The 53653-nt window shown below is 71.2% G+C and carries 57 protein-coding genes, 2 tRNA genes and 1 pseudogene (2 of these 60 only partly in view); 33 read left to right on the top strand and 27 right to left on the bottom strand.

Translation table 11 applies throughout. From position 1 onward, the window contains the following. Together nreA and B4V06_RS11035 are read left to right on the top strand one after the other, a co-directional pair. Positions 1-801, top strand: partial view of a DNA repair protein NreA gene (gene nreA / locus B4V06_RS11030; protein WP_123113942.1) — the 3' portion only. It extends 528 nt beyond the left edge of the window; 801 of the gene's 1329 nt are visible here — the last part of the coding sequence; the start codon falls outside the window, past its left edge; its stop codon occupies positions 799-801. Positions 802-865: 64 nt separating this feature from the next. After that, positions 866-1126: a preprotein translocase subunit TatA gene (locus tag B4V06_RS11035; RefSeq protein ID WP_123113943.1), complete on the top strand. Its 261-nt coding sequence runs from the start codon at positions 866-868 to the stop codon at positions 1124-1126. Positions 1127-1416: 290 nt separating this feature from the next. On the opposite strand, the gene B4V06_RS11040 is transcribed toward B4V06_RS11035, so the two are convergent. Both B4V06_RS11040 and B4V06_RS11045 read right to left on the bottom strand, forming a co-directional pair. Further along, positions 1417-1713, bottom strand: coding sequence for a DUF7130 family rubredoxin-like protein (locus tag B4V06_RS11040; protein ID WP_498169851.1), 297 nt, complete (start codon positions 1711-1713; stop codon positions 1417-1419). Between the two features lie 106 nt (positions 1714-1819). After that, on the bottom strand, positions 1820-2818 hold the full coding sequence (locus tag B4V06_RS11045) for a radical SAM protein (protein WP_498169854.1): 999 nt from the start codon (positions 2816-2818) through the stop codon (positions 1820-1822). A gap of 183 nt (positions 2819-3001) precedes the next feature. On the opposite strand from B4V06_RS11045, the gene B4V06_RS11050 reads away from it, so the two are divergent. Next, entirely contained in the window at positions 3002-3724 is a 723-nt protein-coding gene (locus B4V06_RS11050) for a DUF6517 family protein (RefSeq protein ID WP_123113946.1), read from the top strand. A 101-nt stretch (positions 3725-3825) separates the two neighbouring features. After that, positions 3826-4953, top strand: coding sequence for a DUF373 family protein (locus tag B4V06_RS11055; RefSeq protein WP_123113947.1), 1128 nt, complete (start codon positions 3826-3828; stop codon positions 4951-4953). 34 nt (positions 4954-4987) lie between these two features. Here B4V06_RS11055 and B4V06_RS11060 read toward each other — a convergent pair whose 3' ends face one another. From B4V06_RS11060 to B4V06_RS11080, 5 genes are all read right to left on the bottom strand, one after another. Further along, positions 4988-6100 (bottom strand): cell division protein CdpA domain-containing protein, encoded by a 1113-nt coding sequence (locus B4V06_RS11060; RefSeq protein WP_498169858.1) that lies wholly within the window; start codon positions 6098-6100, stop codon positions 4988-4990. Between the two features lie 123 nt (positions 6101-6223). Beyond that, positions 6224-7285: a phosphotransacetylase family protein gene (locus B4V06_RS11065; protein ID WP_123113949.1), complete on the bottom strand. Its 1062-nt coding sequence runs from the start codon at positions 7283-7285 to the stop codon at positions 6224-6226. Next, positions 7282-9396: an acetate--CoA ligase family protein gene (locus B4V06_RS11070; RefSeq protein ID WP_498169861.1), complete on the bottom strand. Its 2115-nt coding sequence runs from the start codon at positions 9394-9396 to the stop codon at positions 7282-7284. The genes B4V06_RS11065 and B4V06_RS11070 overlap by 4 nt, the downstream gene beginning before the upstream one ends. A gap of 187 nt (positions 9397-9583) precedes the next feature. Beyond that, positions 9584-11326: a PAS domain-containing sensor histidine kinase gene (locus B4V06_RS11075; RefSeq protein WP_498169864.1), complete on the bottom strand. Its 1743-nt coding sequence runs from the start codon at positions 11324-11326 to the stop codon at positions 9584-9586. A gap of 72 nt (positions 11327-11398) precedes the next feature. Further along, positions 11399-11788 carry a winged helix-turn-helix domain-containing protein gene (locus tag B4V06_RS11080; RefSeq protein WP_123113952.1) on the bottom strand — a complete coding sequence of 130 codons (390 nt, stop codon included), beginning with the start codon at positions 11786-11788 and terminating at the stop codon, positions 11399-11401. Between the two features lie 338 nt (positions 11789-12126). Between B4V06_RS11080 and B4V06_RS11085 the strand changes: the two genes are divergently transcribed. The 3 genes from B4V06_RS11085 (at position 12127) to B4V06_RS11095 (ending at position 13553) form a co-directional block, all read left to right on the top strand. Further along, entirely contained in the window at positions 12127-12762 is a 636-nt protein-coding gene (locus tag B4V06_RS11085; protein ID WP_123113953.1) for a helix-turn-helix domain-containing protein, read from the top strand. Positions 12763-12853: 91 nt separating this feature from the next. Next, positions 12854-13009 (top strand): DUF7560 family zinc ribbon protein, encoded by a 156-nt coding sequence (locus B4V06_RS11090; protein ID WP_176329361.1) that lies wholly within the window; start codon positions 12854-12856, stop codon positions 13007-13009. An 88-nt stretch (positions 13010-13097) separates the two neighbouring features. Further along, positions 13098-13553, top strand: a complete 456-nt coding sequence (locus B4V06_RS11095; RefSeq protein ID WP_123113954.1) for a pyridoxamine 5'-phosphate oxidase family protein — start codon at positions 13098-13100, stop codon at positions 13551-13553. Positions 13554-13705: 152 nt separating this feature from the next. Here B4V06_RS11095 and B4V06_RS11100 read toward each other — a convergent pair whose 3' ends face one another. From B4V06_RS11100 to B4V06_RS11110, 3 genes are all read right to left on the bottom strand, one after another. Beyond that, a complete protein-coding gene (locus B4V06_RS11100) occupies positions 13706-13855 on the bottom strand; it encodes a DUF7560 family zinc ribbon protein (RefSeq protein ID WP_123113955.1) in 150 nt (49 codons plus the stop codon). Between the two features lie 113 nt (positions 13856-13968). Beyond that, positions 13969-14724 (bottom strand): ABC transporter permease, encoded by a 756-nt coding sequence (locus B4V06_RS11105; protein ID WP_123113956.1) that lies wholly within the window; start codon positions 14722-14724, stop codon positions 13969-13971. Then, on the bottom strand, positions 14721-15755 hold the full coding sequence (locus tag B4V06_RS11110; protein ID WP_123113957.1) for an ABC transporter ATP-binding protein: 1035 nt from the start codon (positions 15753-15755) through the stop codon (positions 14721-14723). Before B4V06_RS11110 ends, B4V06_RS11105 begins: the two co-directional genes overlap by 4 nt. A gap of 110 nt (positions 15756-15865) precedes the next feature. Between B4V06_RS11110 and folP the strand changes: the two genes are divergently transcribed. From folP to B4V06_RS11130, 4 genes are all read left to right on the top strand, one after another. After that, a complete protein-coding gene (gene folP, locus B4V06_RS11115; protein WP_498169871.1) occupies positions 15866-18583 on the top strand; it encodes a dihydropteroate synthase in 2718 nt (905 codons plus the stop codon). A 36-nt stretch (positions 18584-18619) separates the two neighbouring features. Beyond that, positions 18620-20056, top strand: a complete 1437-nt coding sequence (locus B4V06_RS11120; protein ID WP_498169874.1) for a DHH family phosphoesterase — start codon at positions 18620-18622, stop codon at positions 20054-20056. Positions 20057-20156: 100 nt separating this feature from the next. Next, a complete protein-coding gene (locus tag B4V06_RS11125; protein ID WP_123113960.1) occupies positions 20157-21227 on the top strand; it encodes an NAD(P)/FAD-dependent oxidoreductase in 1071 nt (356 codons plus the stop codon). Between the two features lie 139 nt (positions 21228-21366). Beyond that, entirely contained in the window at positions 21367-21924 is a 558-nt protein-coding gene (locus B4V06_RS11130) for a hypothetical protein (RefSeq protein WP_498169877.1), read from the top strand. A 561-nt stretch (positions 21925-22485) separates the two neighbouring features. Here B4V06_RS11130 and ilvA read toward each other — a convergent pair. Then, positions 22486-23697 carry a threonine ammonia-lyase gene (gene ilvA / locus B4V06_RS11135; protein ID WP_498169880.1) on the bottom strand — a complete coding sequence of 404 codons (1212 nt, stop codon included), beginning with the start codon at positions 23695-23697 and terminating at the stop codon, positions 22486-22488. 316 nt (positions 23698-24013) lie between these two features. After that, positions 24014-24436, bottom strand: coding sequence for a gamma-glutamylcyclotransferase family protein (locus B4V06_RS11140; protein WP_498169883.1), 423 nt, complete (start codon positions 24434-24436; stop codon positions 24014-24016). Positions 24437-24569: 133 nt separating this feature from the next. Here B4V06_RS11140 and B4V06_RS11145 point away from each other — a divergent pair, with 133 nt between their 5' ends. The 5 genes from B4V06_RS11145 (at position 24570) to B4V06_RS11165 (ending at position 29768) form a co-directional block, all read left to right on the top strand. After that, a complete protein-coding gene (locus B4V06_RS11145) occupies positions 24570-25994 on the top strand; it encodes an MATE family efflux transporter (RefSeq protein ID WP_498169886.1) in 1425 nt (474 codons plus the stop codon). Positions 25995-26077: 83 nt separating this feature from the next. Continuing rightward, positions 26078-27586, top strand: a complete 1509-nt coding sequence (locus B4V06_RS11150; RefSeq protein WP_498169889.1) for a stage II sporulation protein M — start codon at positions 26078-26080, stop codon at positions 27584-27586. 102 nt (positions 27587-27688) lie between these two features. Then, on the top strand, positions 27689-28162 hold the full coding sequence (locus B4V06_RS11155) for an Hsp20/alpha crystallin family protein (RefSeq protein WP_123113966.1): 474 nt from the start codon (positions 27689-27691) through the stop codon (positions 28160-28162). Between the two features lie 42 nt (positions 28163-28204). Then, the gene (locus tag B4V06_RS11160; RefSeq protein ID WP_498169893.1) at positions 28205-28915 is read left to right on the top strand and encodes a protein-L-isoaspartate(D-aspartate) O-methyltransferase; all 711 of its coding nucleotides are present in this window, start codon (positions 28205-28207) and stop codon (positions 28913-28915) included. Between the two features lie 79 nt (positions 28916-28994). Further along, on the top strand, positions 28995-29768 hold the full coding sequence (locus B4V06_RS11165; protein ID WP_498169896.1) for a protein-L-isoaspartate O-methyltransferase family protein: 774 nt from the start codon (positions 28995-28997) through the stop codon (positions 29766-29768). A 64-nt stretch (positions 29769-29832) separates the two neighbouring features. Here B4V06_RS11165 and B4V06_RS11170 read toward each other — a convergent pair whose 3' ends face one another. After that, the gene (locus B4V06_RS11170) at positions 29833-30309 is read right to left on the bottom strand and encodes a DUF7382 domain-containing protein (RefSeq protein ID WP_123113969.1); all 477 of its coding nucleotides are present in this window, start codon (positions 30307-30309) and stop codon (positions 29833-29835) included. Positions 30310-30426: 117 nt separating this feature from the next. Between B4V06_RS11170 and B4V06_RS11175 the strand changes: the two genes are divergently transcribed. The 4 genes from B4V06_RS11175 to B4V06_RS11190 all read left to right on the top strand — a co-directional run bounded on the left by B4V06_RS11175 (position 30427) and on the right by B4V06_RS11190 (position 32666). Then, a complete protein-coding gene (locus B4V06_RS11175) occupies positions 30427-31509 on the top strand; it encodes an ATP-binding protein (RefSeq protein ID WP_255212560.1) in 1083 nt (360 codons plus the stop codon). A gap of 19 nt (positions 31510-31528) precedes the next feature. Then, positions 31529-31876, top strand: coding sequence for a fluoride efflux transporter FluC (locus B4V06_RS11180; protein WP_123113971.1), 348 nt, complete (start codon positions 31529-31531; stop codon positions 31874-31876). Next, positions 31873-32229: a CrcB family protein gene (locus tag B4V06_RS11185; protein ID WP_123113972.1), complete on the top strand. Its 357-nt coding sequence runs from the start codon at positions 31873-31875 to the stop codon at positions 32227-32229. Before B4V06_RS11180 ends, B4V06_RS11185 begins: the two co-directional genes overlap by 4 nt. Positions 32230-32306: 77 nt before the next feature. Continuing rightward, on the top strand, positions 32307-32666 hold the full coding sequence (locus tag B4V06_RS11190; protein ID WP_176329359.1) for a hypothetical protein: 360 nt from the start codon (positions 32307-32309) through the stop codon (positions 32664-32666). A 37-nt stretch (positions 32667-32703) separates the two neighbouring features. On the opposite strand, the gene cca is transcribed toward B4V06_RS11190, so the two are convergent. After that, complete coding sequence (cca, locus tag B4V06_RS11195) at positions 32704-34122, bottom strand: CCA tRNA nucleotidyltransferase (RefSeq protein ID WP_498169903.1); 1419 nt, start codon at positions 34120-34122, stop codon at positions 32704-32706. Between the two features lie 164 nt (positions 34123-34286). Here cca and B4V06_RS11200 point away from each other — a divergent pair. From B4V06_RS11200 to B4V06_RS11215, 4 genes and pseudogenes are all read left to right on the top strand, one after another. Further along, positions 34287-34394 (top strand) — tRNA-Asn (locus B4V06_RS11200). 61 nt (positions 34395-34455) lie between these two features. Next, a complete protein-coding gene (locus B4V06_RS11205) occupies positions 34456-34590 on the top strand; it encodes a hypothetical protein (protein WP_498169906.1) in 135 nt (44 codons plus the stop codon). A 12-nt stretch (positions 34591-34602) separates the two neighbouring features. Then, positions 34603-34920, top strand: a pseudogene (locus tag B4V06_RS11210) (group I intron-associated PD-(D/E)XK endonuclease); the annotation flags it as partial. A 44-nt stretch (positions 34921-34964) separates the two neighbouring features. After that, positions 34965-35040, top strand: a tRNA-Ile gene (locus B4V06_RS11215). Positions 35041-35087: 47 nt separating this feature from the next. Here B4V06_RS11215 and B4V06_RS11220 read toward each other — a convergent pair. Beyond that, positions 35088-35951, bottom strand: a complete 864-nt coding sequence (locus tag B4V06_RS11220; RefSeq protein ID WP_498169909.1) for a TIGR01548 family HAD-type hydrolase — start codon at positions 35949-35951, stop codon at positions 35088-35090. Between the two features lie 64 nt (positions 35952-36015). Next, entirely contained in the window at positions 36016-36510 is a 495-nt protein-coding gene (locus B4V06_RS11225; protein ID WP_123113976.1) for a UPF0146 family protein, read from the bottom strand. A gap of 39 nt (positions 36511-36549) precedes the next feature. On the opposite strand from B4V06_RS11225, the gene B4V06_RS11230 reads away from it, so the two are divergent. From B4V06_RS11230 to ygfZ, 3 genes are all read left to right on the top strand, one after another. Then, positions 36550-37071 carry an archaemetzincin family Zn-dependent metalloprotease gene (locus B4V06_RS11230; protein WP_123113977.1) on the top strand — a complete coding sequence of 174 codons (522 nt, stop codon included), beginning with the start codon at positions 36550-36552 and terminating at the stop codon, positions 37069-37071. Positions 37072-37116: 45 nt separating this feature from the next. After that, positions 37117-37416: a DUF6432 family protein gene (locus tag B4V06_RS11235; RefSeq protein ID WP_123113978.1), complete on the top strand. Its 300-nt coding sequence runs from the start codon at positions 37117-37119 to the stop codon at positions 37414-37416. Positions 37417-37515: 99 nt separating this feature from the next. Continuing rightward, on the top strand, positions 37516-38673 hold the full coding sequence (ygfZ, locus tag B4V06_RS11240; RefSeq protein WP_498169912.1) for a CAF17-like 4Fe-4S cluster assembly/insertion protein YgfZ: 1158 nt from the start codon (positions 37516-37518) through the stop codon (positions 38671-38673). 17 nt (positions 38674-38690) lie between these two features. On the opposite strand, the gene B4V06_RS11245 is transcribed toward ygfZ, so the two are convergent. The 8 genes from B4V06_RS11245 to B4V06_RS11280 all read right to left on the bottom strand — a co-directional run bounded on the left by B4V06_RS11245 (position 38691) and on the right by B4V06_RS11280 (position 46657). Next, positions 38691-39869, bottom strand: a complete 1179-nt coding sequence (locus B4V06_RS11245) for an inorganic phosphate transporter (protein WP_123113980.1) — start codon at positions 39867-39869, stop codon at positions 38691-38693. Further along, positions 39869-39997 (bottom strand): DUF7859 family protein, encoded by a 129-nt coding sequence (locus B4V06_RS11250; RefSeq protein ID WP_255212559.1) that lies wholly within the window; start codon positions 39995-39997, stop codon positions 39869-39871. Before B4V06_RS11250 ends, B4V06_RS11245 begins: the two co-directional genes overlap by 1 nt. Before the next feature lie 304 nt (positions 39998-40301). After that, positions 40302-40847 (bottom strand): metallophosphoesterase, encoded by a 546-nt coding sequence (locus B4V06_RS11255; RefSeq protein WP_123113981.1) that lies wholly within the window; start codon positions 40845-40847, stop codon positions 40302-40304. Between the two features lie 457 nt (positions 40848-41304). Then, positions 41305-42288 (bottom strand): replication factor C small subunit, encoded by a 984-nt coding sequence (locus tag B4V06_RS11260; protein ID WP_123113982.1) that lies wholly within the window; start codon positions 42286-42288, stop codon positions 41305-41307. Positions 42289-42366: 78 nt separating this feature from the next. Beyond that, complete coding sequence (locus B4V06_RS11265) at positions 42367-43320, bottom strand: DUF5995 family protein (protein ID WP_123113983.1); 954 nt, start codon at positions 43318-43320, stop codon at positions 42367-42369. Positions 43321-43444: 124 nt separating this feature from the next. After that, positions 43445-44392: an electron transfer flavoprotein subunit alpha/FixB family protein gene (locus B4V06_RS11270; protein WP_498169919.1), complete on the bottom strand. Its 948-nt coding sequence runs from the start codon at positions 44390-44392 to the stop codon at positions 43445-43447. Next, entirely contained in the window at positions 44392-45180 is a 789-nt protein-coding gene (locus B4V06_RS11275) for an electron transfer flavoprotein subunit beta/FixA family protein (RefSeq protein WP_498169921.1), read from the bottom strand. The genes B4V06_RS11270 and B4V06_RS11275 overlap by 1 nt, the downstream gene beginning before the upstream one ends. 106 nt (positions 45181-45286) lie before the next feature. After that, on the bottom strand, positions 45287-46657 hold the full coding sequence (locus B4V06_RS11280) for a helix-turn-helix transcriptional regulator (RefSeq protein WP_498169924.1): 1371 nt from the start codon (positions 46655-46657) through the stop codon (positions 45287-45289). Between the two features lie 141 nt (positions 46658-46798). On the opposite strand from B4V06_RS11280, the gene B4V06_RS11285 reads away from it, so the two are divergent. Continuing rightward, positions 46799-48133: a DUF7094 domain-containing protein gene (locus B4V06_RS11285; RefSeq protein WP_123113987.1), complete on the top strand. Its 1335-nt coding sequence runs from the start codon at positions 46799-46801 to the stop codon at positions 48131-48133. Between the two features lie 150 nt (positions 48134-48283). Next, positions 48284-48736, top strand: a complete 453-nt coding sequence (locus B4V06_RS11290) for a type IV pilin N-terminal domain-containing protein (protein ID WP_123114917.1) — start codon at positions 48284-48286, stop codon at positions 48734-48736. 29 nt (positions 48737-48765) lie between these two features. Here the strand turns inward: B4V06_RS11290 and B4V06_RS11295 are convergent, their stop codons facing one another. Continuing rightward, complete coding sequence (locus B4V06_RS11295) at positions 48766-49389, bottom strand: methyltransferase domain-containing protein (RefSeq protein WP_123113988.1); 624 nt, start codon at positions 49387-49389, stop codon at positions 48766-48768. Positions 49390-49595: 206 nt separating this feature from the next. On the opposite strand from B4V06_RS11295, the gene B4V06_RS11300 reads away from it, so the two are divergent. Beyond that, a complete protein-coding gene (locus B4V06_RS11300; RefSeq protein ID WP_498169928.1) occupies positions 49596-50450 on the top strand; it encodes a DUF6663 family protein in 855 nt (284 codons plus the stop codon). Positions 50451-50475: 25 nt separating this feature from the next. Here the strand turns inward: B4V06_RS11300 and B4V06_RS11305 are convergent, their stop codons facing one another. Beyond that, positions 50476-51450: a C-terminal binding protein gene (locus B4V06_RS11305; RefSeq protein WP_498169931.1), complete on the bottom strand. Its 975-nt coding sequence runs from the start codon at positions 51448-51450 to the stop codon at positions 50476-50478. 181 nt (positions 51451-51631) lie between these two features. On the opposite strand from B4V06_RS11305, the gene B4V06_RS11310 reads away from it, so the two are divergent. Then, entirely contained in the window at positions 51632-51910 is a 279-nt protein-coding gene (locus B4V06_RS11310) for a DUF7536 family protein (protein WP_123114918.1), read from the top strand. Between the two features lie 168 nt (positions 51911-52078). On the opposite strand, the gene B4V06_RS11315 is transcribed toward B4V06_RS11310, so the two are convergent. Next, positions 52079-52360 carry a MarR family transcriptional regulator gene (locus B4V06_RS11315; protein ID WP_123113991.1) on the bottom strand — a complete coding sequence of 94 codons (282 nt, stop codon included), beginning with the start codon at positions 52358-52360 and terminating at the stop codon, positions 52079-52081. A 291-nt stretch (positions 52361-52651) separates the two neighbouring features. Between B4V06_RS11315 and B4V06_RS11320 the strand changes: the two genes are divergently transcribed. Both B4V06_RS11320 and B4V06_RS11325 read left to right on the top strand, forming a co-directional pair. Further along, positions 52652-52960, top strand: coding sequence for an EMC6-like membrane protein (locus tag B4V06_RS11320; RefSeq protein WP_123113992.1), 309 nt, complete (start codon positions 52652-52654; stop codon positions 52958-52960). Position 52961: 1 nt separating this feature from the next. Beyond that, positions 52962-53653, top strand: partial view of a ribosome biogenesis/translation initiation ATPase RLI gene (locus tag B4V06_RS11325; protein WP_123113993.1) — the beginning only. It continues 1129 nt past the right edge of the window; 692 of the gene's 1821 nt are visible here — the first part of the coding sequence; its start codon is at positions 52962-52964; its stop codon lies beyond the right edge, outside the window.

The following is a 53653-nucleotide window of genomic DNA, read 5'->3' on the forward strand; positions in this document are numbered from 1 at the left end:
CAGGACATCAAGACGCCGACCGGACCGCGCGCGGCCGCCCGCACGGCCGAACTCGGGGAGAACCCGCACGTCCCGCGACCCGTACAGAAGACCCTCGAAGACGACGACTGGCGCGCGGAGGGGGCGATGACGTACCTCTACCGCCGCGGCTTCGACGTGTACGAGATCAACACGATCCTCTCGGCGGGCGCGCTCGGCCGCGGCGAGAACCGGCGACTCGTCCCGACGCGCTGGTCGATCACGGCGGTCGACGACACGGTCGGCCAGTTCCTCCGCGGGTCGATCCGCGACAGTCCGACGGTCGACCGGGTCGAGGTCCACCGGAACGAGTACCTCGGCAACGCCTTCTGGGTCGTTCTGGTGCCGGGGCGGTGGGAGTACGAGCTCGTCGAGATGAAGTCGCCCGGCTCCATCTGGAACCCGGACCCCGAGGCGGGCGTCTCCCTCTCGGCCGCCAGCGAGGGCCGCGAGGGGCGGACCGGCTACGTCGAGGAGACCGCCGGCGCCTACTACGCGGCCCGGCTGGGCGTCCTCGAACACCTCGACGATCGCGGGCGACAGGCGAAGGCGCTCGTCTTGCGCCACGTCTCCGACGACTACTGGGGTCCCGTCGGCGTCTGGCAGGTGCGCGAGGCCGTCCGAAACGCCTTCGAGGGGGAGCGCGGCACCGCCGAAACGTTCGGCGAGGCTGTCCGCGGCGTCGCCGAGCACCTCCCGGTCTCGCTCGGTCGCCTCCGCAGAAAATCGACGATGGCCGCCGGGCTCCAAGCGAACCTCGGCGACTTCGTCGACGCCGGGTGAGACGGCAAACACCGCGGAACGACCCCGCCCGAGCGCTTTAGTCGCGGCGCCGAGTGGGTGGCGCATGGTTCCAACGGTCCCCGCGTTCGGCGGCGTCCCCGCCGGCCCAGAGCTCGTGATCATCATGCTAATCGCCGTCCTCCTCTTCGGCGTTCCCCTCGTCGTCATCGCTGGAGCGGTGCTGTTCCTCAAACTGCGCTCGGACGGCGAGGAGGCTGACGCCGACCGCATCGCGGAGCTGGAGGCGGAGGTCGAACGACTCCGCGAGAAGGTGGAGGACGAACCGAGGCAGAAAGACGAGCGCGACGGCGACGATCGCTTATAAATAAGGAGGCGGTGGCGCGCGCCTCCGAGCGGCCGCCCTCGGCGGCCGCGAGGAGCGCCGCGCGAGGGACGCGGTGAGCGCTCGGAGAGCGCGAACCGCGAGGCTGGGGCTTTGGAGGTGGTCCCCACCGATCTGTAGTCAGCTATTATAAGCGAGCGGCTGGGGCTTTTGGCAGTGCTCACCGCAGAGTTGTCGACAGCTTATAAACACCACCCGCTAACGGCTCACCCCCCGGCATAAATCCCGCACCGCCTCTCTGAGCCGCTCGCTCCCCCCTTCGATGTTCCCGGTCAGTCCTCCGCCCAGTAGTACAGCTCCTCGCGCGGCGCGTCGCAGTTCGGGCAGTTTTCGGGGAGCTGCTTGCCGATCTCGCCCATCTCGCCGCACTCCCAGCAGCGCCACATCACGTAGGCGGTGCCGAACACGTCGCGGGCGTCGGTGAGCGTCAGCGGCTCCGACCCGGACGGCGACGAGACGTAGAAGCCGTCGTCGTCGACTCCGCGAACCGTCCCGAGCTGGTCCCCGTCCTCGTCGTAGACGGTCTGTCCGATGCTCACGTCGGCGAATACGGGTTCTTCGGAGGCCATGTGCGGGCGGTACGAGCCGCTCCCTCATAAGTGTGGTACGTGAACCCGACACACGACAGCCGTGAATCGCCCTGTGTCGACGCAACACCGACGAGAACGGCCCGACTCAGGCCACGGGCGTCCGCTCGACGACGGTGCCGTCGGCGGTCGGGTACTGCTCGACGATCTCGCCGCGGTCGAGGTCGCCGTCCTCGACCATCTCCTCGAGGAGCCACCACGCGACCTCGACGTGGTCCGACTTGACGGTGTAGAACTGCTCGGGGACGCCGAGCGCCTCGAAGCGGTCGGGGTCGGCGAACGCCTTCCCGTAGACGAGGGTGCCGTCGTCGGTCACCTCGTCGAACTCGCGCCGGATGTTCTCCGCCATCCGCTTGAGCCGGTTCCGGTGTTGGGCGGCGTCCTTGAAGACGGACGTACAGAAGTACACCTTCTCGTGGCTCGCCATCTCGGAGACGATGGCGTCGTCTTTCGACCCCTCGACGGCGGACATGTGCCCCTCCTGGAGTTCGAACCCCTCCTCCTGCATCCGGCGGTAGTTGCCGTCGGACATCTCGAACTCGTTAATGTTACAGAACTCCGCGGCGCCCTCGTCCAAAAAGTCGAGGAACTCCGGCTCCGCGCGGATGCCTGGGATCTCGAAGGCCGGCGTGAGCCCCTCCTCGCGGGCGATGTGGAGGATCTCCTCCCACTCGGTCCCGTGCATGTCGCCCCACAGCTCCAGCGGCGGGTGGAAGCGGATCTCGTCGAGCCCCGCCTCCGAGAGGCGGCGCATGTTCTCGCGGCCGCCGGTGATACCCGTGTACAGGTGGGTGTGGTGGTCCTCGCCGAACTCGTCTTTCAGCAGCTCGAGGTAGCGCGTCGTCTTCGCCATCGCCTCCTGCGGTTCGCCGCCGGTGATCGAGGTGCCGAGCGCGCTCATGCGCTTGGCCTCCGCGATCACGTCCTCGTCGGACTCGACCTTCCGCTCGTTGGCGTACACGTCGGTGACGTTCTTCCGGTTCTCTCCGAGGGGGCAGTAGAAGCAGTCCCGTTGGTCGCAGTAGCCGTAGACGAACAGCACCATCTTGCCGCCTTTGGCGCACTGTTCGCAGCCCTTGGAGATCATCTACCCGTCCATACCGGCCGCGGCCTGAAAAAGCGTCCGAACCATGCGCTCCCGCGAGAGGCGTTCTCACGGTGGTGTTCTCACGATGGTGTTCTCACAGTGGCGTTCCGCGGGGCCGCCCCCGTCGTTTCCGCTCCCCGAAACGAACACAAAGTATGTACCGCCGCCCGCGCGAGGACGGGTATGACCAGAGAGCCGACCGCAGACGAGAGAGCCGAGTCAGCCGACGCGGAGTCGTTCACTCGCCGTCGCGCCCTCGCCGCCGGCGGCGCGGTCGCGCTCGCCGGCCTCGCCGGCTGCACCGCGTACGACGTGGTCAGCGGCGACGAGCCCGCGGAGTTCGCCGCCGGGACCGCGACGGTCGCCGACGCGACGCTCTCGGAGAGCGGCTACGAGCTCAACGAGGTGACCGACGAGACGCTCGCCCGAGAGGTCGAGGTCGCCGGCCAGACGCGCGAGGTCCGCGTGACGAACACCGTCGCGGAGTACGACAAGGCGGTCGAGCTGTTCGGCCAGCGCTACCAGGCCGCCGTCTTTGCCGCGGTGACGACGCCGCAGATACAGGTCCTCGGACGGGCGCTCAATCCGATCGCCGAGATGGGGACCCGCGAGCGCGCCGAGATCATCCTGAGCCGCTACGAGAACGTCGGCGATCTGGAACGCGGCTCGGAGTACTCGACGACGGTCCTCGACGCCGAGGCCGATGTCGTCGTGTACACGGCCGACGCCGAGATCGAGGGCACGGGCGCGAGCACGGAACTGGAGCTCCACATCGGCGAGCCGGTCGCGGCCGGCGACGACTTCGTCCTCCCGCTCGCGGCGTACCCGACCACCTTCAGCGACGGCGAGAACGTCCGCCAGATGATGAACGGGATCGAACACGAGCCGGCGTCGGACGGCGACTGAGGGGACGCGCCCGGGCGCACCAGCGGTGCACGGGCCCCGCGCCCCGCGAGCTGCCGCCCCGAGCCGAAAACATATGACGGCCCCTCGCCTAGCGTCGCGTAATGCTGTTGGTCCTCTGTGTCGACCTCGACGACGACCTCGGCCGGAAGACGGGGATCCCCACCCCGGTGATCGGCGCCGACGACGTCACCGAGGCCGCCGTCGCGCTCGCGACGGCCGACCCGGAGGACTCGGACGTGAACGTCCTCTTCCAGGGAGTGAACGTCCACGACGAGCTGGCGGCCGGCGGCGAGGCGGTCGAGGTCGCCGCCGTCACCGGCGTCGACGGCTCCGACGTGAAGGCGAACCGCGCGGTCGGCAAGGAGGTCGACCGCGTCCTCGCCGAGCTGTCGACCGGCGAGGAGGTCTCCGCGGTCGTGATCACCGACGGCGCGCAAGACGAGTCCGTCCTCCCGGTGATCCGCTCGCGGATGCCGATCGACGGGATGCGTCGCGTCGTCGTCCGACAGGCGCAGGACCTCGAATCGCTCTACTACACGATCAAGCAGGTGCTCGCGGACCCCGAGACCCGCGGGACGATCCTGGTGCCGCTCGGCGTCCTCCTCCTCATCTACCCGCTGGTCGTCGTCGCGAACCTCTTCGACGTCGCCGGCGCGGCCGTCCTCGGGATCCTCTCCGGCATCGTCGGCCTCTACTCGCTGTTCCGCGGGCTCGGACTGGAGGAGACCGTCGACGGGGCGGCCTCGACGGTGCGGAACGTCCTCTACACGGGGCGGGTGACCCTCGTTACCTACGTCGTCGCGCTCGCGCTGATCGTGGTCGGCGGCGTCCAGGGAATGGAGACGATCGAGGCCGTCACCGCGGTCCGCGGCGGGTCGATCACGGCCGGCGTGACCCTCGCCGCGTTCGTCCACGGCTTCGTCCAGTGGCTCGCGGTCGCCGGCGTCACCTCCAGCCTCGGGCAGATCACCGACGAGTACCTCGGCGGGCGGTTCCGGTGGCGGTACCTCAACGCCCCCTTCTACGTGCTCTCCATCGCGGTCGTGCTGTACGCCGTCTCCGGCTTCTTCCTGCCCGAGGCGCAGGGCGTCACGTCGCTCGGGCTCTCCGACCTCGCGATGGCGCTCGCGGCCGGGACGCTCACCGCCGTGTTGAGCACGCTCGCGTTCGCCGTCGCCGAGTCGCAGCTCCCATCGACGGCCGGCGTCGGCGAGCGGAAGAGCGGCTAGTCGGCGCGGCGATATTTAAAAGGCGTCCGGGGCGCTACCGCGGCGTCCACTCCTCGCAGGCGTCCATGTCGTCCATCAGCTCGTCGTAGTGGCCGCAGTACGGCTGCATTCCCTGATCGGTCCGGACGTAGTCGAAGTGGGCGCAGTTCCCGCAGTAGGTGTCGCCGGGGCCGTCGCGGGCGGCGGCGTCGACGCCGGGCGAGATGTCGGGGCCCTCGCCGCCGGCCTGCCCCTCCGATCCCGTCCCCGCGGGTCCGGACGGTCCGGCCGCTTTTCCCGCGTCGTTGATGGGCGAACGGATATCGGTCCCGGCCTCGCCGCCGTCGCTCACGCCGGCGGCACCGCTCCCTCGCGCGCTCCGGCCGCCGCGGTCGCCCGAGACGTTCGCGGACGAGCCCGTGCCGACGCCGGTCCCCGATCCGGTCGTCGGCCCCGCGCCGGTCCCCGTTCCCGAGCCAGCCGGCGATCCGTTCCCGGGTGTCGACCCGTTGCCGGCGGAGCGGCCGCTCCCGGTCGGCGCGGCGGTCCGATCGTCGCGGTCCGGTCGGTTCGTCTGCGTCTCGACGTCTCCGTCGGGCGTGCCGCCGAGGAGGCCGACGCCGCCCATCCCCTCGACTTGGTCGCGGCCGACCTCGATGATCTTCGTCTCGCCCTTGTGGGTCACCTCCATCGTGACGGTGCCGCCGGGGTCGTTTCGCGTCTTGAAGTTGGCGACGCCGATGAACACGCTCCACAGCGTCGTCGCGGCGCCGACGAAGTACAGCCCCGCGGTCGGCAGCGTGAGGTCGGTCAGCTCCGGCCGCGGCCCGCTGACCCAGTGGTATGGGTAGGCGTACGCGAACAGCGCGACGCCGAGGCACATCACGCTCGCCCCGACGACGGCCGCGACGCGCGTGTTGCGGTCCGCGGGGAGCACGGTCATCACGCCGAGTAACACCAACGGGACGCCCACGCCGCCGAGCACGCCGCCGAGCCGCCGCGCTTCGCCGGAGCTGTAGCCGCTCGGGAGAGTGACCTCCGCGGCGACGAGGAGCCCGACGACGAGCAGGAGGGTTCCGGCGACGAACGAGCCCACGCCGAGGTACAGCCGACGCGGGTCGACCTCGGAGCGCCCCCGTCCGCCGTACGCCTCCGAGAGACTGGTCATACGCGGCCTACGTCGTCCTCCCTGAAAACAGTATGTCAGACGTTCGCCCGCGGCGGGGGACGGAGCGGGGGTGACGAGGCGGGTCGGGAGCGTCGTCGCCGCGACCGACACCGGGACCCCCGCCTAGACCAGCGCGCCGATGTCGACGTTCGCGTTGAGCAGCTCCGCCATCCGGTCGACCGTGCGCGCGTCCCGGGTCCGCCCGCTGCGGACGATCCCCTCGGCGCGGTCGATCGCGGTGACGGTGTCGGTGTTCACCGCGAGCACGGGCTTGCCCGCGTCGGCCGCCTTCCCGAGCACCGCGCCGGAGGGGCGGTGGCCGCCGGTCAGGACGAGACACGCGACGCCCGAGGCCTCGAGCGCCGCGGTCTGGACGTCGGCCCGGTCGCCGCCGGTGATGACGGCGGCGTCGCGGGCGCGCCGGAAGTACCGCAGCGCCTCGTCGCCGCCCATCGCGCCGACGAGGAAGCGCTCGACGAAGCCGTCGGTCGGCGCGTCGGTGAGCAGCTCGGCGCCGAGCTCGTCGGCGAGTTCGCCGACGGTGACGCCGGCGAGCTCCTTCTCGTGGGGGATCGCGCCGAAGACGGTGATTCCCCGCGACTCGAGGAACGGGATCCCGTCCTGGTCCAGCGAGTCGAACGCGTCGTCGGAGACCTTGTTGAAGACGACGCCGGCGAGCCGGTCGCCGAAGGCGTCGGCGGCCGCGAGCACGTCGTCGAGGTCGTTCGGCGAGCCGTACCCCGCGACGAGCACCACTCGCGCGTCGAGCAGCTCCGCGATGTCGACGTCAGTCAGGTCGACGACGCCGCCGGTGGTCCAGCTGGTGGCGCCCTCGACGAACATGTGGTCACGGTCGGCCGCGAGCTCCTCGTACTCCTCGCGGATCCGGTCGCTGAGGGCGTCGGGGTCCTCGGTGCCGCGGATCGCGCCCTCGACGAACGTCGGCGAGTAGACGACGGGCTCCATCTGGTGCATCTCGGAGTCGAGGCCGAGCACGTCGCGGGCGAGCATGGGGTCCTGGTCGAGCGTCTTGCCGACGTTCGACTGCAGCCGGGTCCCCTTCGGCTTCATGTAGCCGACGCTGCGGTCGCGGTCGGCGGCGAGCCGCGCGAGCGCGACGGTTATCGCTGTCTTTCCGGCGCCTTCTCCGGTCGCGGTGACGAGTGTCGTGGTGGTGTCTGTCATGAGTCGAGTTCCTCCGGGTCAACGGTGAGTCTCACGTCGACGGCGGCGGCGTTCGTGCCGCCGTCGGCGTCGGGCAGTGCGACGAGCGGGTTGATGTCGAGCTCCAAGATGGCCGGGAAGTCGGTGACCAGCTGGGAGAGCCGACCGATCGTCTCGACGACGGCGTCGACGTCGACCGGGTCGCGGCCGCGGGCGCCCCGCAGCAGCGGCGCCGACTGGATCTCCTCGGTCATCTCGCGGGCCTCCGGCTCCGAGACGGGCGCGACGCGGAAGGTGGTGTCCTCCATCACCTCCACGAAGATGCCGCCGAGCCCGAACATCAGCAGCGGGCCGAACTGCGGGTCGCGGTTCATGCCGACGATCGTCTCGACCCCGTCGTCGAGGTCGACCATCTCCTGCACCTGCACGCCGAGCAGGGTCGCGTCCGGCTGGTAGTTGCGCGCGCGGGTGATCAGGTCCTCGTAGGTGTCCGCCACCTCGGCGTCCTCGACGCCGACGGCGACGCCGCCGATGTCGGACTTGTGCAGGATGTCCGGCGAGACGATCTTCATCACGACGTCGCCGTCGATCCCGGCCGCGACCTCGGCGGCGCGCTCGGGCGAGTCGACGATCTCGCCGGCGGGCGTGGGAATCCCGTACGCGTCGAGCAGCTCCATCGCCTCGACGCCGAGGCGGTTGTCGTCGCGGTCGCGCACCGTCCCGAGGATCTCCGCGGCGCGCTCGCGGTCGACGTCGAACGACATCGGCGCCGCGTACTCGCGCTCCTTGATGTCGCGGTACCGCGCGAGCGTCGCGAGGCTCTCGATCCCGCGGGCGGGGTCGAAGTAGCAGGGGATCCCCCGCGCCTGCAGCTGCTGTTTCGGCTCGCGCGTCCGGTCGCCGCCCATCAGGCAGGCGGCGACGGGCGCGTCCATCTCCTCGCTGACCGCCTCGATGGCGTCCGCGAGGTCCGCGAAGTCGATCGTCGCCGTCGGCGCGGCCAGCACGAGGGCGGCCCCGACGTTGTCGTCGGCGACGGTGATCTCCAAGGCCTCGCGGAAGCGCTCCACGTCGGCGTCGCCGATCACGTCGACGGGGTTGTGGATGTTCGCCTCGCCGGGCATCGACTCGGCGAGGGCGTCGGTCGTCTCGCCGGTGAACGACGCCATGTCGAGGTCGGCGTCGCCGACGGCGTCGGTCGCCATCACGCCGGGGCCACCGGCGTTGGTGACGATGGCGACGCTGTCGGTGTCGGGGAGCGGCTGGCTCCCGAGGATGCCGGCCGAGTCGAACAGCTCGTCGACCGACTCCGCGCGGATGACCCCCGCCTGGTCGAGGCCGGCCTCGTACGCCTTATCGGAGCCGGCGAGGGTGCCGGTGTGCGAGGAGGCGGCCTGCGCGCCGGCGCTCGTTCGCCCCGACTTCACGGCGACGATCGGGGTGTCCTGCGTCGTCTCGCGGGCCGCCTCGATGAACTCGCGGCCGTCCTCGATCCCCTCGAGGTAGCCGATGATCACGTCGGTCTCCTCGTCCGATCCCCAGTGGTCGACGAAGTCGGTCTCGTCGAGGACGGCCTTGTTCCCGAGCGAGACGACGTCCTTGAAGCCGATCCCGTTGTCGTTGGCCCAGTCGAGGACCGCGGTGACGAACGCGCCCGACTGGCTCATAAAGGAGAGCCCGCCGGGAAGGGCGTTCTCCGGTCCGAACGTCGCGTTCATGCCCGAGGGAGTCGACATGATCCCCAGGCTGTTGGGGCCGACGAGGTTGAGGTCGTACTCGTCGGCTATCTCCGCGAGGCGCCGCTCCCTCGCCGCCCCGTCCTCTCCCGTCTCGCCGAACCCGGCGGTGATCACGACGACGTTCCGGACGCCCGCCTCGCCGCACGCCTCGATCGCGTCAAGCACGATCGAGGGCGGCACGACGACGACGGCCACGTCCGCGTCGGCGTCGGCCACCTCGTCGACGCAGGGCGTCCCGAGCACCTCGTCGTAGTTCGGGTTGACGGGAACGGTGTCGCCGTCGAAGTCGTCGAGCAGATTCGACGTGACGGCGCGACCGACGGCTCCCTCGCGGGCGGTCGCACCGACGACGGCGACCCGATCCGGGTCGAACAGCTCGTTGAGCGTACCCATCACTATTGTCCTACGTAAACCGGTGGCTTAAGATCCGTGGGAGCGTTTTCGGTAGCCGAGTCAATAACGAACGATCGGTCGGGAGTCGGCCGGTTCGATCGGTGGATCTCCTCTCGCCGGCTCGCGACCGCTCGGATCGACAGATCCGCGCCCTCCGTCTCCCCCTTATCAGTCCGTCTCTCCCTTATCAGTCCGTCTCCGTCCCGGCCCCCACTTCCGGGTCCGCTCCGCCACGTTCACCCGCGTCGATCCCGCCGTTCGCGCGTCCCACCGCCGTTCGCGGTCGGGCCGGCGGCGCCGAGAGACCCTCGGCCGCCTCCCGGCTGGCGGTCGGGACGCTGAGCGTGACGACGTTCCCGTTCGGATGGGTGTCGAAGGAGAGGTTGCCGCCCGACCGGTTCGCGACCCAGTACACGAGCCACAGACCCATTCCCCCCGTGTGGCGCAGGTCGTCCATTTCCCACCGGTCGGTGATGACGTACCGCTCCTCCGCCGGGATGGGCGGGCAGTTGTCGCGGATCGAGATCTCGACGGTTCCGTCGGTCTCGGTCGCGTCGACCCGGACGCGCGGCGTCGACTCCGCGTGCTCGATGGCGTTCTCGACGAGCTCGGCGATCGCGTAGTCCAGCTCCGGATGCGTGAACGCCTCCACGTTCCGCGGGTACGAGACGGAGACGCTCGCTGTGGGGTTGCCGTCGTCGCGCGATTCGTCGTCTCCCGATTTGTCGTCTCGCCACTCGTCGTCGGTCGGATCGTCGCCGGGCGCTTCGTCGGCGGTCGGGTCGGCGGCGGATCCGTCGTCGGCCGGTCCGCGGTAGCTGATGTCGATCTCCCCGCGGCCGTCGCAGTCGTCGACGACCATGTCGAGCGCCTCCTCGACGACGGGCGCGACCTCCACCGACTGCGGCGAGCCGCGCTGGCGCAGCAGGTCGATGACCTCCCGCTGCTTCTCGGCGCTCGTCAACAGATCGGAGGCGACCCGCCGGATCGTCTCGGCGTCCTCCGCGAGCTCCGCGCCGAGCTCCGCCAGCTCGGCCGGACCGTCGAGCGCTGCCTCCGCCCCGTCGATCTCCCACGCCTCCGGGTCGAACGCTTCGGCGGCGACCGCGCGGTCGGCGATCCGCTCCGCGGTCCCGTCGACGATGTTCATGTCGTTGCGGATCGTGTGCCGGAGCAGGTTGTCCATCACGGCGAGCTGCCGCTCCCGGCGGTACTCGTCGGTGACGTCCCGAGCGAACCCGGTGACTGCGACCACCTCGCCGCCCTCCACGACCGGGTCGCCGGGGACCCGAACCCACCGAGTGGCCCCGTCTTCCGTTCCGAGCCGGTAGTCGATCACCGTCGACTCGCCGGCGGAGAGCCGCTCCATCGCCCGCTCGACGTACGGCCGGTCGTCGGGGTGGACCGCGTCGAGGAAGCTCTCCGGGTTCCGTTCCAGGTACTCCTCGGAGACGCCGAACACCCGCTCGACGGCGTCGTTGACGAACAGCAGCTCCGACCAGTCCGCGGAGAACATCCAGAACACGTCCGGCGACACCGAGGCGATCGTCTCCAGCCGCCGCCGCGACTCCACCTCGTCGGTCACGTCGCGGGAGGTCAACACGTAGCCGTCGACCCCCGTCGAGGCGGGCGCGTGAACTCGCGTTCGGAGCCACGTCCACCCGCCGTCGGCGGTGCCGTAGCGGTATTCGAGCGGCTCGTCGGGCGCTGTCCCGCCGGCGACGATCGCGGCGAACGCCTCTCGGAGCCGTTCCTCGTCGTCGGGGTGGACGAGATCGAACGCGTTCCTTCCGACGAGTTCGTCCGGGTCGAACCCGATGACGTCGGCCGTGGCCGCGTTCAGGTGACGGTAGACCCCGTCCTCGTCGAGGACCACGACCTTGTCCTGAGCCAGGTCCAAGAGGGTTTCAGGGTCCGGTCCGTCGCGCATACGGAACGGGTTCGCCAGCCGGTATATAAGGCTGATCGCCCGATTATCACGAGGGAAAAACCGTTCGTCCGGTTAGTCGGCCGAGATTCCGGTCGTTTCTGCGGCCGGAGTGAGCGAGTCGACCGCCGCGTCCTCGACCGTCAGCGTGACGCCGTCGTCGCCGAGCTCGATCGCCGCGTCGGTGGCGCCGCGGCTGTACTCCGCGGCGTGGTCTCCCTCGGGATCGAAGCGGACGCCCTCGACCAGAAGCGGCGTCTCGCTCAGGCGCTCGACTTTCCGGTAGGCCGTCGACAGCGCGATGTCGCACGCGTCGGCCAGCTCTCTCGTCGTCATCGGCGTGTCGGCGGCGCCGAGGATCGCCCGGCAGTCGGAGTCAGAGAGGACGTCGAAGGTCGCGTCGAGCGTCTCGTCTCCCTCGGTCGCCGTCGTCGGTCCGGTCGCGTACGAGGCCTGTCGCTTCATGGATGTAGGTACCGGCTCCAGTCACCCCAACATCGCCCCTGCATATGAGGGGTGTTTTATAAGGGGTGCCGGATTCGCCGGTCTCGGGCCCTCATGCGTCGCTATCTCTTACCACACGTGCCGCAATATCTTGCCACACGAGACGTGAATGCTTACCGCACGCGGCGTGGGCTCTCATTACACGACGCGTGGCCTCACATTACACGAAGCGTAATCTCTTCCCGCACCACGCGGCGGGACGCCCGCCGGTGCGCCGCGGGCTCCGAGGCCGGCGGCCGGGACTCCCGACGGGCCCACGGCGTCAACGTTTTGCCCGGGGACGGCCACGAACGGATCAGATGGGATCCGGCATCAGGGCGGAGGTCTCGCTCCCGGCGGGGGCGCCGTCGCCGTTCGAGGGAGTCGCCGAGGGGTCGACGCCGATCTACAGCGTCGCGCGAAGCTCGCCGGACGAGAGCGCGGGCACGGTCGTCTTCGAGTTCATCGCCGACGCCGACCTGTCCGTCCCCGAGGGTGTCGACGTCGTCTTCGACTACGGCGCCAAGGCGGCCTACCGGTTCGAGACCGACTGCGAGGAGGACTCGCCGTTCGCGGTGCTCGACCGCTACGGGCTCCCGGTGTCGGAGACGACCATCCGCGACGGACGCCTCCTCCTCACCTTCCACGCGACCGACCTCCCGACGCTCCGGTCGGTGCTCGACGCGTTCCGAGAGTGCTCTCCGGGGATGGAGGTGCTGCGGCTCCTGCAGTCGTCGTCGACGCCGGAGGAGTCGGACCTGGTCACCGTCGACCGGAGCGACCTCACCGAGCGCCAGCGGGAGGTGCTCGCGGCCGCCTACGACGCCGGCTACTTCGATCACCCGAAGGGGGCCAACGCCGGCGAGGTCGCCGCGTCGCTCGGCATCGACCGCTCGACGTTCAGCGAGCACATCGCGGCCGCACAGCGGAAGCTGCTCTCGACGCTGCTCGACTGAGCGGGGGCGGCCCGGCGCTCCCGTTGACCGGATTTTAAAACTTCAAGAATCCGAACCATCCTTCATGAGTGTTTGTGTCGTACCTGAGGCCATGACGAGTCCTGGGACCCACACGTTCGTCTGCCCGAAGTGCCGTCGGTCGATCGAGGTGGACGACGCCATGCGGGCGACGCTGCTCGACGTCGGCTGCGTCGTCTGCGGGGAGCCCGTCTCCGAGAGCGACATCGCCGACCCGCAGACCGCGTAGGGATCCCCGTCGTCGATCGCTCCCGCGGCCCCCCGAGCGACCGATCCGTCTCGTGTCCTTTATCCCGGCGTACGCCAACTCCCTGGGTATGGCGACGAACAGCGAGGTCGAGATGACCGACGCGGAGGTCGACGCGTTCCTCTCGCGCCACGAGACCGGCGTGCTCTCGCTCGCACGCGACGAGACCCCGTACGCGATCCCCGTCTCCTACGGCTTCGACGAGGAGTCGCGCGACGCCTTCCTCCGGTTGGTGTCGACGCCCGACAGCGAGAAGCGCGAGTTCCTCGCCTCGGACCCGCAGGCGCGGATCGTGGTGTACGAAGAGGACGGCGACGAGTACGGCAGCGTCGTCGGCGTCGGGACGCTCCGCCGCGTCGACCTCGACGAGCTCACGCCCGAGACGATCGCGCAGTACGGGGAGACCCGCCGTCCCCTCTTCGAGATCTGGGCCGACGGGAAGTCCGACCTCGACATCGACCTCTACCGGTTCGTCCCCGACCGACTCACCGGGCGGACCATTATCATCGAACGCGACGACGAGTGAGCCGTCCGCGGACGAGCGGGTCCCCGCGTTCGTGCCCGCGAAATACGCTCGAACCGCGTAGCGTCTCGCCCGGAAAACAGTGGTTCAGCGGCTCGTGCTGAAAATACGGGACCGACTCCGGAACCGGCCGCGGGGCGACGGCCTCCGGTGCGCTACTCGTCCCCTGCGCCGTCCGAGAAGTCGTCCTCGTCGGCGTCGGTCGTACAGACCGGACAGCCCGCCGCGAGGATCGTCTCCCGCATCTCCTCGTTGACCTCGATGGTCTGCGCGCAGTCCGAACAGGTGAATTGAACGGTCAACACTGGCCCTCTCTCGTCTCACCGAGACGGTGCCGGACGATATAAATGACCGGCTTCGGCGACGCCGACCCTCCCGGCCGGTACCCCCTCGCCTCGACCGGCGCCCCTCTCCGGCCTCAGTCCGTCCGCGGGACCGCGTACGCGCCGACCGCGAGGAACGCGACGGCGAGGACCGAGAGGACGGCCAGGTCGCCGACCCACGCGCCGGGCTCGTGGACGATCGCCCGCGTCCCGCGCGCGAAGTACGTCAGCGGTGAGGCGGCGACGGCCGGGCGGAACCACGCCGGCAACAGGTCTGGCGAGACGAACGTCTCGGAGAGGAAGAGGAGGGGGAGCGCGACCGTGTTGCTCGCGGCGATCACGCCGTCCTGCGAGTCCGTGAGCGCGCCCAGCACCGCCCCGACCCCGCAGAACAGCGCGACGCCGACGGCGACGAAGACGGGGAGGACGGCGAGCGCGGGCGAAACGACCGGCTCGGCGTCGGTCACCGCGAGGACGAGTCCGAAGATCAGGAGGCTCGCCGCGCCGATGATCGCGACGTTGACGAGGGTGTGCGCGAGGAGCCACTCCGCCCGCGAGAGCGGCGTCGTCGCCAGCTTCTCGAACCGGCCGCCGTCGCGGTGGCGGGCGATCTCGGAGCCGACCCGCGAGAGGGGCGTGAAGAGCACGACGACCGCGAGGTAGCCGGGGATGTAGTAGCCGGCGGGCTCCGCGAACAGCCCCCCGCCGGTGGGCTGCGTGCGGACTAAGGCGCCGAAGATCACCACGAGGATCACGGGGAAGAAGAACGTGAAGAACACCGCCGTCCGCCGGCGGAGGAACGACCGCGCCGCCGCGGTCGCCTCGGTGCCGATCCGGCCGACGCGCGTCATCGGTCGCCCCCGTCCGCCGCCGCCGACTCGCGGACCTCGTTCGGCGGGCCGCCGGCGCGGGGCGAGTACTCTTCGCCGGTGAGCCGCAGGTAGACGTCCTCCAGCGAGGGCTCGGTCCACGCGAGCGACTCGAAGGCGACCCCGGCCGCGTCGAGGGCGTCGACCGCGTCGCCGATCGCTTCGGGTCGAACGCCGCGGATCCGCAGCCCGTCGCGGGTCGACTCGACGGCGGCGTCGCCAGCGAGCCCCGCCTCGACGCCGCCGACCGCCGCGTCGCTCGCGGCGTCGTCGAGGGTCACGTCCAGCCGGGGTGCCCCGCCGTGTTCCGCGATCAGCTCGCCGGGCGGGCCGACGGCGACGACCGCGCCGTCCCGGAGGAGCGCGACGCGGTCGGCGAGCCGCTCGACCTCGTCCATCGCGTGGCTCGTGAGGAAGACGGTCGTGCCGCCGTCGGCGAGCCGCTCGATCAGGCGGTGGATCGACCGCCGGCCGGCCGGGTCGATCCCCGTGGTCGGCTCGTCGAGGAAGAGGAGGTCGGGGTCGTTGACGATGGCGGTCGCGACGCACGTCCGGCGCTGTTGCCCGCCCGAGAGCGTCTCGTACCACGCGTCCGCGTCGTCGGCCATCCCAACGTCCCGGAGGACCGACTCGACGTCGCGGGCGTCGTCGTAGAGGCCGCCGTAGTATTCGACCAGCTCGCTCGCGGTGAGTCGTTCCGGCGGGTCGAACGACTGCGGGAGCAGCCCGACCCGCTGCGGGTCGACCTCGCGGGGCGGGACGCCGAACACGCTGACGTCGCCCTCGGCGTCTGTCGTCCCCGTCAGCGCGCGGACGAGCGTGGTCTTCCCGGCGCCGTTGGGACCGATGAGCCCGAACACCTCGCCGGCCTCGACGCGGAGGTCGACCCCGTCGAGCGCGACGACGTCGCCGTACGTCCGCCGGACGCCCTCGCCGGCGATCACCGGGTCGGCGGCGCCGTCGACCGCCGCCGCGTCGACCGCGGACGCCGACGCGGCCGCTGTCTCGTTCATAGGACAGAGTCGGGGTGCCGCGCGCCTAAGGGTTGCTCTTCGCGGCCGGGAGACCGACCCGGTCCGCACCGGTCCGTTACTCCTAAGCGACGCGGCGCCGACCCACGGACATGGACTACCACGAGGCGGCGGCGTTCCTCTTCGACCTCCGCCGCTTCTCGGTCAAGCCGGGGACCAAGCGCGTCGCCGCGCTGCTCGACCGGCTCGGTAACCCCGAGGACGACGTGCCGTTCGTGCAGGTGGCCGGCTCGAACGGGAAGGGGAGCACGGCGCGCATGACGGAGTCGATCCTGCGCGAGGCCGGGCTCTCGGTCGGCCTCTACACCTCGCCGCACCTCTCCGCGCTCGCCGAGCGGGCCCGCGTCGACGGGCTGCCGATGACCGAGGACGCGATCGCCGCCTTCGTCGCGGAGGCGAAGCCGTGGCTCGTCGAGCGCGCGGCCGCCGGCGAGCCCCTCACCTTCTTCGAGGTCGTCACGGCGATGGCGGTCCGCGACTTCGCGCGCCGCGACGTCGACGTCGCGGTGCTGGAGGTCGGCCTCGGCGGCGAGTACGACGCGACCAGCGCGGTCGACCCAGTCGCGACCGCCGTGACGAACGTCTCGCTCGAACACACCGCCGTCCTCGGCGACACGATAGCCGAGATCGCCCGCACCAAGGCCCGGATCGCCGAGCCGGGCGCGCCCCTCGTGACGGCCTGCGAGGGCGAGGCGCTCGACGTCGTCCGCGAGGTCGCCGGCGAGGCCGGCGCGCCGGTCGCGACGGTGGCGGGGGCGGATTCGCCCCGCGTCGCCGGCGACGCCACCACCGGCGACGCCGGTTCTCCCCCGGTCCTCTCCGTCGCCTACGACGGGCGCGTGAGCCCGACCGACGCCGAGGTGACGCTCGCGGGCGAGTCGGCGGGAACCTACCGGATCCCGGTCGTCGGCGACCACCAGGCGACGAACGCGGGCGTCGCCGTCGCGCTGGCTCGGCGGACCGCGGCGGTGGTGGCCGAGGGGGAGGAAAGCGGGGGGGACGACCCCCTCCCGGAGGCCGCGGTCCGCGCCGGGCTCGCGCGGGCGACGTGGCCCGGCCGGTTCGAGGTGGTCGACACGGCCCCGCTCACGGTGCTCGACGGCGCGCACAACCCGGCCGCCTGCCGGACGCTCGCGGGGACGCTCGCCGAGTACGACTACGACGACCTCCACCTCGTGTACGCGGCGATGCACGACAAGGACCACGCGGGCGCCGCGAGCGCGCTCCCCGACGCGGCCTCCGCGGTCACCTGCCGTCCGGCGCTCGACCGCGCGGAGGATCCGGAGGTGCTCGCGGCTGCACTCCGGACGGCCGGTGTCGGCGAGGTGACCGTCGGCGACGACGTGGCCGCCGCCCTCGACGCGGCGGTCGGCCGCGCCGACCCGGGCGACTGCGTGCTGCTCGTCGGCTCGCTGTTCGCGGTCGCCGAGGCGCGCGCGGCCCGGCTCCGGACCGTGACGCCGCGGTCGGTCGACGGGGCGGGTCGGCGCGGCGGGGCGGGCGGACGCGACGGGGCCGACCGAAGCGCCGCCGTCCGCGCGCTCGACGCGGCCGGCGTCCCGCCCGAGGCGGCCGCGGCCCGCGCCGAGGGGATCGACCACCGCGTCCTCACGCTCCGGCTGCGCGGCGACCGCGCCGAGCGCCTCGCGGCGGCGATCCGGGCGGTCGGCGGCGACGCCGCGATCGGGGGGCTCGGGGCGGGCGAGGGACGGGTCCCCGGCGGCGAGCACGTGCCGATCACGCTCGGCGCGACGGTCGCGGAGTATCGCGTACTACTCGACCGCCTGCGCGACCGTGAGAGCGGGGGGTTCGCGGGCGTCGCAGACGATATCGCCGACCGGCTCGGACTCGACGAAAGGGAGTCGAATACCAACGCCGACGCGACCGCCCCCGACTACCCCTGGACCGACGGCACCGCCGTGATGGGTGTGCTCAACGTCACGCCCGACTCCTTCCACGACGGCGGGCGCCACGAGGCGCTGGCGGACGCGGTCGCGGGCGTCGAGCGCATGGTCGAGGCCGGGGTCGACGTCGTCGACGTCGGCGGCGAGTCCACCCGCCCGGGCGCGGATCCGGTCCCCGTCGACGAGGAGATCGACCGCGTCGTCCCGACGATCGAGGCGGCGCAGTCGGTACCGGCGGTCGCCGACGGCGACGTGCTGGTCTCGGTCGACACGCGGAAGGCGCCGGTCGCCGAGGCCGCGCTGGAGGCGGGCGCCGACGTCATCAACGACGTGACCGGGCTGGAGGACCCCGCGATGCGCGAGGTCGTCGCCGATGCGGACTGCCCGGTCGTCGTGATGCACAGCCTCGACGCGCCGGTCGACCCGACGAACGACCCCGAGTACGACGACGCCGTGAGCGACGTGATCGCGTCGCTCCGCGAGCGGCTGGCGCTCGCCGACACGGCTGGGATCGACCGCGACAGGGTGATCGTCGACCCCGGGCTCGGGTTCGGGAAGTCGGCGGCCGAGGCGTTCGAGCTGCTCGACCGCGTCGGGGAGTTCGCCGCGCTCGACTGCCCCGTGCTCATCGGCCACTCGCACAAGTCGATGTTCGGGGCGGTCGACCGCGATCCGGACGACCGGGAACACGCCACCGTCGCCGCGACCGCGCTCGCCGCCGACCGGGGTGCGGACCTCGTGCGCGTCCACGACGTGGCGGAGAACCGCGCCGCGGTCGACGTCGCCGCCGCGGTGAACGGTGCCCTCCGCGAGGGCGGCGACGCGGAGCGCGGAGACGGCGAACACGGAGACGACGAGGGCGGCGACCCGGGCGACGCCGCCCGGGCGGACGCCGCGGACGAATGACGGCAGCGTTTTCCTCTCCGATCCCCTCGCACCGGTATGGCCCGGCGTCTGCTGCTCGGCTGTAGCGCGGTCGGGAACACGCTCGTCGAGCGCACCCGCGAGGAGCGCGGCGAGCTCGTCGCGATCACCGACGACACCGGGTGGGCGTCGACGCTCCGCGACCGCAACGTCGCCACCGTCGAGGCCGACCCGACAGACCCGTCTTCGTACCCCGACCGCGCCGCGGTCGTACTGGTCGCGAGCGACGACCCCGCGCGCAACGTCGCCGCCGCGGAGGCCGCCCGGGGCCGCTACCCGGACGCGATGATCGTCGCCCACGTCGGGGCGAACCCGACCGCGGACCAGCAGTCGGCGCTGGAGGCGGTCGCCGACCGCGTCGTCGACCCGGTCGAGGCGCTGGTCGCGCGCGTCAGCGAGGCGACCGGCGCCGACGGCGACGAGCTGCCGGTCCGCCTGCTCGCGACGCTCCGCGAGCTCTCCGGTCCCCTCCTCGTCGTCGCCCACGACAACCCCGACCCGGACGCCATCGCGAGCGCGATCGGACTGGCGCGGGTCGCCGATGTCGTCGGCGTCCCGGCCGACCCCTGTTACGGCGGCGAGATCGCCCACCAGGAGAACCGCGCGCTGGTGAACCTGCTCGACCTCTCGCTGTCGACGTTCGGGGAGATCGACCTCGACGACTACGACGGGATCGCCCTCGTCGATCACTCGCGGGCGGGGATCAACGACAGCCTCCCCGAGGAGCACCCCGTCGATATCGTCGTCGACCACCACCCGCCCCGCGGCCCGGTCGCCGGGGAGTTCGTCGACATCCGGCCTGACGCCGGCGCGACGAGCACGCTCATCGAGGAGTACCTCTCGCGGTTCGGCGTCGAGCCGGGGCGGGAGCTCGCCACGGCGCTGCTGTACGGGATCCGGATCGACACGAAGGACTTCACCCGGTCGACGTCGATCCCCGATTTCGAGGCAGCGGCGTCGCTGTCGCCGTTCGCCGACGAGTCGACGCTCGAACGCGTCGAGAGCCCGAGCGTGAGCCAGGAGACGCTCCGGGTGCTCGCGAACGCCATCGAGGGCCGGGAGGTCAGGGGGTCCACGGTCGCCTCCTGCGTCGGCGAGATCAGCGACCGCGACACCCTCGCGCAGGCGGCCGAGCGGCTCCTCGACCTCGACGGGGTCACCGTCACCTTCGTCTACGGCTACATGGACGGGGTGATATACGCCTCCGCGCGGTCGCGCGGCGCCGACCTCGACGTGGGCGAGCTGCTCCGGGACGCGCTCGATCCGGTCGGCTCCGCCGGCGGACACGCCACGATGGCCGGCGCGCAGGTCCCCCTCGGCATCTTAGAGGAGGTCTCGGAGTCGGAGTCGCTGCCGGAAGTCGTCGAGACGTTCGTCTCCGGGCGCTTCTTCGAGGCGCTCGACGACGCGCCGACTCAGCCGGCCGGCTCGCTGCCGGAGTTTCCGAACGACTAAGCGGCCGGCGGAAGGCCCGTTTCACGGCGGACCGAGGAGTTGACCGCTCGCCGCGCCCGATGGCGCAACCTACATACCTCCCGACGGCGAACAGTATTGCATGAATGACGATATTGTCGATCACCGTCGACTGATCATCGCCGGCACCGGCATCGCGGGGCTCTCCGCCGCGATCTACGCCGCGCGGTCGAACAACGACCCCCTCCTCATCGAGGGCGACGAGCCGGGCGGCCAGCTCACGCTCACCACCGACGTGGAGAACTACCCCGGCTTCCCCGAGGGGATCTCCGGGCCGGAGCTGATCAACGACATGAAAGCGCAGGCGGAGAAGTTCGGCGCCGAGACCCGCAACGGGATCATCGCCGACGTCTCGAAGGAGCCCGCGGGCCACTTCCGCGTCGAGCTCACGAACGGCGACGTCTACACCGCCGACGCCGTGATCGCCGCCTCCGGCGCGAGCGCCCGGACGCTCGGCGTCCCCGGCGAGGACGAGCTGATGGGGTACGGGCTCTCGACGTGCGCGACCTGCGACGGCGCGTTCTTCCGCGGCGAGGACATGCTCGTCGTCGGCGGCGGCGACGCGGCCATGGAGGAGGCGAACTTCCTGACGAAGTTCGCGGACACGGTGTACATCGCTCACCGGCGCGAGGAGTTCCGCGCGGAGGACGTCTGGATCGACCGCACGATGGACAAGGTCGACGACGGGGAGATCGAGCTCCTCCTCAACACCGAGCTCACCGAGATCCACGGCACCCCCGAGGACGGGATCGACCGCGTGACGCTCGTCGAGCACCCTGACGGCCACCCCAAGGAGAAGCTCGACGACCCGGCGACCGCCGACGAGGTCGACGAGTACGACTTCGACGTGGGCGCCGTCTTCTTCGCCATCGGCCACACCCCGAACACCGACTTCCTGGAGGGGACGGGGATCGAGACCGACGACGACGGCTACCTGATCACCGAGGGCGGCCGCGGCGGCGGGCAGACGCGCACCGGCGTCGCGGGGCTGTTCGGCGCCGGCGACGTGGTGGACTTCCACTACCAGCAGGCGGCCACGGCCAGCGGGATGGGCGTGAAGGCGGCGCTCGACGCCGACGAGTACCTCTCCGAGCGCGAGCGCGCCGGCGAGCTGTACGAGGCCGAGGTCGACGCCGCGGCCGCGGACGACTGAGCGGCGGTTCGTCGTTTCGGGTGCGTCCGGGTCACCGCTCCGACGCCCCCCGTTCGCACCCGTGAGGCGATCGGTGACTCAAACCCTTCTTTGCGTTATACGTGGTACTATCCGCGGTTCCTCCATTGTTCGAAACGAGATGAACAGACGTGGTCTTGCCGTCGTCGCCGCTGCGCTCGCGTTGTTCGTGACCGGTAGCGCCGTCGCCCTCGCCGGCCCCGTGTCGGGAGGGCCCGGCGGCCTCCTCGGCGGAGCGAGCGATCCACCGGCGCTGCTCCACTTCGATACCGAGGAGGTCCGCTGTCCCGAGGAGTTCGCGGCCAACAGCTCCACATCGGTGGCCGCCGGGCCCGGGAACACGGAGATAACGTACGCTCGAAACGTCTCTCTGCCGAGTTCCTCGCACGCGGTCGGCGGCCCGACGTTCGAACGCCTGAACGAGTCCGCCTACGTCCTCGACGTTCCGATCGAGGAGGCGGGGACCGCGTCGCGGTCGTGTTCGGGCGTCGTCCGCTACAACGGAACGATGCGGATTCCCGCGGGCGAGGATCCGTGGACCCTGATCGTGAAACAGGACGGCGAGACGGTCACGACGCTGCGCGGTGATTCGAACCGGTCCCTCCTCGGCGGGTCGGCGAGTGTGAGTGGAAGCGCTTCGGCCCCGGCACAAACGAACGGCTCCGCGAACTCGTCATGAAACTGCTGTCGCACCGGCGGTGAACGGCGCCAAAGCCTCGGCCGTTCGCTTATAAATAGCTGACAGTATATCGACGGTGAACGCCTCCCAAACCCCAGCCGCTCGGCGATACGTGGCTGCTGCCGGGGCGAACACCGCCAAAGCCCCAGCCGGGAGGGCGCCGGACGCTCGCTTCGCTCCTCAGTCGCTCACTCCGTTCGCTCCCTGCGGTGTCGCTGGCGGCTCCGCCGCCGGCTGCCCGTGGCGCTACGCGCCACGCTGCTTACGTCGCCTCCGGCGCCCTCCCGGCTGCCCCTTTGAGTCCCGCCCCGCACAGCACCGCCACCTCACGCTCCCCAGCCTCGTCAGTCGGCCTCCGCTACGCTCCGGTCGACTGACTCCCTCGCGCGGTGCTGTCGCCGGCGCTTCGCGCCGGCTTCCAGAGGGACCGAAGGTTCCTCGCGGCTCGGCCGCAGGGCGGCCTCGCAGGCACGCAGGGCGAGAGCGAAGCTCTCGCTAGCAGCCGGCGCGTAGCGCCGGCGACGCCACCGCGGTTCTATTTATAAATAGTCGCTGCCCGCTTCACGACAGAATTTCGACCTCGTACCCGTCGGCCTCGAGCGCGTCGACGATGTCGGCGGCGTGCTCGGCGTCGTCGGTCTCTAATTCGAGTTCGAGCTCGGCGGCGTTGACGGCGACGTCCCGCGAGGTGCGGTCGTGGTGGACCGCGTACACGTTCGCGCCGGTGCGGGCGACGATGCTGGAGACGCGCTCCAGTTCGCCCGGGCGGTCCTTCAGGTCGACCGTGATCTTGAGGTACCGGCCCATCTGGACCAGCCCGCGCCGGATCACGGTGCCGAGCCGATTGAGGTCGATGTTGCCGCCGCAGAGCGCGGCGACGACCGTTTCGCCGTCGTCGTACTCGAACGCCTCCGAGAGGACGGCCGCGAGCGCGACCGCGCCGGCGCCCTCCACGAGCGTCTTCGAGCGTTCTAAGAGGAGCGTGAGCGCGAGAGCGATCTCGCGGTCGTCGACGGTGACGACCTCGTCGACGTACTCCGCCATGACCTCGAGGGTCTCCTCGCCGACCGACCGCGTGGCGATCCCGTCGGCGATCGTGTCGACGTTGTCGATTTCTCGGACCTCGCCGGCTTCTAGGGATTTGGCCGCCGAGGCCGCGCCCTCGGCCTGCACGCCGACGACCCGCACGTCGGAGAGCTGCTCTTTGATCGCCACGGCGACGCCCGAGATGAGGCCCCCACCGCCGATCGGGACGACGACCGTGTCGAGTTCCGGACAGTCGTCGACGATCTCTAAGCCGAGCGTCCCCTGTCCGGCCATCACGACCGGGTCGTTGAACGCGTGGACGTAGGTCCGACCCTCATCGCGCTCCAGCTCGTGGGCGTACGCCTGCGCCTCGTTGTAGTCGACGCCCTCCAGCCGGACGCTGGCGCCGTACCCGCGCGTCGCCTTCACCTTCGAGACGGGCGCGAACTTCGGCATCACGACGGTGGCGTCGACGCCGGCGCGCTGGGCCGCGAGGGCGACCCCCTGCGCGTGGTTCCCCGCGCTCGCGGTGACGACGCCCGCCTCGCGCTCGGCCTCGGAGAGGGTCGCGATCCGGTTCATCGCGCCGCGGATCTTGAACGCGCCGGTGCGCTGGAAGTTCTCCAGCTTGAGCCGGACGTCCGCGCCGCTCATCTCGGAGAAGGTCCGCGACCGTTCCAAGGGCGTGTGACGGGCCACGCCGTCGACGCGCTCGCGCGCCTCGTGGACGTCGGAGAGGGTTAGCATGCGTCTCCGTCGCCGGGCTGGCCGCTAATCGGTTCCGGTCCGGATCGTCCGGCACGGCCTGCCGGGTCGTCTCGCGCGGCGTGTCGGGTCATCTCGCGCGGCGTGTCGGTTCATCCCGCGCGGCGTCCCTGCGGGACGACGGACCGCACGCTCCGTGACGAGGGGGAATCTGACGGGCGAGCCACCGGCTCGCCGTCTGTGAAGGGGGGAATGCACGCGTGTGACGTGCAAGTGTGATTATACGGGGTGAATACAAAAAGGTGGGGCTAGCGGAGTGAAAGTGAAACCGCACGACTGCGGCGCCGTCATTCCTCCGTCAGACGGTGTTTTCGGGGGTCAGCCGCACCCGGACGTCGGCCCGCTCGAGGTACGCCTCGACCCCCTCGGCGAACCCCCGGTCGCGGTTCGCGGAGTCGTCCGGCCACGTCGCGTCGGCGTCGAGGCGGTCGGGGTCCCCGACGTAGACGGCGGCCCGATCCGGGTGCCCCTCGGGGGCGTCGAGGGGAACGTTCTCCCGGAGGTACAGCCCGTCCTCGACGCCCTCGTACTCGTCGAGCGCGGCCACCTCGTCGGTCCGGAGGAGCCGACCGGCCGTCTGTCCGCCCGGCGCGAGCGTCGGATACCGCCCCTCGACGAGGCGGAGACCGGTCAGAGTCGCCGGGCCGACGAAGACGAACGAGTCAAGCACTTCGGCGACCCGCTCGGGCTCGGTCAGGATCCCGTACACGAAGACGTCCATAGGTCGTGTGGGTCGTTCGCACGCTTGAAGCTTCGGACGGGGACCGGGAGCGGGGAGCCGCCGCTCTCGTCGCCCTCGGCGGCACCGACCGCCTCCGATACTTAAAAACGGATCCGATCGTTCTACGTCTTACATGGACGTCCCGCGGCTGCGAAACGTCTGGCGGCGCGTGTTCGCGCTGGCGTGGCCCGTCATGGCCGAGCAGACGTTCCGCACCGCGATGCGGACGACCGACGTGCTCGTCACCGCGCTGTTCTCGCCGGCCGCGGTCGTCGCCATCGGCCTCGCCGACCTCTACGCCCGGTTCCCGCTCCGGGTCGGGCTCGGGCTCGGCGGCGGCGCCATCGCGCTCTCCTCGCAGGACACCGGGGCGGACGCGACGGGGAACCGCGACGAGGCGGTGACGCAGGCGATCCTGATCGGCGCGCTCGCGGGAGTCCCGTTCGTGCTCGTCGGTCTCCGCTTCGGCGAGCTCGCGATCGACGTGTTCGGCCGACTGGTCGGCGAGGGGACCGCGCCGGAGGTCGTCGCCCTCGGATCGACGTACCTCGCGGTCGTGTTCGCGACCGCCCCCGCGCGCCACGTCGCGCTCGTCGCCGCCCGCGCGCTGCAGGGGACGGGGGACACCCGCACGCCGATGTACGTCAACGTCGCCGCCAACTCGGTCAACATCGCCGGCTCCGTCGTGCTCGGGCTGGGGCTGTTCGGGTTCCCCCGGCTGGAGGTGCTCGGCGTCGGGCTGGCGACGGCGACCGCGAACGCGCTCACCGCCGGGCTCCTCTGTCTCGCGATCTGGGGACCGCGGACCGAAGCGAGCTTCGCGCGCCCCCGGGACCCCGCCATCGCCGGCCAGCTCCTCCGGGTGAGCGCGCCGCGCGTGGCCGAGGGGTTCGGCTCGGAGCTCGCCGAGTTCCCGTTCAACGCCCTCCTCTTGGGCTTCGGCGAGGCGGTCAACGCCGGCTTCCAGATCGGGCGGCGAGTGTACCAGCAGGTGACCGGACCGCTCTCGCGCGGGTACAACGTGGCGGCCTCAGTGCTCGTCGGCCAGGCGCTCGGCGCCGGCGACCCGGACGGTGCGCGGTTCGACGGGTGGGCGGTCGCCGGGCTCGGCGTGCTCACGGTCGGGTCGATCGGCGTCGGGCTCGTCGTCGTCGCGCCGCGGCTCGTCCCGCTGTTCACCGACGACGCGCCGACGGTCCGGTACGCGGTCGACTTCGCCCGCGTCTACGGGGTCGCCGGCGCCGCGCTCGCCTGCTTCTCCGCGCTCTCCGGGGCGCTACAGGGCGCGAGCGAGACCCGGATCCCGTTCGTCGCGCGGGTGTCGGGGATGTTCGGGCTGTTCCTCGGCGCCTCGTGGCTGCTCGGCCGGACGGCCGGATTCGGGCCGACGGGCGCGTACGTCGGCGTCTCGCTTGCGTACGTCTGGATGGCGCTCGTGGTCGCCGCCGGGTTCCGGTACTCCGGCTGGGCCGATCGGGCCGCGGCGCTGATGGCGGAGCGCGGCACCGGGCTCGACGATCCGGACGTCGACGAGACAGAGGAGCCGGCGACGGACTGACTGCGGACGCGCCAACCGATTCGGCGGTGGACCGTCCGGCGACACGCGGACTCGTTAAGTGTCGGACGGCCGAACCGCTTCGCATGGATCTGTCATCCGCCGTCACCGCCGCGGTCTCCACCCTCCGGCGGCGCCCCGCTGACCTGATCCCGTTCTACCTCCTCGGAACGGCGGTCCCCGTCATCGCTCGGATCGGGCTGTTCACCGCGCTCGCCGGCGTCTACCTCCACTTCGAACTCACCGGTCGACTCGCGACCGCCCGCGAGGCGCTCGCGGGGCTTGACCTGACCCCGCCCGACACGCAGGACCCCGAGGCGCTGCAGGCGTGGAGCGAGTCGCTCGCGCCCGCGCTCGAACCGCTCGTGTCGCCGACCGCGGTCGCGCTCCTCGCGGCCGGAACCATCGCGACGGTGGCGATCGCGGTCCTGACCTACGCCGCGGTCTCGGCCGGCCAAATGTCCGCTGTCGTCGCCCGGCTCCGGAGCGACCGCGGGCTCACCGCGGGCATCGCGGGCGTCCGGGACCGCTGGCTCACGTTCCTCGGACTCTACGTCACCGAGCTCTGCTGCTGGCTCGGCGTCCTCCTTCTCGGGGGGCTCGCGATCGGCGCCGCGTTCGTCGTCAATCCGTTCCTCGGCGCCGCGGCCGCGCTGGTCGTTCTGCTCGTCGGGCTCGTCGCCCTCCTGCTCGTTCGGATCGTCTTCGCGTTCGCCCCGGCCGCCGTCGTCGTCGACGACGCGGGCGCGGTCGGCGCCGTGGAGGGCGCCGGGGGCTTCGTCCGGTCGAACCCGGCCGACGCCGCCGCGTACCTGGTCGTCGCCGTCGGGGTCCTCGTCGGGATCTCGTCGGCCGCCTCGGCGCTGGCGTTCCTCGGCGGCGGGGCCGTCGTCGCGCTCGTCAGCGCGGTCGCCGCCGCGCCTGCCCTCGACCTGCTGAAGACCGTCCTCTACGGCGACCACCGGGGCGCCGTCGATCCGCTCGATCCGCCCGAGGCGACCCTCCGCGCGCAGCTCTCCGGGGGCGTCCGCCGCGGCTGGCGCGAGCTGACCGCGTTCGTGCGCCGGACGCCGGGACTGCACGCGGTCGTCGTCCTCGTCGGGGTCGGGTTCGGCGCGCTCGGCTGGCTCGCCGTCGACCCGTTCGTCGGCGCGATCACGACGTCGATCGAGTCGCGGCTCGTCGGCCACCTCCCGCCCGTCGCCGCCCTCAACTTCTTCGGCAACAACTGGTCGGTCGCGATCGCGACCTCGCTCGCGGGCGTCGCGCTCGTGGTCCCGGCGTTGTCGTCGATCGCGTTCAACGGCCTCGCGCTCGGCGCCACGGCCGCGTTAGAGGAGAATCTTGTCGCGCTCGCGGCGTTCGTCGTCCCCCACGGCGTCCTCGAGATCCCGGCGCTGTTCGTCTCCGGCGCGCTTGGGGTCCACCTCGGGATCGTCTCGTGGCGAACGCTCCGCGGGCGGCGCTCCCGCGCGGAGTTCGCCGACGCGCTGGAGGACGCGTTCTGGGTGCTGGTCGGCGTCGGGGTGTTGATCGCCGTCGCCGCGTTCATCGAGGGGTTCGTGAGCCCGTACTACTGGCGCCCGTTCCTCTAGGTCCCGGCGCCGGCCGCTCGGAACTCGCTCTCGTCCGTCCGTTGATTGACTGTCCGTTCCCGGCCGTACGTTCAAGTCGCTCCGCCACGAATCCTGACCTGTATGACGCGACGCGATCCCTTCGGCGAGATTGAGGAACTGCTCGAACGGATGGGCCGGGAGTTCGAGGAGCTCGGCGGCACGCTCGACACGCCCGGCGGTCCCGAACTCCCCGGCGCGCGCGACGTCGCCGTCGACGTGATCGAGGACGACGAGTCGATCACGGTCCTCGCCGACCTCCCGGGCTTCGAAGACGACGACATCGACGTCGAACTGCGCGAGGAGTCGCTGTCGATCGCGGCGACCCGCGAGGAGGAGCGCGACGTCGAGGTCGCGGGCGAGGAGGGCGAGGCGACCGATTCTGACGTCCGGTATCACCGTCGCGAGCGCCGATCTCGGTCCGTCTCGCGTCGGATCCCGCTCGCCGAGCCCGTCGAGGCCGACGGCGCGACCGCCTCGTACGAAAACGGGGTCCTCACCGTCACGCTGCCGAAGCGGTCGGGGGGTGGCGGCGGTCACAGCATCGACGTGAGCTGAGGCGCCGATAGTTTCTCCACCTTCGTCGTGCTAGTGGCCCGCATGGTGGACGCGAACGGACCGGAGTCCGACGACGATCCGGGACGCGAGACCGATCCGAACCGCGGGGACGGTCCGGACCTCGCCGCCGCCCGCCGCGAGCTCGTGAATGGGCTCCGAGAGCGGCTCGACGCGAGCGAGCGTACGCTGTCGGCGATCGAGGCCGTCCCGCGGCACGAGTTCGTCCCCGGGGGTGACCGATCGCGCGCCTACGCCGACCGACCGCTTCCGATCGGCCACGACCAGACGATCAGCGCGCCGCACATGGTCGCGGTGATGACGGACCTCCTCGATCTGGACCGCGGCGACCGCGTCCTCGAAGTCGGCACGGGCTGCGGCTACCACGCCGCCGTCCTCGCCGAGGTCGTCGGGCCGGGCAACGTGTACAGCGCCGAGTACGTCCCCGAACTCGCCGCGGAGGCCCGCGAGCGGCTCGGCCGGCTCGGGTACGACGTGACAGTCAGAGCCGGCGACGGCCGCGAGGTGTTCCGCGACGAGGCGCCGTTCGACGCGGCGTCCCTGACGTGCGCGCCGACCGGTGAGGTCCCGGATCCGATCGTCGACCAGGTCCGGACCGGCGGCCGCGTCGTCGCGCCGGTCGGCGGCGGAGGGATCCTCGATCGCGGCGGCCAGCGGCTCGTGCGCCTGACGGTCCGCGAGGACGGCGTCGACCGCGAGGGCCACGGGGGCGTCCGCTTCGTGCCGATGCAGTGACGGCCGGCGGCCGCGCCGAGCGCGCTCTCGAGGCCGCGGCGAACGAGCGGTTTTAGGCGACCGAGCACCGAGCCCGACCATGGACGAGGCGTCGCTGCGGGCCGACATGATCGAGGGGCTCGAACACGAGCTCGGCGAGCCGCTCGGCGCCGCCGTGCTGACCGCCCTCCAGCGGGTCCCGCGCGAGACGTTCGTGGACGACTCGCCGTACGCGAACTCCGCGAGCGACGAGGCCGGCACGCGGGTCCTCGCCCCGGCGACGGCGGTCCGGCTGATCACCGCGCTGGACGCCGACGAGGGCGATGACGTCCTCGTGGTCGGCGCCGGCGTCGGCTACTCGGTGGCGATGCTCGCCGAGATCGCCGGTGCGAGACACGTCCACGCGATCGACATCGACCGGGAGGCGGTCTCGCTCGCCCGCTCGAACCTCTCCGCGGCGGGCTACGACGCCGTCCTCGTGGACCGTCGCGACGGCGCCAACGGGCTGCCGGAGTACGCGCCCTACGACCGGATCCTCCTCGAAGCGGCCGTCCTCGAACCGCCGCGCGCGCTCAGGGAGCAGCTCGCCGACGGGGGACGGCTCGTCTACCCGCGCGGCAACGCGGTCCAGACCGTGGCAGCCGTCGAGCCGGCGCCCGACGGAACGGCGGAGCCGGACGACGACGCGCCGGCGGGGTTCCGCACCGTCGAGACCGCCGGCCCGGCCCGGCTCCGGCCGATGCTCGTCGACGGGGAGCAGCGCGGCGTGGAGCGGAACCGCACGCGCCGCGAGGACGCCGAACGGGCGGAGCAGGGCCACTTCGCGCGAGCCGGCTGGGAGCAGGAGTGGATCGACTGGGACGACCGGCTCTGAGCGAGCGGCCACCCCCGCGGCGACCGACCCGCCGCGCCCGCCTCACTCCTCCGCCGAGCCCGCCTCACTCCTCGACGACGAGCACCGCCGTGTTCTCCCGCTCGTCGACGTAGTCGCCCTCGGCGGGCGGCTTGACCTCGACCGTGAGCGTCCCGTCCGGCTGGTTCGGTCCCAACTCGGGCGCGACGTCCACGGTCGCGACGCCCTCCTCGTTCGTCTCCGCCGTCGTGACCCCGTCGATCTGCGCCGACCCGCTGCGGACGATCACCGTGGCGTCGGCGACCCGCGACCCGTCTGGGTCGAGGACGGCGACGTCGATGGACTGCTCGCCCGGCGTCGTCACCTCCGGCTGCGGCTGGGCGTCGACCTCTGTCGCGGCGAGCCCCTCGATGTCCCCGATCATCCCCATCATCACGCTGAGGCTGGCGACGCCGACGACGAGGGCGATCACCAGCCTGACCGGCAGCCCCTCGATGGCGCGCCTGTCCGTGCGGAACGATCGGCGGTTCGCGGTGCGTCCGTCGCGTTTCGAATCGGACATACGGCCCGCTGGCCGCGGCATCACTCATAAACCGTCGGACGCGGAAGTGTGGGGCCGGCGGCTCCGTCCGTCCCGCCTCCCCGACCCTTTTGAGCGATGCCGCGACCACCGCCGGGCATGCACGTGCTCGGACGCGAGGAGGACGAGCGTCGCGCGACCGGAACCCCGCTCCCGACGGTCCGCCTCGGCTCCTTTCTCGCTCGCGACGGTAGCGCCGGGGCCGCCGTCGGCGTCGACGCGGACCGACCGCACGCCGGCGTCGTCTTCGGCAAGCGCGGCACCGGGAAGTCGTACACGCTCGGCGTCCTCGCCGAGGGGCTCGCGGACGCGCCGGGCGTCTCGCCGGTCATCGTCGATCCGATGGGTGTCTTCGACGGGCTCCGCGCCGCGGGCGGCCGCGCGGTCGAGCCGGCGATCCGCCCGGACGCGATCCCGGCGTCCGCGTGGCCGGACCTGCTCGGGCTCGACCCGACGAGCGGTCCGGGCGGGGTGGTGTGGCGCGCCGTCGCGGACGCGGCGGAGGGCGCGGAGGCGGCCTCGGTTGCCGACCTGCGCGACCGCGTCGTCGAGGCCGACGCGCCCGACACTGCACGCCGCGCCGCCGCGAACCACCTCCGGCTCGCGGCGTCTTGGGGCGTGTTCGACGCCGACGCGCCGCCGGTCTCGTCGCTCGCCGCCGACGGCTCGCCGACGGTGCTCGACCTCGCCGGCGTCCCGGAGGCCGCCGCGGCCGCCGTCGTCAGGGCGGTCGCCCGCGGGCTCTACGACGCCCGTATCGACGGCGACCTCGGCCGGCTCCCGTGGCTGCTCGTCGACGAGGCGCACGCCTTCTTCGACGGCATCGCCGACCCCGCGCTCAGGACTCTCCTGACACGCGGTCGCGCGCCGGGCGTCTCACTCGTCTGCGCGACGCAGCGCCCCGGCGCCCTGCCGAGCGTCGCCGTCTCGCAGTCCGACCTGCTGGTCTGTCACCGGCTCACCGCCGAGCGCGACGTCGCGCGGCTCGCGGAGGCGGACGCGACGTACCTCGCCGGCGACCTCGCCTCGCGGCTCCCGACCGGGACCGGCGAGGCGCTCGTCGTCGACGACGCGACCGAGACGGCCCACACCGTCCGGGTCCGCGAGCGGCGGACGCCGCACGGCGGCGCGAGCCCTCGTGCGAGCGACGTGGCCGCGGCCGAGTCCGAAGGCCCAAGGTGACCCCTGCCGACGCGTTCGCATGGAACGGACGCCGCTCGGTCTCCTCTTCGTCGCCGCCGGCGGCTTCCTCGGCGCCGTCGCCAGACACGGGGTCGATGTCGCCGTCGGTGTATCCACCGGCGCCGGCACGCTCGTCGTCAACGTTGTCGGCTCGTTCGCGCTCGGACTGCTGGTCTCCCGCGCGACGACGACCCGGACACAACTGTTCGTCGGCACCGGGGTGCTCTCGTCGTTCACCACTTACAGCACGTTCGTCGGCGACGCCGTCGCGCTTGGCGGACCGCTCGGCGCCGCGTACGTCGCCGCGAGCTACACGCTCGGGTTCGCGGCCGCGCTCGGCGGACTCCTGATCGGGGGACGGTCGTGACCGACCCGCTCCTCGCGGCCGCTCTCGTCGGGGTCGGCGGGTCGCTCGGCGCGACCGCCAGACACGTCGTCGCCCTTCGGATCGAGGGACGACGATCGGTCGTCGTCGTCAACGCGCTCGGGAGCCTCGCGCTCGGCGCCGTTCTCGCCGCGCCGGTCGGGGCCGTGGCGACCGCGCTCCTCGCGGTGGGATTCTGCGGCGCGTTCACCACGTTCTCCTCGTTCGCCGTCGAGACGGTGTCGACCGCGGCCGCCGGGGAGGGCGACGTCGCCGTCGGGTTCGCCGCCGCGAACCTGCTCGCCGCGCTGGCGGCGTTCCTCACCGGGTCGGCGCTCGTCGCCGCGCTCGCGTGAGCGCGCGACCCGGCCGTCCTCCGGACGCGACGCCCGGGAGCGACAGGTACAGGCGCCTCCGGGACGTACCGTCTCGCGTGACTGACGACGCCGAGAGCCGGGTGGACGGGGGCGCCGACGCCGAGCGCGCAGCGGGCGGTCCGGGTCCCGTCGACTCCGACGCGGAGGCCGCGCCCTCGGGTGATGCCGGCGGAGCGTTCGGCGACGATGCGCCGTCGTTCGAGGACCTCTCGCTCCCGCAGCGCGTGTTCGTCGCCGCCGTCCAGAACCCGACTCGCGGCGTCGTGATCGTCGGACTCCTCGCGTTCGGCTTCTCGTTTTACGTCGCCTTCTGGCTCGTCTTCCCGCGCGTCGCCGCCTTCATGTCCGCTATCGGGGCGGTGCTGGTCGCGATCGTCGCCCTCGTGTACCTGATCTCGGACCGCGTCTCGGGGTGAGGTCGCGGTCCGGGACGCCGTCCGCCTCGAGAGGCGCTCACGGGTGCGGCTCGTAGAACTCGCGGAGCGTCGTTCCGAACGTCGGCGCCAGCGTCGCGACGGCGTCGCCGACCAACACGTCGCGCTCCGCGAACGCCCGCTCCACCTGCGCGCCCAGCGCCACGTCGCCCGCGGCCTCGCTCTCGAGGTACGCCCGCACCGTCGTGAACTCCCGCTCCCGCTCGACGACGTACCGGTTCCCGTCGATGAACGGGCCGTACGTCTCCGGGTCGACGTCGTCGGCGTACGACTCGTAGAAGCTCGCGGCGTGTTTCCGTACTGCGACCGGCGGCCCCTCGTGACGCTGGACCGCCGGCCGCTCCGCGACCTCCAGTTCAGCGTACAGCGCGGCGCGGACGCCCCCGCCCGACTCCTCTTCGGCTCGATCGTCGCCGACCATCGCCTGCGAGCGCAACACGTCGAACCCGTGCGCGTTCAGCCCGCGGACGATCCCGTCGAGCGAGCGCCGGAGCTGGGGCCACAGCTGGTCGTCCACTATGTCGGGAGCGTCGAAGACGACGGCGACGGGCGTCGTCTCCCGCCGGTCGAGGTGGTCCCGAACGCCCGCGGCGTCGAGCGGCTCCGGGTCGTCCGGCTCGAACAGCGCCTCGCGTGGCGCCGCGAGCAGCTCGCGGGCGTAGTGCTGGAACCGCGCGGCGTTCGCGGCCGAGAGGACCGCCGCGACGTTCCGAGTCGGGTCCGTGGGGTCGACGACGACGAGGGGGTCGTCGAACGTCGCCTCGGCGTGGCCCTCCGGGTCGAACTCCACCGGCGGATGCCAGCTCCGGGCGGACTCGACGAGCGGGACGAACCCGCCGAGCTCCAACACGAGCAGCTCCGTCAGGTAGCCGGAGAACCCCTCCGTGCGGAGGTCGCTCCCATAGGCGCCGATCCCTTTTAAAAATGCCTTCGCGAGAACCACGTCAGCGGCGAGCTCCTTGTCGAGCCGCGCGGAGAGGTACGCGTCGTGGAACGGTGTTCGGTCGACAGCGGAGACGAGCTCCGCCGCCGTCTCCACGTCGTGACAGGGGACGAGGTCGACGTCGAACCCCTCGTAGGTCCCCTTCACGTACGGGTGCTCGGCGTACTCCTCGTGGCCGTCGGGGAGGACGGCGTGGCCGACCGCGAGCCCGTACTCCTCCAGCTGGGCGCGGTCGAGGTCGGCGTCGAACCGGACGAACAGGTCGATGTCGCGATCGCCCGAGACCCACGTCCCGCGCGCCGTCGACCCCACCTGCACCACGTCGGCGTCGACGGGGAGGTCGGCGATCGCCTCGCGGGCCCGCTCCGCGAGTTCGCCGGCGACCGCCCGCAGGCGCTCGCGCTCCTCGGGCTCCGGAACGGCCCGGTCGCGGACGCGCGCGAGGACAGCTTCGAGTTCGTCGGACTCGGCACCGTCCGACTCGGGATCGCTCATACTCGTCCCTCTCGCGGTCCGGCCGAAAACGTGTCGGTCGCGGGGGCGGCGGGGCGGTCCGCGACGGCGACGGCGACCGCGTCGCCGACGCCGTGCCAACTCGTCTCCCCCGAGTCGGGCGGAAACGAAAGCCATATCAAAAGAACGCGAGTATCCGAAGATGAGCCGAAGTAGCTCAGTTGGTAGAGCGCCTCGCTGTTACGACGCTCGGCGGAACTCCCCCGAACGTCACAGTCACGAGGCGGTCCCAGGTTCGAGTCCTGGCTTCGGCGTCCCTTTCTCCCGGTTTCCCTCGCGGATCTGTCTTTATACGATAACGACTCAGACGGTCGTATGTCGCGCTTTGAGCAGTACGACAGTCTCGGAGAACCACAGAAGCGCGGACAGGCCACGGAAGCGATCGTCACGGCGGAGTTGCTCGCTCGCGACGTCTCCGTGCTCACACCGGCGTACGACAACGATCCATAAGACCTCGTCGCCAGAATCGACGGTGAATTCTATCGGTTACAGGTCAAGACGGCGTACGACGGCAAAAACGACGGCGCGGTGGAGTTCCGGACTCGAAGCGTTCGGACGAAAAGCGAAGGCTACGAACGGGCGGGCTACGACGGAAAAATCGATTACTTCGCCGTCCTCAACGTCCGAACAGAGGACGTGTACCTCGTCCCCATCGAAGACGCCGGAGCGGCGGCGACCACGATCCGATACGAACCCGCCGCGAACAACAATCGAACGAATATCAATTGGCACGAAGAGTACCGGATCGATACTGTCCTCAGTCGTCTCCAATCGGGATAATGCGGTAATCTAAAGAGTACCCCTCGTATAACACGGATCGACGCGGGCCTTTAGCTTAGTCTGGCTCAAAGCCCTCCGCTCATAACGGAGTGATCGCCGGTTCAAATCCGGCAAGGCCCATTCTCTCACGCCGATCATTTTCCGCGAGCCACGCATACCCGAGAGCTCTACTCCAGCAGCCCGACCAGCTCGTTCACGTCGTCGACGACGGCGTCGGCCCCGTTCTCGGCGTACTTCCGGCGTCCCTCCTCGCCGGTGAGTCCACCCGTCAACACGCCGACCCCGTAGTAGACCCGGCTCGCGTCCTCGTCGTCGGCGTTGCGCGCGGTCCGGACGTCGTCGAGGGTGTCGCCGGCGAAGGCGACGCGCTCGGCGTCGAACCGCTCCGCGAGCTCGACGAGCGCCCGCGGGTGCGGCTTCCCCTCCTCCCAGTCGTCCATCGTGAATCGGCGGTCCTCGGGGACGTCGAGGCCGACGCGCTCCAAGGCGATCTCCGCCTCGGCCGCGGGACGCCCCGTCAGCACGCCAACGTCGAACCGCTCGGTCAGGTCGGCGATCGTCTCCGGCTCGACGAGCGTCGGCTCGTCGTGGATGTACCCCGGCGCCGACAGCGGCGGCTCTCCGCCCTCCAGTTCGCGGTACAGCTCCTCACCGAGGTACAGGGCCTGGAACGTCTCGCGGAGGCGCTCGGTGTCCCACTGGTCGCGGACCCGCGCCTGCGCGACCCGCGGGAGGTCGCCGACGACCGCCTTCGCCGCCGAGAGCCCGCCGCCGGCCTCGGCGACTCGGTCGGTGAAGGCGTCGGGGTCCATCCCGAGCCCCTCGCGGCGGGCCAGCACGTACAGCGCGGCCGCGTCCGTCAGCTCCCAGTCGTTGTTGAACCCGCCGGCGTCTTTGAACGCCTGCACCGTGTCGCGGTCGATCGTCTTGCCGCACACCCTGTCGACGGACTCGATTATCGCCCGTCGATACGAGTCGCCCACGTCGACGAGGACGCCGTCGATGTCGAGAACGACTGCGTCGACCTGCATACCCGTACGCCGGCAGGTGAGGGAAAGAACGTTCGGGTTCGCGGCCGATTCGGCCGGAAGGTCCTCAGCGCCTGCCGGCGGCACCGGGGGAGTCGCTTCCCGCGGTGCCGTCCCGGGCGACGTACACGGTCGTCTCCGGGAGGGACCGGCGCCGAACCGGGATCGTCGGTTCTTCGAAGCCGAGCGTGGTAAACAGGCATGCGGCGTCCAACCGCTCGGCGAGCGCGACCGTCGGACGCTGGAGCTCAGCCGGGAGGTTACAGGCGTACACCGCGTCGAACTCGCCCGCTATTCCGCCCGGTCCGGAGCCGCTCTCCCCGCCCGCCAGATCCAACACGTCGGCCTCGACGGCGCGGAGCGATCCCGTGATGGTCGGTCCTTCGGTCTCGCGAGCGGCCGCCAGCGTGCGCTCGCCGACGGCGACGTCGACCGCGACGACGTCGCGGCCGCGCTCGGCGAGCGATCGCGCGACGCCGGGGCGATCGCCGACGCCGACCTCGAGCAGCCGATCGTGGCGGGCGAGCTCCTCGACGAGCGCCCGACGGGGCGGTGAGACCACGGCGCGGGCTTTATGATTGCGGCGGTCAAAAGCGGTTCCATGCTCGTGGACATCGTTCCCGTCGGGGAGGTCACCCCCCGCGTGAAACGGGAGGCCTCCGGCGCGCTCCGATCGGTGTACGACTGTGACGTCACGGTCCACGACGATCAGCCGATCCCCGAGACCGCCTACGACGAGGGTCGCGACCAGTACCGCGCCGAGGACCTGATCGAGACCGTCAGCCGCGTCGGCGGCGGCGAGAAGAACATCGGCATCACCCCGCGTGACCTGTACTACCGCCGCCGGAACTACGTGTTCGGACTAGCGTACCTCAACGGCAACGGCTCCGTGATCTCGACGCATCGGCTCCGCACCTCCTCCGACGGCGGCGTGTCCACGAAGCCCGCGGTCGACGTGTTCTCCGACCGGGTCCGCAAGGAAGTGGTCCACGAGATCGGTCACACGCTCGGGCTGGAACACTGCGACAACAGCAAGTGCGTCATGTCCTTCTCCCCCACCGTCCGCGAGGTCGACGTGAAAGAGGAGAACCTCTGCGGCTCCTGTTCTCGACTGGTCCGGTGACCCCTCGCCGGTAAAGGTAAACCCCGTCCTGTCCAACTGACGGCCATGGCCGCAAAGCCGGAATACCGCGACCGGCCCGACGTCGAGGTCGCGCTGTTGGACGCGCTCGTCGACCGCGGCGACGAGGGGATGACGGTGTTGGAGCTCCGCGCGGCTGTCGACGCCGACATCGACGCCGTCGAGGAAGCGCTCTCGGCGCTGAAGGAGGACTCGCTCATCACCGTCGAGAGCGAGGAGCACGTTCGCGTCTACGCGCACGACCGCGTGATCCCCGACCCCGACGCGCCGGGCGAGGAGCGCCACGGCGGACTCGTCGACACCATCCGCGACCGGCTCGGGCTGTAGTCCGTCCGCCTTCGCGCCGCCGCGGTCGCGTCGCGATCGACGCGCCCGCGACCGACTACGAGCCAGCGACCTTTTGCCGCTCCCCGGCTTCGTTGGGGTATGACTCTCGTCTCCGGCACCCACGGCGCCCACGGCGCGACGTACCGCGACCGCGGCGGCCGTCGGGTGGTCGACCACTACGGGAAGCCAGAGCGCGTCGGCAAGGCGGTCCGCAACGTCGTCGGCGCGATCGAGATGGGGTACGGCGTGCTCGCGATCACCGGCGACGACCGCGTCGAGTTCGTCGACAACGCCGTCTCCAATCGCGTCCCGGCCGAGGACGGGCAGGGGGTGTACGCGCTCCTGCTCGACCCGCAGGGCGGCATCGAGACGGACATGTACGTGTACAACGCCGACGAGCGACTGCTCGTGTTCCTCCCGCCCGAGCGCGCCGAGGCCGTCGCCGAGGACTGGTCGGAGAAGGTGTTCATCCAGGACGTGACGGTCAAGGACGCCTCCGACGAGTTCGGCGTGTTCGGCGTCCACGGCCCCAAATCGACCGAGAAGATCGCCTCGGTGCTCGGCGGCCCGGGCGCTCCCGAGAAGCCCCTCTCGTTCGTCCGCGGCTCGATGGTCGACGCCGGCGTCACCGTGATCGCGACCGACGCCCCCCTCGGCGAGGAGGGGTACGAGGTCGTCTGCGCGGCCGAGCACGCCGAGGAGGTGTTCGACACGCTGATCAACCGCGGGCTCAACGCGGCCCCGTTCGGCTACCGGACGTGGGACGCGCTCTCCGCTGAGGCCGGCACGCCGCTCTTCGAGTACGAGCTGGAGGGAACCGTGCCGAACGTCTTCGGGCTCCGCAACGCCTTAGACTTCGAGAAGGGGTGTTACGTCGGCCAGGAGGTCGTCTCTCGCGTCGAGAACCAGGGTCGTCCGAGCCGGCGACTCGTCGGCCTCGCGCTCGACGGGCTCGCCGACGCGACCGCCGAGATCGACGGCGACGCCGATCCCGAGGGGTACGACGCGGTCCTGCCGACGCCCGGCGCGGCCGTCTTCGCCGGCGACGAGGCGGTCGGCGAGGTGACCCGCGCCGCGGTCGGTCCCGCCTCGGGCGACCCGATTGCGCTGGCGCTGGTCCGGTACGACGCCGACCTCGACGCGGTCACCGTCCGCGTCGACGGCGACGAGGTCGCGGCGACCCGTTCCGATCTCCCGTTCCCGTCCGCGGACGGGAGCGCGCGGTCCGCCCGGGCGCCGACGTACCCGGACGCGTAGCGGACGAGCGCGTTCTCTTATAAGGCGAACTGCACTGCCGAGTAGATCCCGTAGCCGAGCGCGAGCGCCCCAACGAGCGAGCCGATCCACGCAAGCACCGTGTACCCCATCTTCGCCCGGCTCACGCCCGCGTCGCCGGCGGCGTAGCCGGCGCCGACGATCGCGGAGACGATGATCTCGTTGAACGAGACGGGGATCCCGAACGCGACCGCGGTCTGCGCGATCGCGAACGAGGGGATGAGCGCCGAGATCGACCGCCGCGGCCCCATCGAGGCGTAGTCCTGCGAGATCGCCTTGATCATCCGCGGCGCGCCGGTCCAGGAGCCGGCCAGCAGGCCGACGCCGCCGCCGACGAGCAGCGCCCACAGCGGGATGCCCGCCTCGCCGACGAACAGGGGGACGAGCGGTCCGATCGCCAGTCCGACCTGCGACCCGCCGGCGGAGAACGCGACGAGCCCTCCCATCGCCAACAGGAATCGCCGCTGGGCGCCCGCGCGGTCGCGGCCGAGGTCGAGGTACACCGCTGCGGCGACGCCGGCCGCCACCGCGGCCGTGACGATCGGCGTGCCGATCGACCCGACCCCGAGCACGGGGCCGAGCGCCTGCGAGAGCGACGCCTGCTCGCCCGGCGGGCCGAGGAGCGCGAACCCGACGTTCGCGACGAGCGCGCCGACGATCCCCGCGAGCGCCGCGGTGAGCCCCCGCTCGGGGAACAGCTCTCCGGTCAGCGACCGCGCGACGGCGTAGGCGATCCCGCCGCCGACGAACGGGGTGAGCACCCACAGCGTGAGTATCTCCCTGTACTTCGGCCACGCGGGGTCCCCGCCCATCGCGAGGCCGACGCCGACGACCGCGCCCGTCACGGTGAATGCGGTCGCGATCGGATACCCAGCGAACACGCCGAGCGCGACCAGCCCGGCGGCGGTGACCAGCGCGATAATGGCCGCGCCGGCGGTGAGCGTGACGCCGCCGATCAGCTCGGTGCCGACCGCCTCGGTCACGTTCGCGCCCTGTAACACCGCGCCGAGCAGCCCGAGGACGCCGACGATCAGCCCGGCTCGCATCACGGAGATCGCGTTCGCCCCGACCGCCGGTGCGAACGGAGTCGATCCCGACGAACCGGCGCCGATCGACCACGCCATGAAGAGGCTCGCCGCGCCGGCGACGCCGAGGGTGAGGACGGTAGCGACGACCATTACCGCTGGCCGTCCTCGTACCCCTCGCGGAGCCCGGTCAGGGTGCGCCGGACGAGCAGAAACCCGAAGAAGAAGAGCCCGAGCAGGGCGACGAGAATAATGACGAACATCGGTTCTACCGAGAGCATACAGTCGAATCCGTCGGAACGGTGTTATGCGTTTCGGCAGCCGCGTCCGTCGCCGGGGCTCGGCGGTGACTAAAACGCGTTTTTGTCCCTAAGCTAGGTATAAGATGTCACCGCCGTAACGTGGAGACGCGACCCCCCGCTTCGGCCCTCTCCCCCCGCGATCGCCCGCGTCGGTCGGATCCGGTGCGTCGACGACCGCTTCCACTCCCCCCTGCCCCCTCCACCGGACGTCCCGGATCGCCGACGCGGGTCGGCCCGCGGGGCGTCGCGTCCCGCCCGCTCTCCCCCCGCGGGCGGCGTTTTCTCACGGCTCGATCCGGAACGTCTCGAAGACCTCGCCCTCGGGCGTGACGAGTCGCCCGTCGAGCGCGGTCGCCGCGTCCGGGTCGTGCTCTGCGCCACTCCCTTCGGCGGCCGGTTCCAGCTCGGCGTGGGCCGGGCGATTCCCCCGCGGCTGCGCGTGGCTCCCGGGATTCAAGATGGGGAGGCCGCCCGAGTCGTCGAACCGCGGCCGGTGGCTGTGGCCGCAGACCACGGCGTCCGCGTCGCGCCCGCGTCCGAGCATGACCAGCCCCGTGTCCCCGCTGCGGTGGCGGTGGGTGACCGCGAACCGGACGCCCGCGTACTCGACCGTGCGGACCTCGGGGAGCCGGTCGCGGATCGCGGCGTCGTCGTTGTTCCCGTACACGCCGCGGAGGCTCCGGGCCGCTGACTCGAAGGCGTCGAGCACCGGCTCGCGGTAGAAGTCGCCGACGTGGACGACGAGGTCGGCCTCGCGTACCGCCGCCGCGGTGCGCCCCTGCAGCTTCGACTCCTCGTGCGAGTGGGTGTCGGAGACGACGACGAGCATTCTGTACCCTTCGTCAGTGCGCGCTCGGTTTAAAAAGAGCGCCCCGGGACGGCGATGTCGATTTATAACTGAAGGCGGCTGCGGTGGCGCGCGCCTCCGAGTGGCCGACAGGCCACGAGGAGCGCCGCGCGAGGGACGCGGCGACCGTAGGGAGCCGCGAGGCTGGGGAGGCGTGAGGCTGCGGTCGGGTGGGACTCAAAGGGGCAGTCACGAGGACGGCGGAGGCGACGCACGCACTGCAGGGAGCGAACGAAGTGAGCGACCGAAGCGCACAGCGAGCGTGCGCCGTCCTCGTGACTGGGGCTTTAGAGGTGGTCACCGTCGATCCAGTATCGCTCACGTATAACTGAGCGGTTGAGGTCTCGGAGGCGGTTCGTCCGCCACTGCTAGCGCCAATCGCTTATAAATAACCGAGATCACACGCCGTAATCGAAACGACGACTCCGACAGAACCGACCTATTCCTCTAACGAGAGCGACGCGAGCAGCGACTCCAGCTGGACCTGCTCGTTGGCGCCCTCGGCGATGCGGTAGTCGGCCTCGCCGATCCGCTCCATCAGCGCGACCGCCTCGCGCTCGCTCAGGTCGAACTCCCAGACGGAGCGGTGGAGCTGGTCGATCACGTCGCCGCCGGCCATCCCGGTCTCCGTGAGGAGGGTGTCGAGGGTCGCCCGCGCCCGCGAGAAGTCCCCCTCCAGCGCGTTCGTCACCATCGACTCGATCTCCTCGGGCCGCGCGGTGGCCGTGATCGCGTACACCGCCTCCTCGTCGACGACGTCGCCGGTCGTCGCCGCCGCCTGCAGCGAGTTGATCGCGCGGCGCATGTCGCCGTCGGCCGCGTACACGAGCGCGTCGACGCCCGCGTCGGTCACCTCGATCCCCTCCGCCGCGGCGATCTCGCGGGTCTGCGCGGCGACGGCCGCGTCCGAGAGCGGCGAGAAGCGGAAGACGGCGCAGCGCGACTGGATCGGGTCGATGATCTTCGACGAGTAGTTACACGAGAGGATGAACCGCGTGTTGTCGGAGAACTGCTCCATCGTCCGGCGTAGTGCTGACTGGGCGTCATCCGTGAGTGAGTCGGCCTCGTCAAGGAACACGATCCGGAAGTCGCCGCCGAACGAGGAGCGCGCGAACCCCTTGATCCGGTCGCGCACCACGTCGATGCCGCGCTGGTCGGAGGCGTTAAGCTCGAGGAAGTTGCCGCGCCAGTTGTCCTCACCGTACACCTGGCGGGCGATGGCGGTTGCCGCGGTGGTCTTTCCTACGCCGGCAGGACCACTGAAAAGAAGGTGCGGGATGTCGTCCTGCTCGATGTAGCTCTGGAGCCGCTCGACGATCTCCTCCTGCCCGTGGATGTCGTCGAGCGACTGCGGCCGGTACTTCTCGATCCAGATCTCCCGGCCGGTCGCGGTCGCAGCCGTCTGCTCGTCGGCCTCGCTCATGCCGGATCGGAGGGCCGGCGGGGTGATAAACGAACCGAGAACGGACCGCGCTCGGGCCGATCTCTTCCCCCACGCGGCCTACATCCGTCGCCGGATCGTCTCGCGGAACGCTCCCGCCGCGTCGGCGTCGGCCTCCGCCTCCCGTAGGCGAGCGGTCGCGTCGCGCTCGGCGTCGACGTCAGCGTCGACGTCGATGTCGGCCTCGGGCGCGAGCACGACCGCCGCGGCGCCCGTCGCGACGGTCTCTGTCCGCCAGTCGACGTAGCGCTCGCCGATCCACGCCGGCAGGTCGGCGCGCAACACGGCGTTCCGCCAGGCGAACTCCCGGACCCCCTTCAGTCCGAGCAGGGCCAGGCGGTCGTCGAGGGGATCGAGCAGCCGGTCGATCCCCGCGATCCCGATCGCGGCGTACGCCTCGACGAGCGCGTCCTGCGCGGTCTGGACGAGCCGGGCGAGGACCGCGTTTATCCGGTCGTGGTCGGCGCGCTTGGCGTCGCGGTCGGGGTCGATACCCACGTCGCCGAGGGTGTAGGTGAGGTCGTAGGTGATGTGCGCGTTGATGCCCAGCAGGGCGTCCTGCGCGACGAGCGTCTCGCCCCGCGCCGCGGCGGCGAAGGCGATCACCCACGGGCGCGGCAGCGACTCGAACGCCCGGCGCTCGAACGCGACCAGCGCCCGGCGGTAGCGCTCCGCGAAGGCGACGAGGTACGACGCGGCCCACTCGGAATCGATGAACGCGCCGTCGTCGATCGCGTCCCGAACGGTCGCCGTCATCCGGCTGTACACCGTGAGGAACACCGCGCGCCGGTCGCCGCGCTCGCGGAGGTACGACTCGGTCCGCGCCAGTCGCTCGTCGACGTCGGCGACGGACGCGAACGGGGTCGAAACGAGATCGAGCAGCGCGGGATCCGGCTCGTCGTCGGCCAGCTCCGCGGCGATCGCCTCGGCGTCGACGTCGACCGTCCGCCGGATCCCGGTGAGCAGCGCTCTCGCTTCCTCGGTGGTCGGGACGGTGGCGCGGATCGGGATCATCGTGCGTCGACGGCGGGCGCCGTCTGACCGGCCGATACTCCGCCGAATTAAAAGAACGTTGCTGCCGGATCAGGCGGTTGCTGCCGGACCGGAAGGGTGCTGCCGGACCGAGAGCCGACGCCGCCTACGCGAACTCGTCGGTGAGCTCGGGGACGACCTCGAACAGGTCGCCGACGATGCCGTAGTCGGCGATGTCGAAGATGGGCGCGTTCGGGTCGGTGTTGATCGCGACGATCGTGTCCGACCCTTTCATGCCGGCGACGTGCTGGACCGCGCCGGAGATGCCGACCGCGATGTACACGTCCGGCGTGACGACTTTGCCCGACTGCCCGACCTGCCGGTTCTTCGGGAGCCAGCCGTTGTCGACGATCGGCCGGGAGGCGGAGAGCGTCGCGCCGAGCGCGTCGGCGAGCCCCTCGACGAGCTCTAGATTCTCCTCCTCCTCGATGCCGCGGCCGACCGAGACGAGCACGTCGGCGTCGGCGATGTCGACGTCGCCGCCGCCGACCTCCTCGAAGCCGGTGACGCGCGCGCCGGACTCGGGCAGGTCGACCTCGACCGACTCGACCGTCGCGTCGCCGACGCCCTCGGCGGGCGCCCACTCGCCGCCGCGGACCGTGAGGACGTGGCGGTCGCCGTCGACGTCGACGGTCGTCTCCACCTTCGAGCCGTACATCTCGCGGACGACGGTGAGGCCGTCGTCGTACTCGAACCCGGTCGCGTCGGTCACCAGCGGCAGGCCGCGGTCCTCGGCCACCGCGGGAGCGTAGTCGAGGCCGTTGACCGAGTTCGGCGCCACGACCGTGGCGGCGTCCGTCCGGTCGAGCAGCGCCGCGATCGCCGCCTGGTAGACGTTGTGGTCGAACTCCTCGCCGTTCCCAACGGTGTGGATCGCGTCCACGCCCTCGCGGTTCAGGTCCTCGGCGAAGGCGTCGACGTCGCCGGCGATGACGGCGACGTGGAGCTCTCCGCCGCGCGCGTCGGCGAGTTCGCGGCCTGCCGTGATCGCCTCGTAGGAGACGTCGCGGAGCTCCCCGCGGCGGTGTTCGGCGACGACGAGCACGTCCGCCATCACGCGCTCACCCCCTTATCGCGGAGGACCTCAGCGAGGCGTCCCGCGGCCTCGCCGGCGTCGCCCTCGATGATCTCGGCGTCCGACTCGCTCTCGGGCTCGTACATCGAGGTGATCGCGAGCGCGCTCTCCACGTCCTCGGCGGTCAGCCCCAGATCGCCGAGGTCCTTCGCGTCGATCTCCTTGCGCTGGGCCTGTCGGATGCCGCGCAGGCTCGCGTAGCGCGGCTCGTTGAGCCCGGTCTGAACGGTCAACACCGCGGGGAGGTCGACGTCGGTCAGCTCCTCGACGCCGCCCTCAAGCTCGCGGTGGACGTGGGCGACGCCCGCGTCCGCGTCGACGTCGAGGTCGTTGACGACCGCGGCGTGTTCGAAGCCGATCCGCTCCGCGAGCGCGACGCCGGTCGCGCCGAACCCGGTGTCGGCGGCCTGCACGCCGCCGAGCACGAGGTCGGGATCCTCGGCCTCGACGACGGCCTCGAGGGTCGAGACCTTCGCGGCCACGTCGGCGAACCCCTCCTCGAAGGCGTCGTCCCAGACGCGGACCGCGCGGTCGGCGCCCTTCGCGAGCGCCATCCGGATCGTCTCCTCGGCGCGCTCCGGGCCGATCGTGACGGTGACGACCTCGTCGGCGATCCCGGCCTCCGCCAGCTGGACCGCGGCCTCGACCGCGTAGTCGTCCCACTCGTTGAGGTCGTACTCGAGGTCCGACGCCGCGATGTCGGTCCCCTCGATCGCGAAGTCGTCGTCCGCCTCCGCGACCTCCTTAACGGTCACCAGAACTTTCATGATCGATACTCGGTCGTTCGCCCTGTAAGGGTTTTCGGAACGCCTCACCCGCCGCGAAGAGTTGGCGTCGGTCGGGGCCGATATCGGTGTCCGGACGACGGCCTCGCTACCGGTCGCTGCGGCCGATGCGGCCGCCGTCGTCTGCATCGCTGCCGCCCGTATCGCCGGTGCTGCCGCCCGTGTCGTCGGTGCCGCCGCCCCTGTCGCCGTTTCTCCCGTCATCGTCGTTCCCGTCGGGAAGCGAGATCAGATTCTCCCGACCCAGGCGGAGCTTCTCGACGCGCCCCTCGTCGGCCATCGCCGACAGGAGCTGCGAGACCTTCGCGTCGGACCAGCCGGTCTCCGTGACGATGTCGGCCTGCCGCATCCGCCCGCCGTTCTCCGCCAGGAGCCGCTCGACGCGCTCCTCGTCCGAGAGCAGCGAGGGGTCGTCCGCGGGCTCCGTCTCCCCGTCCGCGTCGCTCCCTCCGTCAGGGCCGGAGCCGGCGGTCGCGGCCGCGCCCGGCGCCGCGTCGGCGCCGGCGTCCGTCCCCTGTGTGTCGCCGTCCGTGCTCGTCGCGCCGTTCGCGCCGTTCGCTCCCGCCGCGCCGCCGGTGTCACCGCCCCTCCGTCGATAGCCGACGATGCTCCCAGCGATGAGTAGCGCTGCGACGACGATCGCGGCGGTGAGCATCTCCCACGGGGGACCCACCGCACCGGTCGGCGCGTACACGACGGCGACCTGCTCGTCCTCGCCGAACGTCCGCGGCCCCTCGACGATCACGGCGTTATCGCGGAGCGGGACGGTGGCCCCGGGCGTCCCGGTGACGGTGTATCCCTCCGGCGTCGCCACCTCCAGCGTCTGTCCCTCGCCGAGCGACCGGAGCCACGTCCCCTCCGGCGTGGTCAGCGCGTCGCCCAACACGAGGTTCTCGCCGTCGGTCCCGAGGAACTCCGTCCAGACGAACGTCAGTCGGAGCTCGCCCACGGCGGCGGTCTCGTCCTCCGCGATGTCGAACTCTGACGGGTCTTCGTGGACGATCACCTCGCGGTCGACGTCCCGGATCCGCATCGTCCGGTCCACGTTCCGACTGGCCTCCCGCGCGAACCCCTCGAACAGCGCCGGATCGGGGCCGACCTCGCCGTTGAGGAACCGCTCGCCGGCGGTCTCGAAGGCGCCGACCTCCGTCTCGTCGGCGAGGGCGTACCTGACGGACACCTCCCACCGCGCGTCGCGGTCCGGCGTCGGTTCGATCCGGATCCGCGTCGCCGTGTTCGGGTCGAAATCGGAGTCGATCTGTCCGACGGGGGTCGCGGTCGGTTCGGGAGGCGTCACCGCGAGCGGCGCGTCCGTCGGCTGTCCGTGTGAAAGCGCGGCGTCTGACGCGGGCGCCGGCGGCGTCGTCACCGCGGCTCCTGCGACGGGCGTCACGCCGCCGCCGACGAGGAGGAGAGCGAACAGCGAGACGAGGAGGACGCGAGACGGGGGGTTCCGCATGCACATCGGTTCTCTCGTGGACCGGGCAAAACGCTTTCCATAGCCGGTTTCGCCGTCCCCGGCGGCCACCGACGCCTCGTCGCTCCGTGCCGCGCGTCCGTTGAGGTGGATTTTTTATATCGGGAAGAGAACCCATACGTGATGAGAGCCCTCCCGGTCGTCGTCGCGGTCCTCCTGCTCGTCGTTCCGGTCGCGGGGGCGATATCCCCCGCCGCCGGATCCGAGTCTCCGGCGGTCGTCCAGGCTTCCGGACCGGTCGCGGTCGACTCCGCCGATCCGGTCGTGGTCGACCCGGTCGCGGTCGGTTCGGCCGACCCGATCGCTCCGTCCCGGCCGCAGACCGGCCCGTCGCAGATCGACCGAGCGAACCTCACCTTCCGGACGCTCTCCGCACCGGCCGACGCCGATCCGCGGGTCAGCAGCGCCCTCCGCGGCGCGAACCTCGGCCCGGCGCTCTCCTTCTCGGTCGACGACGCCGACGCCGCCGCGGAGACCGCGGCGGTCGTCGACCGGATCGAGAACGCCGAGACGAACACGGAGCGACAGCGCCTGATCCTCGCGGCGCTCAGTCAGGTCGAGCGCGACGAGGTGAGCCTCAGCAGCCGTCAGTCGGACGTGTTCAGCGCGCACGCGTCAGGCAACCTCTCCGACCGAGAGCTCCTCAACGAGCTCGTCCGCATCTCCGCCACCGCCCGGGAGTACGACCACCGGCTCGAAGAGATCGACGCGCTCTCCGAGGAGACCGACGGCTTCAGCTCGCCGACCCGGCTCGACGAGCTCCAGGTCGCGCTCCAAGTGTACGAGGGCCCCGTCCGCGACCTCGCGCTCTCGACCGCCCGCGGCGAGCGCTCGGCCACGGAGATTCACGTCGAGTCGACCGCGAGCTCGGTCACGCTGGCGGCGATCGTCGACGGCGAGTACGTCCGCGAGACGTTCCGGTACGACCGCTGGGACCGCGGCGGCGGCCCGATCAGCAACGACCGGGCGATCGAGGTGACGACCGAGTCGTACCCCGAAACGGCGGCGCTCCGGCAGCCCGACGCGTTCGGGGCCGGCGCGGTCCAGCGGATCACCATCCCGCACGAATACGGCCTCCTCCGCACCTTCGTCAGCGGCGGGACGGAGCGGGTGTTCGTCGAACACCAGCGGATCGACCTCGACGACTTCCCCGATACCGAACGCGTCGCCGCGACCGGCGACGGGTTCAACGTCACCGTCGAGCGGAGCTACGTCGGCGGGCCGGTGACCGTGACCGTCCTCGACGAGGAGACGGGCGAGCCGGCCCCCGACGTCACCGTCACGAAGAGCGTCGGCGGCGGCGACAGCAGGGCGATCGGGAACACGAACGACGACGGCGTCGTCCGCACGCTCTCGCCCGCGGAGTCGTACCGCATCACCGTCGTCGACGAGCCGCGCGTCGTCGTCGTCGACGGCCTCCGGCCGATCCCGACGCCGCGGCTCGTCGACGACGAGTAGCGCCGTTCGGAGCCGACTCGCTCGATCTCCCCGACGTTTTTATCCGATACCGCGGCCAGCCGCCCCGTGCCGCTCGACCGCTCACCGCCGCTCCCACGTCTCTCGTCGCTTCGCGACGCCCCGAGCGCCGCCCGCCGCTCCGACCGTGCGATCGCCCCGGTCGCCGGCGTTCTCCTGCTCGCGATCACCGTCGTCCTCGCGGGCGGCGTCGTCACCGTCGCCCTCGGCTCCCCCGCCGAGCCTGTCCAGCCCGCCCCGACGGCGTCGCTGTCGCTGTCGGCGACCGACGATCGGGTCACCGTCACGCACCGCGGCGGCGACGCCCTCGACGCGAGCGAACTGGACGTGCGCGTCACCGTCGACGGCGAGCCGCTCGCCCGCCAACCGCCGGTGCCGTTCTTCTCTGCGGCGGGGTTCCGGCCGGGGCCGACCGGCGCGTTCAACGCCGCTAGCGACGGGGACTGGCGGGTCGGCGGGTCGGCGTCGTTCCGAGTCGCCGGGACGAACGATCCGGTCCTCGAGCCGGGCCGCACGGTCGCCGTCGAGATCTCGGTCGACGGGCGGCCGGTCGCGACGCTGGAGACGGTCGTCGAGCCGGGGTAGAAGAGCGCTGGCGTCTCCCGCTCCGCGCGCTACTCCTCGGGGACCTGCGCCACCGTCGTGATCGCTCGCGGGCTCCGCGGGGTCGCCCGCTGGATGTGGTGTTCGAACGCGTCGTAGCCCGCCGCCTCGAACATGCGGTCGGCCTCCTCCTCGTCGTAGAAGAGCATGATCGCGTCGGCGACCCGCTGGAGGACGCGGTTGTGCGGGTAGTCGGGACCGACGACGAGCACCTGTCCGCCCGGCTTCGCGACGCGGCGCAGCTCCCGGAGCCCCTCGACGGGGTTCGGCCAGTACTCGATCGAGCCCGACGACCAGACGACGTCGAACGTGTCGTCGCGGAAGGGGAGCCGCTCCGCGTCGCCGCGGTAGAAGTTCACCCGGTCGTGTTTGCCGAACTTCTCGAACGCCTTCTCCATCTGGTGGACGCTCTGGTCGAGCCCGTGGACGTCGTCGGCGTGTTCGAGCAGCCCCTCGGTGCCGAACCCGGTCCCGCACCCCACGTCGAGCACCTTCGGGTCATCGCCGAACTCCAGCCAGGAGAGCGCCTCCGCGCGCATCTCTTCGTTCCAGTTGAACCGGTTGACCTGGTCGTACACCTTCGAGAGGTACTTGTAGAACAGGCGGGCGTTCGACTTGTCCTCGAGGATCCCCATTTACCGTTCCGTTGGGCCGCCCGCCCCATAACGACACGGATCCGCCACCGCGTCGGGGTCGGCACGAGACCGACGAGGACGGGGTTGACGCGAGGCCGGCGAGGACTGGATTGACGCGAGATCGACGAGGGTGGGGTCGGCGCGGGCACCGGCGCGCTCGTGACCCGGTCCGACCCGCTTATCCGCCCGCCGACCGATCCCCGCGTATGGACCCGACGACGAGCGGCCGGTTCCGCGTGCACGACCGGCGGCCGCGCCCGGACATCGAAGACGACCCCGACGCCGATGTCGCTGATCTCGATACCGACACCGCCGACGCCTCGGAGGAGTTCGTCCTCGTCGAGCTCCCGGAGGGACCGGTCGACCCGACGGCGCCCGACGCCGAGGAGCAGTTCGACCCCCTCTACGCGACCGCTGAGGGGTACGAGGACGAGCTCGCCGAGCGCGTGGCGTCGCTGGAGCCCGGCTACGTCGTCGACGCGACACTGGCGTGGACGGACGGCTCGGCGCGGTTCGACGAGGTCGAGGTCATCCGCGAGAGCCGGTTCCGGTTCGCCGACGGCGTCGAGGGGATGTTCGAGGCGGCGGTCGAGACGTGGGAGCAGATTCGCGCCGCGGGCGAGGCCGTCGGCTCGATCACGACCCGGTCGAACGACGGCGACCCGAACGGGGCGCTGTACCTGTTCGCCGACGCGCCCGGCGGCGACGCCTTCGCTGACCTCCGGGCGGGACGGCTCCCGGTCGAGCCCCTCATCGCACGCGTCAACGAGTCCCGCGAGGACGACGACCCGCGGGAGGTGTTCGTGCTGCGGCCCGCCGCCCACAAGTTCGTCGCCGTCTACGTCGTCTTCGACCGCGACGGCGTGCTCGCGCAGACGGTCCGGGACACGTACGACCTCGGCCCCGGGCTGGCGGCGGGGCTGGAAGCGGGCGAGTTCGAGGCGGCGAAGGCGGACGACGGCGGAACGCTCGATGGCGGCGGAGCGGAGACCGATGACGACTCCGACGACTCTGATGACTCCAACGACTCCGACGACTTCGACGCGCTCGATCGCTTATAAACCGTCTCGTCGCTTTCCTCGGCCGTTACAACCAGTCGGCGTCCGGGTCGACCCGCCCGTCCGGGGTCTCGCCGTTGAGGACGGCGGCGACGTCGGCCGCGCCGCTCCGGTTCAGGTCGTCTCTGGCCTCCTCGCTGTACCACGCCGCGTGGGGCGTGACGACCGTGTCGTCGCGGCCGACGAGCGGGTCGTCCTGCGGCGGCTCCGCGGCGAGCACGTCGAGGCCCGCGCCCTTGATCGCCCCGGATTCCAGCGCGTCGAGCAGGGCGTCGCCGTCGACGACGGGCCCCCGACTCACGTTGACGAGGACCGAGTTCTCGCTGAGCCGCGCGAGCGCGTCGGCGTCGACCATCTCGCGCGTCGCGTCGGTCAGGGGCGCGTAGACGCCGACGTGGTCGGCCCGATCGAACAGCGCCTCGAACTCGACCTTCTCGACGCCGTACTCCGCCATCTCCTCGGCGTCGACGAACGGGTCGTGGGCGATCAGCTCCGCGTCGAAGCCGGAGAGCTGCTCGGCGGCGCGCTGCGCGATCGGGCCGAACGAGAGCAGCCCGATCGTCGACGCGCTCACGCGGCGGATCGGCCGCCCGGCCTCCCAGTTCCAGCTGCCGGCGGCGACGTCGTCGTCGTACGCCTTCAGCGACCGCAGGCAGGCGAACAGCAGCGAGACGGAGTGGGTCGCCACCTCGTCGGTGCAGTAGTCGGGGACGCGAGTGACGGTGACGCCCTCGTCGGCCGCGGCGCCGACGTCGATGTTGTCGACGCCGACCGCCGACCTGACGACCACCCGCAGATCGAGCGCCGCGAGCGCCTCGGCGGTGACGGGCGTGTTGATGTCTGTGACGACCGCGTCGGCGCCTGCGGCCGCCTCGGTCACCCGCTCGGCCGACCCCAGGTCGGCGACCTCGATCTCGACGGGCTCGTCGACGCGCTCGTCGAGGACCTCGCGGTACGTCTCCGGGTCGATCATCGCGAACGACGACAGGACGACTTTCGCCATGCCCCCGCTTTTCTCCCCTCTCACTTTATCTCTGTTATTGACGTAGTTAGGCCCCTGAAACGTCTATTTTCGATCGTGATGTTCCGGCGGCGGCGATCGGGCGCCGCGCCGTTCCGGAGGCTCTTTGCGCGCCGGGCGGCTACGTGCCCCCGTGACCGACGACAGTTCGACCAAGCCCCCGATGCTCGTCCTCCTCGAGTCGCTGGCGTTCTACCGGAACGTCCGGATCGGTCTCGTCGCGGGCGCGGGTCTCGCGCTCCTGTTGTACCTCGTCCGGATGCTGGAACTGCTCGGTCCCGTGATCGACACCCGGGAGTACCCGCTGTTCGGCCCGGACGTCTGGTACCTGTTCCTGGCGTTCGTCTTGGCCGCGACGTTCGCGCTGTTGGTCGCCGTCGCGCTCACGATCGCCGAGGCGGTGCGGGGAGCCGGCGAGGCGTCGACGGATCGGCCGGAGTGAGGAACAGAGCGGCGTGGCTCGGATAAGGACGGAGCGGGTCGAGCGAGGATAGAGCGGGTCGAGCGAGGATAGAGCGGTCAGAATGACCCGGAGACCGACGCATCGCTCGGCGGCGCGAACGACCGGGATATCGGCGAGTCGGTCGAGTGCGGACCGGTGGGTGCGGGCTCAGTCGGCGGTACAGGAGGCGTCGCTCTCCTCGCCGGTGAACTCCTGTGCGGGCTCGGTGAGCTTGTAGAGGTTCTGTCTCGCGTCCGCGAAGTAGACGTCCTCGTCGACGACCCCGATCCCCTCGAGTCGCTCGAGGGCGTACCGAACGGTCCGTGCAGACAGCATCGACTCCTCGACGATGCCTTTCTGTGTCAGCGGGCCGTTGTACTCGAGCACCTTGAAGACGAGTTTGGCGCTCGGTGGGAGGTCGTCGAGCCCCTCCGTTTGGGTTCCTTCCATCGTTACGATTCGAAACCGCACATCGTCATAAATGTTGATGGCCCACGCCCCCGATTCGGCGATTTTGTCGCAAAAGACGGCTTATATTGCCGGTTAATTCGTTGACAACCAGCAACATAATCCGGAATGCCCCGGATCGACTGACCAGTCAGTCAGCGATGTGGCTCGCGCGCGCTCTCCGTCGGCGCCCGTCCAGTCGGCTTCCGTCTCGGTTCGAGCCGACCCCTCGACTCGATCGCGCTCGGCGGGCGGAACGAACGGCTTTTCACGGGCGCTCGCGGATCCGTTGGTATGAGCGACGACTCGGGCATATCCGGCCACGCGCGCGGCGTGGTCGTCACGACGATCTGCTGTCTGGCGGGGATCGCCGCCGGCGTCGTCTCGGCCGCGTACGTGGGGACGACCGTGGCTGCCGCCCAGAGCACCACGGTCGTGCTGGTCCTCGGCGCGTTCGTGCTCGCCCAGTACCCGCTGTACAAGGTCATCGGAATCGGCGACTTCGGCGTCAAAGACAACCTCTACGTGGCGTTCCTGACGTTCACGCTGTGGTTCATCAGCTACACCGTGCTGGCCACGTCCGGCGTGCAGCTGGTGGCGTAAGATGGCGGACGACAGCATCGCCGTGGTCGACCTCGATCGATGCCAGCCCGACCGGTGTAACTACGAGTGCGCGAACTACTGCCCGCCGAACCGGACGGGCAAGGAGTGCATCACCGAGCGCGGCGAGGACGCGGTCGAGGGCGACCCGGACCAGATCCACATCTCCGAGGAGATCTGTCTGGGCGAGACCTGCGGTATCTGCGTCGAGAAGTGCCCGTTCGACGCGATCGAGATCATCAATCTCCCCTCGGAGCTCGAGGAGGAGCCGGTCCACCGCTACGGCGAGAACGCCTTCTCGCTGTACGGGCTCCCGACCCCGGAGCCGGGCAACGTCACCGGCATCCTCGGTCCCAACGGGATCGGGAAGTCGACGGCGGTCCACGGCCTCGCCGGCGAGATGGTCCCGAACCTCGGCGACCACGAGGGCGAGGCCGACTGGGACCGGGTGCTCGACCGCTTCCGCGGCACGGGGCTCCAGAACTACCTGAAGTCGCTGAAAGAGGGCGACGTGAGCGTGGCGCGCAAGCCGCAGTACGTCGACCAGATCCCCAAGCAGTTCGACGGCAACACCCGCGAGCTGTTGGAGCGCACCGACGAGCGCGGCGCGCTCGACGAGCTGATCGAGCGGCTCAACATCGCCCCGGTGATGGACCAAGACATCGACTCCATCTCCGGCGGCGAGCTCCAGCGCGT

The sequence above is a fragment of the Halorubrum sp. B53 genome, from assembly GCF_059752395.1.

Excerpts from the sequence above, each read along its gene's own strand:
- B4V06_RS11250 (WP_255212559.1), bottom strand. The coding sequence starts at position 39,997 with ATGCTCTCGGTAGAACCGATGTTCGTCATTATTCTCGTCGCCCTGCTC.
- B4V06_RS11150 (WP_498169889.1), top strand. The coding sequence starts at position 26,078 with ATGGATCTGTCATCCGCCGTCACCGCCGCGGTCTCCACCCTCCGGCGG.
- B4V06_RS11305 (WP_498169931.1), bottom strand. The coding sequence starts at position 51,450 with ATGGCGAAAGTCGTCCTGTCGTCGTTCGCGATGATCGACCCGGAGACG.
- B4V06_RS11075 (WP_498169864.1), bottom strand. The coding sequence starts at position 11,326 with ATGCGCGACGGACCGGACCCTGAAACCCTCTTGGACCTGGCTCAGGAC.
- B4V06_RS11070 (WP_498169861.1), bottom strand. The coding sequence starts at position 9,396 with ATGGGTACGCTCAACGAGCTGTTCGACCCGGATCGGGTCGCCGTCGTC.
- B4V06_RS11310 (WP_123114918.1), top strand. The coding sequence starts at position 51,632 with ATGCTCGTCCTCCTCGAGTCGCTGGCGTTCTACCGGAACGTCCGGATC.
- B4V06_RS11085 (WP_123113953.1), top strand. The coding sequence starts at position 12,127 with ATGGGATCCGGCATCAGGGCGGAGGTCTCGCTCCCGGCGGGGGCGCCG.
- B4V06_RS11045 (WP_498169854.1), bottom strand. The coding sequence starts at position 2,818 with ATGATCTCCAAGGGCTGCGAACAGTGCGCCAAAGGCGGCAAGATGGTG.
- B4V06_RS11170 (WP_123113969.1), bottom strand. The coding sequence starts at position 30,309 with ATGTCCGATTCGAAACGCGACGGACGCACCGCGAACCGCCGATCGTTC.
- B4V06_RS11265 (WP_123113983.1), bottom strand. The coding sequence starts at position 43,320 with ATGATCCCGATCCGCGCCACCGTCCCGACCACCGAGGAAGCGAGAGCG.
- cca (WP_498169903.1), bottom strand. The coding sequence starts at position 34,122 with ATGAGCGATCCCGAGTCGGACGGTGCCGAGTCCGACGAACTCGAAGCT.
- B4V06_RS11175 (WP_255212560.1), top strand. The coding sequence starts at position 30,427 with ATGCACGTGCTCGGACGCGAGGAGGACGAGCGTCGCGCGACCGGAACC.
- B4V06_RS11280 (WP_498169924.1), bottom strand. The coding sequence starts at position 46,657 with ATGCGGAACCCCCCGTCTCGCGTCCTCCTCGTCTCGCTGTTCGCTCTC.
- ilvA (WP_498169880.1), bottom strand. The coding sequence starts at position 23,697 with ATGCTAACCCTCTCCGACGTCCACGAGGCGCGCGAGCGCGTCGACGGC.
- ygfZ (WP_498169912.1), top strand. The coding sequence starts at position 37,516 with ATGACTCTCGTCTCCGGCACCCACGGCGCCCACGGCGCGACGTACCGC.
- B4V06_RS11065 (WP_123113949.1), bottom strand. The coding sequence starts at position 7,285 with ATGACAGACACCACCACGACACTCGTCACCGCGACCGGAGAAGGCGCC.
- B4V06_RS11230 (WP_123113977.1), top strand. The coding sequence starts at position 36,550 with ATGCTCGTGGACATCGTTCCCGTCGGGGAGGTCACCCCCCGCGTGAAA.
- B4V06_RS11095 (WP_123113954.1), top strand. The coding sequence starts at position 13,098 with ATGGCGACGAACAGCGAGGTCGAGATGACCGACGCGGAGGTCGACGCG.
- B4V06_RS11275 (WP_498169921.1), bottom strand. The coding sequence starts at position 45,180 with ATGAAAGTTCTGGTGACCGTTAAGGAGGTCGCGGAGGCGGACGACGAC.
- B4V06_RS11260 (WP_123113982.1), bottom strand. The coding sequence starts at position 42,288 with ATGAGCGAGGCCGACGAGCAGACGGCTGCGACCGCGACCGGCCGGGAG.
- B4V06_RS11125 (WP_123113960.1), top strand. The coding sequence starts at position 20,157 with ATGAATGACGATATTGTCGATCACCGTCGACTGATCATCGCCGGCACC.
- B4V06_RS11165 (WP_498169896.1), top strand. The coding sequence starts at position 28,995 with ATGGACGAGGCGTCGCTGCGGGCCGACATGATCGAGGGGCTCGAACAC.
- B4V06_RS11140 (WP_498169883.1), bottom strand. The coding sequence starts at position 24,436 with ATGGACGTCTTCGTGTACGGGATCCTGACCGAGCCCGAGCGGGTCGCC.
- B4V06_RS11220 (WP_498169909.1), bottom strand. The coding sequence starts at position 35,951 with ATGCAGGTCGACGCAGTCGTTCTCGACATCGACGGCGTCCTCGTCGAC.
- B4V06_RS11145 (WP_498169886.1), top strand. The coding sequence starts at position 24,570 with ATGGACGTCCCGCGGCTGCGAAACGTCTGGCGGCGCGTGTTCGCGCTG.
- B4V06_RS11120 (WP_498169874.1), top strand. The coding sequence starts at position 18,620 with ATGGCCCGGCGTCTGCTGCTCGGCTGTAGCGCGGTCGGGAACACGCTC.
- folP (WP_498169871.1), top strand. The coding sequence starts at position 15,866 with ATGGACTACCACGAGGCGGCGGCGTTCCTCTTCGACCTCCGCCGCTTC.
- B4V06_RS11315 (WP_123113991.1), bottom strand. The coding sequence starts at position 52,360 with ATGGAAGGAACCCAAACGGAGGGGCTCGACGACCTCCCACCGAGCGCC.
- B4V06_RS11105 (WP_123113956.1), bottom strand. The coding sequence starts at position 14,724 with ATGACGCGCGTCGGCCGGATCGGCACCGAGGCGACCGCGGCGGCGCGG.
- B4V06_RS11040 (WP_498169851.1), bottom strand. The coding sequence starts at position 1,713 with ATGGCCTCCGAAGAACCCGTATTCGCCGACGTGAGCATCGGACAGACC.
- B4V06_RS11300 (WP_498169928.1), top strand. The coding sequence starts at position 49,596 with ATGGACCCGACGACGAGCGGCCGGTTCCGCGTGCACGACCGGCGGCCG.
- B4V06_RS11285 (WP_123113987.1), top strand. The coding sequence starts at position 46,799 with ATGAGAGCCCTCCCGGTCGTCGTCGCGGTCCTCCTGCTCGTCGTTCCG.
- B4V06_RS11050 (WP_123113946.1), top strand. The coding sequence starts at position 3,002 with ATGACCAGAGAGCCGACCGCAGACGAGAGAGCCGAGTCAGCCGACGCG.
- B4V06_RS11110 (WP_123113957.1), bottom strand. The coding sequence starts at position 15,755 with ATGAACGAGACAGCGGCCGCGTCGGCGTCCGCGGTCGACGCGGCGGCG.
- B4V06_RS11155 (WP_123113966.1), top strand. The coding sequence starts at position 27,689 with ATGACGCGACGCGATCCCTTCGGCGAGATTGAGGAACTGCTCGAACGG.
- B4V06_RS11180 (WP_123113971.1), top strand. The coding sequence starts at position 31,529 with ATGGAACGGACGCCGCTCGGTCTCCTCTTCGTCGCCGCCGGCGGCTTC.
- B4V06_RS11205 (WP_498169906.1), top strand. The coding sequence starts at position 34,456 with ATGTCGCGCTTTGAGCAGTACGACAGTCTCGGAGAACCACAGAAGCGC.
- B4V06_RS11245 (WP_123113980.1), bottom strand. The coding sequence starts at position 39,869 with ATGGTCGTCGCTACCGTCCTCACCCTCGGCGTCGCCGGCGCGGCGAGC.
- B4V06_RS11130 (WP_498169877.1), top strand. The coding sequence starts at position 21,367 with ATGAACAGACGTGGTCTTGCCGTCGTCGCCGCTGCGCTCGCGTTGTTC.
- B4V06_RS11255 (WP_123113981.1), bottom strand. The coding sequence starts at position 40,847 with ATGCTCGTCGTCGTCTCCGACACCCACTCGCACGAGGAGTCGAAGCTG.
- B4V06_RS11055 (WP_123113947.1), top strand. The coding sequence starts at position 3,826 with ATGCTGTTGGTCCTCTGTGTCGACCTCGACGACGACCTCGGCCGGAAG.
- B4V06_RS11235 (WP_123113978.1), top strand. The coding sequence starts at position 37,117 with ATGGCCGCAAAGCCGGAATACCGCGACCGGCCCGACGTCGAGGTCGCG.
- B4V06_RS11035 (WP_123113943.1), top strand. The coding sequence starts at position 866 with ATGGTTCCAACGGTCCCCGCGTTCGGCGGCGTCCCCGCCGGCCCAGAG.
- B4V06_RS11060 (WP_498169858.1), bottom strand. The coding sequence starts at position 6,100 with ATGACCAGTCTCTCGGAGGCGTACGGCGGACGGGGGCGCTCCGAGGTC.
- B4V06_RS11270 (WP_498169919.1), bottom strand. The coding sequence starts at position 44,392 with ATGGCGGACGTGCTCGTCGTCGCCGAACACCGCCGCGGGGAGCTCCGC.
- B4V06_RS11320 (WP_123113992.1), top strand. The coding sequence starts at position 52,652 with ATGAGCGACGACTCGGGCATATCCGGCCACGCGCGCGGCGTGGTCGTC.
- B4V06_RS11080 (WP_123113952.1), bottom strand. The coding sequence starts at position 11,788 with ATGAAGCGACAGGCCTCGTACGCGACCGGACCGACGACGGCGACCGAG.
- B4V06_RS11160 (WP_498169893.1), top strand. The coding sequence starts at position 28,205 with ATGGTGGACGCGAACGGACCGGAGTCCGACGACGATCCGGGACGCGAG.
- B4V06_RS11295 (WP_123113988.1), bottom strand. The coding sequence starts at position 49,389 with ATGGGGATCCTCGAGGACAAGTCGAACGCCCGCCTGTTCTACAAGTAC.
- B4V06_RS11090 (WP_176329361.1), top strand. The coding sequence starts at position 12,854 with ATGACGAGTCCTGGGACCCACACGTTCGTCTGCCCGAAGTGCCGTCGG.